Annotated in this window: 49 protein-coding genes, 1 pseudogene and 1 riboswitch (1 of these 51 running past the window's edge); of the genes and pseudogenes, 32 read left to right on the top strand and 18 right to left on the bottom strand. The window is 63.6% G+C overall.

The genetic code is table 11. The features are described 5' to 3' along the window. Positions 1–197, bottom strand: partial view of a 4a-hydroxytetrahydrobiopterin dehydratase gene (locus INT40_RS14790; protein WP_096158083.1) — the beginning only. Its footprint begins 487 nt before the window's first position; only the first 197 of its 684 coding nucleotides appear in the window; it begins with the start codon at positions 195–197; its stop codon lies beyond the left edge, outside the window. 128 nt (positions 198–325) lie between these two features. On the opposite strand from INT40_RS14790, the gene INT40_RS14785 reads away from it, so the two are divergent. Continuing rightward, positions 326–742, top strand: coding sequence for a VOC family protein (locus INT40_RS14785; protein WP_193071342.1), 417 nt, complete (start codon positions 326–328; stop codon positions 740–742). On the opposite strand, the gene INT40_RS14780 is transcribed toward INT40_RS14785, so the two are convergent. Then, on the bottom strand, positions 725–1,348 hold the full coding sequence (locus INT40_RS14780; RefSeq protein ID WP_193071341.1) for a DUF6597 domain-containing transcriptional factor: 624 nt from the start codon (positions 1,346–1,348) through the stop codon (positions 725–727). The two genes, INT40_RS14785 and INT40_RS14780, sit on opposite strands and share 18 nt — an antisense overlap. 134 nt (positions 1,349–1,482) lie before the next feature. Here INT40_RS14780 and INT40_RS14775 point away from each other — a divergent pair, with 134 nt between their 5' ends. From INT40_RS14775 to INT40_RS14745, 7 genes and pseudogenes are all read left to right on the top strand, one after another. Continuing rightward, positions 1,483–2,055, top strand: a complete 573-nt coding sequence (locus tag INT40_RS14775) for an HAD domain-containing protein (protein ID WP_101573358.1) — start codon at positions 1,483–1,485, stop codon at positions 2,053–2,055. Continuing rightward, positions 2,052–2,852 (top strand): glutamate racemase, encoded by an 801-nt coding sequence (locus INT40_RS14770; RefSeq protein WP_193071340.1) that lies wholly within the window; start codon positions 2,052–2,054, stop codon positions 2,850–2,852. The genes INT40_RS14775 and INT40_RS14770 overlap by 4 nt, the downstream gene beginning before the upstream one ends. A gap of 152 nt (positions 2,853–3,004) precedes the next feature. Next, a complete protein-coding gene (locus INT40_RS14765) occupies positions 3,005–4,033 on the top strand; it encodes a slipin family protein (RefSeq protein WP_193078631.1) in 1,029 nt (342 codons plus the stop codon). A 47-nt stretch (positions 4,034–4,080) separates the two neighbouring features. Then, on the top strand, positions 4,081–4,677 hold the full coding sequence (locus INT40_RS14760) for an HdeD family acid-resistance protein (RefSeq protein ID WP_096158077.1): 597 nt from the start codon (positions 4,081–4,083) through the stop codon (positions 4,675–4,677). Between the two features lie 510 nt (positions 4,678–5,187). Next, a pseudogene (erm, locus tag INT40_RS14755) lies at positions 5,188–5,946 on the top strand (23S ribosomal RNA methyltransferase Erm); the annotation flags it as partial. 674 nt (positions 5,947–6,620) lie between these two features. Further along, positions 6,621–8,129, top strand: a complete 1,509-nt coding sequence (locus INT40_RS14750) for an inorganic phosphate transporter (protein WP_193078629.1) — start codon at positions 6,621–6,623, stop codon at positions 8,127–8,129. Positions 8,130–8,269: 140 nt separating this feature from the next. Further along, positions 8,270–8,381: riboswitch (SAM riboswitch) on the top strand. Positions 8,382–8,414: 33 nt separating this feature from the next. Continuing rightward, a complete protein-coding gene (locus INT40_RS14745) occupies positions 8,415–8,837 on the top strand; it encodes a hypothetical protein (RefSeq protein WP_096158074.1) in 423 nt (140 codons plus the stop codon). Here the strand turns inward: INT40_RS14745 and INT40_RS14740 are convergent. Continuing rightward, positions 8,829–9,581, bottom strand: coding sequence for a metal-dependent transcriptional regulator (locus INT40_RS14740; protein WP_226831398.1), 753 nt, complete (start codon positions 9,579–9,581; stop codon positions 8,829–8,831). The genes INT40_RS14745 and INT40_RS14740 overlap by 9 nt on opposite strands. A 219-nt stretch (positions 9,582–9,800) precedes the next feature. On the opposite strand from INT40_RS14740, the gene INT40_RS14735 reads away from it, so the two are divergent. From INT40_RS14735 to INT40_RS14710, 6 genes are all read left to right on the top strand, one after another. After that, entirely contained in the window at positions 9,801–10,898 is a 1,098-nt protein-coding gene (locus tag INT40_RS14735) for a hypothetical protein (protein ID WP_096158073.1), read from the top strand. Positions 10,899–11,113: 215 nt separating this feature from the next. Then, entirely contained in the window at positions 11,114–13,360 is a 2,247-nt protein-coding gene (gene betT, locus INT40_RS14730; protein WP_096158928.1) for a choline BCCT transporter BetT, read from the top strand. A 198-nt stretch (positions 13,361–13,558) separates the two neighbouring features. Next, the gene (locus tag INT40_RS14725; protein WP_226831417.1) at positions 13,559–15,094 is read left to right on the top strand and encodes a lipase maturation factor family protein; all 1,536 of its coding nucleotides are present in this window, start codon (positions 13,559–13,561) and stop codon (positions 15,092–15,094) included. 223 nt (positions 15,095–15,317) lie between these two features. Beyond that, the gene (locus INT40_RS14720) at positions 15,318–16,220 is read left to right on the top strand and encodes a metal ABC transporter substrate-binding protein (RefSeq protein WP_096158927.1); all 903 of its coding nucleotides are present in this window, start codon (positions 15,318–15,320) and stop codon (positions 16,218–16,220) included. Next, entirely contained in the window at positions 16,217–16,960 is a 744-nt protein-coding gene (locus tag INT40_RS14715) for a metal ABC transporter ATP-binding protein (protein WP_096158071.1), read from the top strand. Before INT40_RS14720 ends, INT40_RS14715 begins: the two co-directional genes overlap by 4 nt. After that, positions 16,957–17,841 carry a metal ABC transporter permease gene (locus tag INT40_RS14710; protein ID WP_096158070.1) on the top strand — a complete coding sequence of 295 codons (885 nt, stop codon included), beginning with the start codon at positions 16,957–16,959 and terminating at the stop codon, positions 17,839–17,841. The genes INT40_RS14715 and INT40_RS14710 overlap by 4 nt, the downstream gene beginning before the upstream one ends. A 43-nt stretch (positions 17,842–17,884) precedes the next feature. Here INT40_RS14710 and INT40_RS14705 read toward each other — a convergent pair whose 3' ends face one another. Further along, a complete protein-coding gene (locus INT40_RS14705) occupies positions 17,885–19,144 on the bottom strand; it encodes an Nramp family divalent metal transporter (protein WP_096158069.1) in 1,260 nt (419 codons plus the stop codon). Positions 19,145–19,249: 105 nt separating this feature from the next. On the opposite strand from INT40_RS14705, the gene INT40_RS14700 reads away from it, so the two are divergent. The 5 genes from INT40_RS14700 (at position 19,250) to INT40_RS14680 (ending at position 23,338) form a co-directional block, all read left to right on the top strand. Then, the gene (locus INT40_RS14700) at positions 19,250–19,918 is read left to right on the top strand and encodes a TetR/AcrR family transcriptional regulator (RefSeq protein ID WP_096159441.1); all 669 of its coding nucleotides are present in this window, start codon (positions 19,250–19,252) and stop codon (positions 19,916–19,918) included. A gap of 28 nt (positions 19,919–19,946) precedes the next feature. After that, a complete protein-coding gene (locus INT40_RS14695; protein ID WP_096158067.1) occupies positions 19,947–20,306 on the top strand; it encodes a DoxX family protein in 360 nt (119 codons plus the stop codon). A 127-nt stretch (positions 20,307–20,433) separates the two neighbouring features. Then, complete coding sequence (locus tag INT40_RS14690) at positions 20,434–21,216, top strand: methyltransferase type 11 (protein WP_096159442.1); 783 nt, start codon at positions 20,434–20,436, stop codon at positions 21,214–21,216. A gap of 121 nt (positions 21,217–21,337) precedes the next feature. Then, a complete protein-coding gene (locus INT40_RS14685; protein ID WP_193078628.1) occupies positions 21,338–21,811 on the top strand; it encodes a hypothetical protein in 474 nt (157 codons plus the stop codon). A 138-nt stretch (positions 21,812–21,949) separates the two neighbouring features. Next, a complete protein-coding gene (locus tag INT40_RS14680) occupies positions 21,950–23,338 on the top strand; it encodes a uracil-xanthine permease family protein (RefSeq protein WP_101573384.1) in 1,389 nt (462 codons plus the stop codon). A 63-nt stretch (positions 23,339–23,401) separates the two neighbouring features. Here the strand turns inward: INT40_RS14680 and INT40_RS14675 are convergent, their stop codons facing one another. The 3 genes from INT40_RS14675 to INT40_RS14665 are packed head-to-tail and all read right to left on the bottom strand — an operon-like array spanning position 23,402 to position 26,574. After that, positions 23,402–24,421, bottom strand: coding sequence for a LacI family DNA-binding transcriptional regulator (locus INT40_RS14675; protein WP_096159445.1), 1,020 nt, complete (start codon positions 24,419–24,421; stop codon positions 23,402–23,404). Positions 24,422–24,445: 24 nt separating this feature from the next. Then, the gene (locus INT40_RS14670; RefSeq protein ID WP_198397418.1) at positions 24,446–25,171 is read right to left on the bottom strand and encodes a sulfite exporter TauE/SafE family protein; all 726 of its coding nucleotides are present in this window, start codon (positions 25,169–25,171) and stop codon (positions 24,446–24,448) included. Next, a complete protein-coding gene (locus tag INT40_RS14665) occupies positions 25,168–26,574 on the bottom strand; it encodes an amidohydrolase family protein (RefSeq protein ID WP_193096385.1) in 1,407 nt (468 codons plus the stop codon). Before INT40_RS14665 ends, INT40_RS14670 begins: the two co-directional genes overlap by 4 nt. A 211-nt stretch (positions 26,575–26,785) precedes the next feature. Between INT40_RS14665 and INT40_RS14660 the strand changes: the two genes are divergently transcribed. From INT40_RS14660 to INT40_RS14650, 3 genes are all read left to right on the top strand, one after another. Then, positions 26,786–27,991 (top strand): methyltransferase domain-containing protein, encoded by a 1,206-nt coding sequence (locus INT40_RS14660; protein WP_193078626.1) that lies wholly within the window; start codon positions 26,786–26,788, stop codon positions 27,989–27,991. 99 nt (positions 27,992–28,090) lie between these two features. After that, positions 28,091–28,294, top strand: coding sequence for a CopG family transcriptional regulator (locus tag INT40_RS14655; protein WP_101573392.1), 204 nt, complete (start codon positions 28,091–28,093; stop codon positions 28,292–28,294). Then, the gene (locus INT40_RS14650; RefSeq protein ID WP_101573394.1) at positions 28,291–28,656 is read left to right on the top strand and encodes a type II toxin-antitoxin system death-on-curing family toxin; all 366 of its coding nucleotides are present in this window, start codon (positions 28,291–28,293) and stop codon (positions 28,654–28,656) included. The genes INT40_RS14655 and INT40_RS14650 overlap by 4 nt, the downstream gene beginning before the upstream one ends. Positions 28,657–28,742: 86 nt before the next feature. On the opposite strand, the gene trpS is transcribed toward INT40_RS14650, so the two are convergent. Then, on the bottom strand, positions 28,743–29,783 hold the full coding sequence (gene trpS, locus INT40_RS14645) for a tryptophan--tRNA ligase (RefSeq protein WP_101573396.1): 1,041 nt from the start codon (positions 29,781–29,783) through the stop codon (positions 28,743–28,745). Between the two features lie 332 nt (positions 29,784–30,115). Between trpS and INT40_RS14640 the strand changes: the two genes are divergently transcribed. Then, a complete protein-coding gene (locus INT40_RS14640; RefSeq protein WP_101573398.1) occupies positions 30,116–30,496 on the top strand; it encodes a VOC family protein in 381 nt (126 codons plus the stop codon). 324 nt (positions 30,497–30,820) lie between these two features. Further along, the gene (locus tag INT40_RS14635) at positions 30,821–32,503 is read left to right on the top strand and encodes a BCCT family transporter (protein WP_193071328.1); all 1,683 of its coding nucleotides are present in this window, start codon (positions 30,821–30,823) and stop codon (positions 32,501–32,503) included. Positions 32,504–32,609: 106 nt separating this feature from the next. On the opposite strand, the gene INT40_RS14630 is transcribed toward INT40_RS14635, so the two are convergent. The 6 genes from INT40_RS14630 to INT40_RS14605 all read right to left on the bottom strand — a co-directional run bounded on the left by INT40_RS14630 (position 32,610) and on the right by INT40_RS14605 (position 40,754). Continuing rightward, positions 32,610–33,359 (bottom strand): IclR family transcriptional regulator, encoded by a 750-nt coding sequence (locus INT40_RS14630; RefSeq protein ID WP_193078625.1) that lies wholly within the window; start codon positions 33,357–33,359, stop codon positions 32,610–32,612. A gap of 3 nt (positions 33,360–33,362) precedes the next feature. Beyond that, positions 33,363–34,730, bottom strand: a complete 1,368-nt coding sequence (locus INT40_RS14625) for a formimidoylglutamate deiminase (RefSeq protein ID WP_193096384.1) — start codon at positions 34,728–34,730, stop codon at positions 33,363–33,365. Further along, positions 34,727–35,944 carry an allantoate amidohydrolase gene (locus INT40_RS14620; RefSeq protein ID WP_193096383.1) on the bottom strand — a complete coding sequence of 406 codons (1,218 nt, stop codon included), beginning with the start codon at positions 35,942–35,944 and terminating at the stop codon, positions 34,727–34,729. Before INT40_RS14620 ends, INT40_RS14625 begins: the two co-directional genes overlap by 4 nt. A gap of 1 nt (position 35,945) precedes the next feature. Next, on the bottom strand, positions 35,946–37,655 hold the full coding sequence (hutH, locus tag INT40_RS14615; RefSeq protein ID WP_193096382.1) for a histidine ammonia-lyase: 1,710 nt from the start codon (positions 37,653–37,655) through the stop codon (positions 35,946–35,948). A 101-nt stretch (positions 37,656–37,756) separates the two neighbouring features. Continuing rightward, entirely contained in the window at positions 37,757–39,043 is a 1,287-nt protein-coding gene (gene hutI, locus INT40_RS14610; protein ID WP_180959934.1) for an imidazolonepropionase, read from the bottom strand. Positions 39,044–39,206: 163 nt separating this feature from the next. Then, on the bottom strand, positions 39,207–40,754 hold the full coding sequence (locus INT40_RS14605; RefSeq protein ID WP_219618362.1) for a class I adenylate-forming enzyme family protein: 1,548 nt from the start codon (positions 40,752–40,754) through the stop codon (positions 39,207–39,209). Positions 40,755–40,901: 147 nt separating this feature from the next. Between INT40_RS14605 and INT40_RS14600 the strand changes: the two genes are divergently transcribed. From INT40_RS14600 to INT40_RS14585, 4 genes are all read left to right on the top strand, one after another. Next, positions 40,902–42,197: a PucR family transcriptional regulator gene (locus tag INT40_RS14600; RefSeq protein WP_096146933.1), complete on the top strand. Its 1,296-nt coding sequence runs from the start codon at positions 40,902–40,904 to the stop codon at positions 42,195–42,197. 262 nt (positions 42,198–42,459) lie between these two features. Continuing rightward, complete coding sequence (locus tag INT40_RS14595) at positions 42,460–44,373, top strand: DUF3556 domain-containing protein (RefSeq protein WP_096159457.1); 1,914 nt, start codon at positions 42,460–42,462, stop codon at positions 44,371–44,373. Positions 44,374–44,388: 15 nt separating this feature from the next. Then, positions 44,389–45,876, top strand: coding sequence for a phytoene desaturase family protein (locus INT40_RS14590; protein ID WP_096146931.1), 1,488 nt, complete (start codon positions 44,389–44,391; stop codon positions 45,874–45,876). A gap of 12 nt (positions 45,877–45,888) precedes the next feature. Beyond that, entirely contained in the window at positions 45,889–46,770 is an 882-nt protein-coding gene (locus tag INT40_RS14585; protein WP_096162494.1) for an SDR family oxidoreductase, read from the top strand. A gap of 108 nt (positions 46,771–46,878) precedes the next feature. Here INT40_RS14585 and hutU read toward each other — a convergent pair whose 3' ends face one another. Further along, entirely contained in the window at positions 46,879–48,645 is a 1,767-nt protein-coding gene (gene hutU, locus INT40_RS14580) for a urocanate hydratase (RefSeq protein WP_096158053.1), read from the bottom strand. Positions 48,646–48,977: 332 nt separating this feature from the next. Here hutU and INT40_RS14575 point away from each other — a divergent pair, with 332 nt between their 5' ends. The 4 genes from INT40_RS14575 to INT40_RS14560 all read left to right on the top strand — a co-directional run bounded on the left by INT40_RS14575 (position 48,978) and on the right by INT40_RS14560 (position 54,721). After that, positions 48,978–50,147, top strand: coding sequence for a CaiB/BaiF CoA transferase family protein (locus tag INT40_RS14575; protein ID WP_096158052.1), 1,170 nt, complete (start codon positions 48,978–48,980; stop codon positions 50,145–50,147). Positions 50,148–50,151: 4 nt separating this feature from the next. After that, the gene (locus INT40_RS14570) at positions 50,152–51,291 is read left to right on the top strand and encodes an acyl-CoA dehydrogenase family protein (protein WP_096158051.1); all 1,140 of its coding nucleotides are present in this window, start codon (positions 50,152–50,154) and stop codon (positions 51,289–51,291) included. A gap of 200 nt (positions 51,292–51,491) precedes the next feature. Next, positions 51,492–52,934 carry a purine-cytosine permease family protein gene (locus tag INT40_RS14565; protein ID WP_096159461.1) on the top strand — a complete coding sequence of 481 codons (1,443 nt, stop codon included), beginning with the start codon at positions 51,492–51,494 and terminating at the stop codon, positions 52,932–52,934. Positions 52,935–53,254: 320 nt separating this feature from the next. Then, complete coding sequence (locus INT40_RS14560) at positions 53,255–54,721, top strand: lipase family protein (protein WP_164513922.1); 1,467 nt, start codon at positions 53,255–53,257, stop codon at positions 54,719–54,721. Positions 54,722–54,866: 145 nt separating this feature from the next. Here INT40_RS14560 and INT40_RS14555 read toward each other — a convergent pair whose 3' ends face one another. The 3 genes from INT40_RS14555 to INT40_RS14545 all read right to left on the bottom strand — a co-directional run bounded on the left by INT40_RS14555 (position 54,867) and on the right by INT40_RS14545 (position 57,647). After that, complete coding sequence (locus INT40_RS14555) at positions 54,867–55,607, bottom strand: DUF1345 domain-containing protein (protein WP_226823967.1); 741 nt, start codon at positions 55,605–55,607, stop codon at positions 54,867–54,869. A 62-nt stretch (positions 55,608–55,669) separates the two neighbouring features. Then, positions 55,670–57,013: an amidase gene (locus tag INT40_RS14550; RefSeq protein WP_164743294.1), complete on the bottom strand. Its 1,344-nt coding sequence runs from the start codon at positions 57,011–57,013 to the stop codon at positions 55,670–55,672. A gap of 61 nt (positions 57,014–57,074) precedes the next feature. After that, positions 57,075–57,647 carry an MFS transporter gene (locus INT40_RS14545; RefSeq protein ID WP_226831408.1) on the bottom strand — a complete coding sequence of 191 codons (573 nt, stop codon included), beginning with the start codon at positions 57,645–57,647 and terminating at the stop codon, positions 57,075–57,077. Between the last annotated feature and the right edge of the window lie 24 nt (positions 57,648–57,671).

The following is a 57,671-nucleotide window of genomic DNA, read 5'->3' as shown; positions in this document are numbered from 1 at the left end:
ACACCGGTCTTCGTGAGAGTGATGTCGGGGGCATGGTTCGACAGTTCTGCCGCCTCCCCGACCGCGTTGACGAAGGCAAGACCTCGGCCGAATTCGTCGGTTCTGAATCTGGCCCTGATCGGCCCTGCCAACTGCCGCCAGTCCTCGAGGTCAGCGTCGAAGATCTGCGAACTGGTGAGAACGCCATCGTGTCCCACAACTCGCTCCTCCCGTGATGCGTGTGCGTTTGGTCGCAGGAGTCACGCTATCGGAGGAATGGTGCCTCTGCGAGAAGATGGCCGTTCTGTTCATGCTCGGCCAGGCCTCGTGCCCATAGCCTGGGAACATGAAACTCGACGCGATCTCAATCATCACCGCAGACATGTCCGCAGCAGTGCGGTTCTACTCCGCACTCGGCCTCGACTTAGTCGACGGCGGCGCGGATGCTCCGCACACGGAGTTCTCCTCGGGCACCCTCCGCCTGCTCCTCGACACTGAGGCGGTCATGCTCAGCATCGATCCCGAATGGACCTGGCCGACCGGTGGCCACAAGATGTCCCTGGCCTTCGACTGCTCCACCGCCGAGGCGGTTGATACGACATTTACCCAGCTCACTGCCGGTGGTGCGGGTTCAGATCCCGTGGCCGGAGTCGTTCACGAACCTTGGGATGCGTTCTGGGGTCAGCGGTACGCCGTGGTCTCCGATCCCGACGACAACTATGTCGACCTCTTCGCGGCACTGGGTTCACCGGCCCAGCAGTGACTTCTCGTCTCTCCACAGATAGGCCGCATCGGCGTAGCCCGTTGCGGTTGCGGCCGCTGTGCGGGTGGAGCCTGCGTCGATGAGTGCCCGTGCGGCCTGCCAGCGCAGGACCTTCGACAGGTGTTTGGGTCCGTAGACGAACCATGCGGAAGACAGCCTCCGCAGCTGTCTGGGTGAGTATGCGAACTGTGCGGCCACCTCGGCGATGTCCAACAGCCGCCTCTGCCCGACACCGGGTCCGGGCTCGGGGACGGTTGCGAGACTGCCTGCAGTCACCACAGCATCGAGAGGGGTCACCCTGTCGGCGAGCTCGGCCGCCGAGGTGGCCAGCAGCTGCGGGAGCACGCCGGGGTCGAAGCGCAGACCCACGACCGGCTGGGCTGCACCACTCGTCGACGCAGAATGGAAGGTTCGTGCGGTGGAGTCTGCTCCGGCGACGACGAGGGAATCGATGACGATGAGATCCATGCAGCCGTCGGGCACGATGAGGGAAGGCTTCGACGGGACGCTCACAGCCACCTCGGCGAGGGCCGATGTCGGGCGGGCGTCGGGGGCCGACGTCCACAGCGAAGCGCGGAGCCTGGGGATGCGCATCTCCGTGTACATAGGGGCGCTCGTCCTTCTTCAGTTTCGAGCGGTATTCTTGAAACTCGTCGGCAGTCTCCCGAGTCGACGCCGCCTCCAATTCCAACGCTGTCTGTTCTCAGACTAGCCGGTACTCGACTCCCCAGGAAGGAACAATGGCAACTGCATCCCCCTCGACGTCTTCAGCACGTCGGCAGGCACGGCATGTCACTGTCTTCCTCGACGTCGATGGAGTCCTCAACTCGTACCCAGTACCCAAACTGCGCATCATGATCGAAGGGCGCAAGAAGCTGCAGGCCTGGCATTACGAACTGCACTACAAGCCCGCGGTGATCGCGTTCTTCGATCGTCTCGTCGAAACCCATGAAGTCGATGTCGTATGGCTCTCCACCTGGTCAGAGCGGTGTAAGACGGAGTTGGAGCCGAAGTTCGGTCTGCGCAACTCCTTCGACGTCATCGAGATGCCAGATGAGACCCACAACCGGTACGCCAACGATCCGCACCTGTGGTGGAAGGCCCGTGCCATGGAGGAGTGGCTCGCAGCGCACGAGCAAGGTCGGGCCGTGTGGATCGATGACGATCTCGCCGCACCAGCCACCCACGACTACTTCGTCGAGCACTATTCGACGAGCAGACTCAAACTCATTGCTCCGAAATTCGCGCAGGGCCTGACGAAGGCGCACCTGAAGGAGATCAAGGAATTCGCCTACCCGAAAGAGGCTTCATGACACGTATCGGTCTGCTCGATTCCGGTCTGGGGCTGCTCGGCACCGCAGATGCACTCTTCCATCTGGCACCTCATGCCGACCTGGTTCTCGCGATGGACCCGGATTTCACCCCGTATGGCAGCCTCAGCCCCGAAGCGCTTGAGGCCAGGGCACTGAATTCTGCGGCCGTGCTCGCCGAGTGGGACCCAGATGCGATCGTCATCGCCTGCAACACCGCCTCGGTCCAAGCCCTGGAGGCCGTACGCGCCCGCTACGAACCTGACATCCCCGTCATCGGCACCGTCCCCGCGGTGAAGATGGCGGCCGGCACCGGGCAGGACTTCGCCATCTGGGCGACCCCGGCAACAACGGGCAGCGCCTATCAGCAGAACCTCATCGGCGCCTTCGCCGCCGAGGTGACCGTGTCCAAAGTGGCATGTCCGGGCCTCGCCGAGGCGATCAATGAAGCTGATCTGCCCACCATCGACTCCGCGATCGACGCAGCCCTGAACCAGATGGACCCCGGCATGGAGACCATCGTGCTCGGGTGCACCCACTACGGCTTGGTCGCCGAGCGGATCATGGCCGCTCGGGCGGGGGCGATCACGCTCTTCGACTCCCCGATTCCAGTGGCGAAGCAGACCCTGCGCAGAATCGGCGTCGAAGCACACGGGCTGAGCCCGAACCAGCCCGATACCGGTGAGGTCATCGCCACCTATGCCTCGGGCCGCCGAATCCAACTGCCACGGTCCCTTGATGCCTATCCTGCGGGCAAACGCCTGCTGGCTCGGGAACGGGCAACCGCAACAACGCTCTGAGTCACTAGCGATTCTGCTCACAGACCCTGGACGAGTGCGCGACTCCTTGAACCGTCGCCGAGAGTCGGATCGGCATTATCATCCGGCCGGGTCTTTTTTGCCGCAACGGGGTTAATCTGAAAGGACAGGCAATCGTCTGAGGAGGCGGTTCGATGTTCTTCCTGTACATCATCTTCGGTCTGATCGTGCTCGGTGCCATCGGCTTTGGAAACAGTCTGAAGATCGTCAAACAGTACGAGCGCGGTGTCGTGTTCCGCTTGGGCCGAGTCAGCAGTGAACCCAAGCGCCCCGGGATGACAGCCATCGTCCCATTCGTGGACAAGCTGGAGAAGGTCAATCTGCAGATCATCACCATGCCGATCCCAGCCCAGGAAGGCATCACCCGTGACAATGTCACCGTCCGGGTTGATGCCGTCATCTACTTCAAGGTCGTCGACCCCAAGCGGGCCATCGTCGATGTCGAGAGCTATCAGCTCGCCGTCGGGCAGGTGGCGCAGACGTCTCTGCGTTCGATCATCGGTCAGAGCGAACTCGACGATCTGCTCACCAACCGGGAGCGGCTCAATCAGGGGCTGGCCATCATGATCGACAGCCCGGCCGTCGACTGGGGTGTCCACATCGACCGGGTCGAGATCAAGGACGTCGCCCTGCCCGAGTCGATGAAGCGTTCGATGTCGCGTCAGGCCGAGGCCGAGCGGGAGCGTCGCTCACGGGTGATCATCGCCGATGGTGAGTTCCAGGCCTCGGCCAAGCTCGCTCAGGCCGCAGAGTCGATGGCGGATACGCCGGCAGCTTTGCAGCTGCGTCTGCTCCAGACGATCGTCGAAGTCGCTTCCGAGAAGAATTCGACACTGGTTCTGCCCTTCCCGGTCGAGCTGCTCCGTTTCCTCGAGGGGAACACACCCAAGGCGGCGACACCCTCAGCCGAGGACGTCCCCGCGGGGACGTCGAGCAGCGACAGCACCACCTCGGCAGCAAATGCCTCGTTGAGTGCCACCTTCGGAGCAAAGGACACCGAACACTCGCTGGATGATCTGGGCGGAATGGTCCGGGCCCTCTCCGGTTCCATGCGGCTGAATGAGTCGATGAACCTGCCCGCGTCGCTCAAGCTGCCCGGCAGCGAGAACGGCACGGCCACCCCGGCGAGCAGAGCCGCGAACGACGAAAAGACGCCGACATGATCGGCGGTGTTCAGCGAGCTTCCATCCCGAGTGACTACGCTTGAGACATGGACCTGAAACGCACCAGCAGATCAGTCATCGTCAACGGCGTCATCGCGATTCTCGTCGGATTGCTGATGTTGGTTTGGCCTGGCACCAGCGCCGAGGTGGTCGTGCGCATCTTCGCCATCTGGCTGGCCGTCATCGCCGTTTCATCCTTCGTCCTGGCGCCGAAGGGCACGCGTTCGGGAAGTCTGGTGGCTCGTTCCGTCCTGTTGATTCTGCTGGGCGCGCTCATCTTCTTCTCGCCCATGCTGTTCGCATCCTTCGTCACCATATTGACCGGGTTCGCGGTCATCTTCTTCAGCTTCCTCGCGGTCACTGCCTCCCTGTTCATTCGCCGCGTCGGGGTGCGCATGTGGTGGCTGTTGACCATCATCGGAGTCGCCGGAATCATCCTCGGCGGATTCTTCCTCTTGGATCCGGGCGCCGGCATCACCACATTGATCTTCACTCTGGCGGGCTTCATCGTCGTCGTCGGCATCGCCTTGGTCGCACTCGGGTGGCGTCTGCGTAAGACCGCTCAGAGGATTCGTCAGGACCCGCACCGCAGGCCACCAGAGGACGGTGGCGGCGACGTCATCAGCGGCGAGATCATCGAATAGGCCTCGACCGCCTCGGCGAGGTCAGCCACCAGTCGCCGGCCGGACCACTTATCGCCGGCAGTCCAGTTGCCAGGCGGACCAGTTATCGCCGAGGGCACAGGTTACAGCTGGTCCGCTCGGCGATAGCTGGTTCACTCGATGTTCTGGTCCGCCGGCTTCCGATGAATTCGGGCAAAACCCTGGATCATTGGCAAGGTCCCGTGCTAGCTTATTGACCATGGGAACATTAAATCGCAGCGCAACGACAGCGCTGAGCTTCTACATTCGCAATCGCCGCGCCTGACAGCGCGCTCGATTCACTTCCTGTGATCCGCTGACCTCATCGAAGTCTCGGCACCACCGGTCCGTTGATGGACTGGTCGCCGCCGAACCGATCGAGCAGGATCTGTAGCAGCGCGTTGTCGACCCGGACAGTCATCAGCATCCGGGGCGAAGCCGCAATTCTCTGACACATGTCTTTGCGCATTGCGCTGCCTTGGGTGCTCCCTTCTTCACTTCCGGAGCGCGCCCATGCGACCTCATTCATCATTCGGCGGCCGACACGAACTCGGCCAGAACTTCCTGCGTTCACCCTCAGCCCTCAACACGATCGCGAACCTCACCCGCGCCACCGCCGGCCCGATCCTGGAGATCGGACCCGGCACCGGCGCAGTGACTGCCCAGCTCTACAAGCTCGGGCGACCACTCACGCTCGTGGAACTCGACGAAACGAGGATCAGTCACCTTGAACACACATTCCCGCGCGCCCAGGTCGAGCACGCAGACATCCTGACAACCCGGCTCGACCAGCCGGTGATCGTCGGCAGCCTGCCATTCCACCTGACCACACCCATTCTGCGCAGACTCCTGCGCGCCAGGAAATGGCAGAACGCCATCCTGCTCACTCAATGGGAGGTCGCGCGCAAACGCGCCGGAGTCGGCGGTTCAACCATGCTGACGGCCCAGTGGACTCCCTGGTTCAACTTCCGCCTCATCGAACGCGTACCCGCCCACGCCTTCACACCGAAGCCCAGCGTCGATGGTGGAATCCTCACCATCGATCGCTTAGAAGCCAGCCTCGTGCCGGACCGGCACAGGTCTCATTACCAACAATTCGTCCGCACAGCCTTCACCGGACGCGGACGTGGGATGAAAGGAATCCTCACGACGATGGACCTCACTGACCGCACCACGCTGCAATCGACCATGGACCGCAACGACGTCAGAGGAGACACCTTGCCACGAGACCTCGAACCCCAACAGTGGGCCGGACTGTACTCGGCCCTCGGCACGACCGAGACAAGCACCACGAAGAACCCACCAGCTGCACAGAAGCAGAGCAGGAAATCACAGAAGAAGGGAAACACCATGCGAAACGACAAACGACACAAGAACCCCAGCGTCGCGGCCGGAACGGGAGAGATCCCCGTGATTGCAGAGAAACCGGTGATCACGGGCGAGATTCCCATCGTCGGCGCCGACCAGGCGGCAAAGAAGCTCGAGGCCCAGATTCCGGGAGTCGACCCTGAGGCCAAGACGAAGAGCCACGACAAGGGACACCTGCAGGCCGAGCGCGGTTTCATGCCGCAGCACGGCAAGCCGTCCCAGCCTCAGCCGCGATGGAATCTGCCACGGCGCCAAGGCTGACGGCTGACGGCTGACGGCTGACGGCCACACCACACGCGGGCACGAGCCAATCGTGCCCGCGTGTCCATCATCACAACCAGAATTCCCCTCGGCAGACATACTCACTGAGCTCGGATCAGATGGCGGCTGCATACCATCTGACCAGGAACTTCACGTAAACACGAGATAGACTACGGCTATTGTGCATCTCCTGTTCGCCGGAGGAGCTGAATGTGTTCATCTTCCATTCATCAACCCCTTAACCTTGCGGACACCCAGAGTGCGAATCATGGGAGACAGCTGGAAATACATCTCATGATCCTCGCTAGGAGACGCGCATGACCCAGGCTCTGGCACCAGAGACCTTCACGCCGGCGCAGACCGTCGGCCGCAGCAATGATCGTCGCTGGCACCTGGCTTTCGGTCTGCTGCTCGCGGTCACTCTCATCGCCTTCACTTTGTGGTCGTTCGGCTATGTCAGCCAGGGCGCACCACGCATGGTGCTGATCACGACAGTCATCTTCGGTGCGTTCATGGCCTTCAACATCGGCGGCAACGATGTGGCGAACGCCTTCGGCACCTCGGTTGGTGCAGGCACCCTGACGATGAAGCAGGCGCTCCTTGTTGCGGCTGTCTTCGAGGTCAGTGGTGCGCTGCTGGCCGGCGGCGATGTCACTGACACAATCAAAAGCGGAATCGTCGACCTGGGTGCGGTCTCCCTCGACCCGATGGAGTTCGTCTACATCATGATGGCCGCCCTCCTCGGTGCGGCAGTGTGGCTGTTGATCGCCACCCGCATGGGCTGGCCGGTCTCGACTACGCACTCGATCATCGGCGGCATCATCGGCGCCTCCCTGACCATCGGCTTCGTCACCGGCACCGGAGGCTTCGCCATGGTGCAGTGGTCAGAGGTCGGCATGATCGCTATCTCATGGGTCCTCTCCCCCGCGCTCGGCGCACTCGTCGCCTTCCTCATCTACGGGGCGATCAAGAAGTACGTCCTCGGCGATGCCCTGTCAAAGACCCTGAAACCCCACATGCTGGCCCCCACCGGCGAAAGCAGCCACGCTGCAGACGCCGGAATGGACCTTAAGCGCGATCCAGATACCACGGCTTCGGCCGATCAATCGGTCGGTTCACACTCCACACTTCAACGTTGGGTTCCGCTCATCGCCGCAGGCGGTGCCGTCATCCTCACCGCAATGCTCCTGTTCAAGGGCCTGAAGAATCTCGACGTTACAGTCGGCGCCGTCGGAGGCACCCTCATCATGGCGATGATCGGCCTCGCCGTGTGGATGGCAGTATTCGTCTTCGCCAAGACCCTGCGCAAGCAGACAGTTCCCCGTGCGACCTACGTCCTCTTCTCCTGGATGCAGGTGTTCACCGCCTCGGCGTTCGCCTTCAGCCATGGCTCCAACGACATTGCGAACGCGATCGGGCCCTTCGCCGCAGTCCTCGACGTACTCAAGACCGGCAACATCAGCTCCGAGGCATCCGTCCCCTTCGCCGCCATGCTCACCTGCGGGATCGCCCTCGTTGCCGGCCTCTGGTTCATCGGCCGCAAGGTCATCGCCACGGTCGGGACCAAACTCACAGAGATCCACCCTGCATCCGGCTTCGCCGCCGAGCTCGCCGCCGCGACCGTCGTGATGGCGGCTTCAGTCAGCGGTCTGCCCGTCTCTTCCACCCATATCCTCATCGGTGCGATCATCGGCGTAGGTCTGGTCAACCGATCGGCGAACTGGAAGCTGATGAAGCCGATCGCCATGGCTTGGGTCATCACCCTGCCGGCCGCCGCGAGCATCGGTGCCATCAGCGTCCTCACCTTACGCACGTTCTTCGGCTGACCCTCCGATAGTCGCCTCGGCGGCCTGCACAGCGGGCCGCCGAGGCGACTTCCTCATTCACCGACACCGGTGGGGATATCGACACCGACGGTTCCGCTCCTGACATCCGTGTCAGCCTCTGCCGCTAGAATCATTCACACGTTCACGAGTCGTGGCCATCGGTACCTGGCCGGCCACGCGGCAACCCGTCATCGACCGGGTGCCCCAGGGATAGAACGGGTCAGCGCCACATGGCGTTGGCAAGATTCGATCCGGGCGCATGGTGCCCGAGAAACGAGTGTCACTGTGTCTCACGAGGCAACCGAACGCTGGCCGGGATTCTCCGAAACAGAAGCCCTCGAATGGAGCCGTGTGATCCTCCACCATTCTCCTGGCCCCCTACCAGCCAGCATCAAGGCTCAGATGTCGGCGGCGATCAGGAGAGGCACTCCTGTCGCGGCACCTGGTTGGGCTCGGACGGCCGGTCAGGCACGCGACTGTGGATTCACACCGATCCTCTACCACTCACTATTCGCAGTGCTCCATGCGATCGATCCGAATTCCTTCAGGTCACATCCGCACCATCGCCAGGTCACCCACCGCAACCAAGTTCCGGGCGTCCCGTTCGAAGCCGAGCTCTGGCAAGAGTGGCCACGGCTGGTGCTCAAAGAGGGTTTCTCACCGGGGACAGCGGCCGAACTGGTGCTCCTGTTCGCGACATCAACCTGATGCCTTCAGATACACCGCCGAGGCGACCGGACGATCCACGTCTATGCGTTTCACGTCGCCCTGTCCTGCTCCGGGCTGCTCCGATTCGAAAGGTTCGCTGAACACCGAAATCGAGACAGCTCCGCCGCTTTCTCTCTCGGTGACGTCGAGGCGTGCACCCGGGCGCACCCCCACCTCGGCGAGGTGGGCAAGGACTGAGGGATCCGCGTCCGAGACCCGGATGACCGTGTAGGACCCGGGTTCCGCCTCAGCGAGGAGCAGCGAGGAACCATGGGACTCGATCTTCCCGTCGGGGCCGGGGATCGGGTCCCCGTGAGGATCGGCCTGGGGACGGCCGAGGAACGCGTCGATGCGATCGACAAGCCGATCCGAGGCCGCATGTTCGAGGATCTCCGCCTCGTCGTGGACTTCGTCCCAGCCATACCCCAGGGATTCGACGAGGAACGTTTCGAGCAGGCGATGCCTGCGCACCATCGATAGGGCTATCGTCTCCCCCTTCGAGGTCAGCACCGGAGGACGATAGGGCACGCGGACGATGAGCCCGAGCTCGTCGAGACGTTTGAGCACCTCGGTGACGTTGGCCTTGGTGGTGCCGAAGCGGTTCGCCAACTCGGTGGCAGTCATCGGTGTCCCGCCCCATTCCTGAGCCGACCAGATCGCCTTGAGATAGTCCTGGCTGACCTCGGAGACTTCGCCTGCACGCATGCGCTCAGCGTAGCCCATGGGATCAGAATCGGTCCTCATCGACAGTCGAGGGTGAGACCTGAGCAGATCCAGTGCGATGAATGCCGGACGGCCGTTGAGATCTGACGATGCTGCCGACCCGGGCCCGAGTCTGGCCTTCGGCTCAGGTCAAGTCTGGCTCTTGCGCCGACAGGAGGGGTCACGGATCTGGAACATCTTTCGTCTGCGGGAAAAGATACAGCCTGGAAGAATCACAGTATGAGGATGAGGACGCATAGATTGAGCACGACCCTGGTCTATGGAGTGACGCTCGCACTATTCATGTTGGTCATCTTCTTCCTTACGAACGCCGGCATCGACCCGCGTGCCAACCGCATCGGTGATTTCGACCCCAAAGGCGCCGCGACGGTGTGCTTCGGCCTGCTCGGCCTCTATCACTCGATTGCGATCATCTTCTTCGACGAGGATGACTCATCGAAGCCAGCCGCTGCGGCCGCCGATTCCCACCTCCCCAGGGCACCCGATTCGTACACCGGTTTCATCCGACAGTCCTGGTACAAGGTGCTGTCGGTGGGGCTCATCTTCGCGGTCTTCTGCGCAGCCTCGGTGTTCATCTGGCATTCGTTTGCCGAATTCCCGGGAAGTCCGGGAACGGTGTGGGGTGACTACGCCACATCGCCAGTTCCTGCCCTCACCCTTTTCCTCCTGTGCTGGGCCAGCACCAATATCGGGTTCATGTTCGCCTCCATCGCCGAGGCGTTCAACCGTGATCGGTTCGGTCTCTTCATCACGGCGATGGTCATCATGTTCATCGTCTCCCTCGGAGTCACTGTCGGTTTCATATTCCTCCCGGAGCAGTCGACAGGCCCGGCGCTGACGATGGCCGCATTCGCTCTGCCTTTGACCCTGATCGCCGTCATCGGTGCCCGCGCCTGGGCAATCGCCCGAGTGAATCGCTACGATGCGAACCACCCCCGACTGAGTGCTCGGGAGAGACGGCGTTCGGAGCAGTTCGGCCCCGATCTTCAACGCCGGCCGGCTCCAGGTCCGCCGCCGTTCGACATGCTCCGAGATGGAGAGGAACTGCTCATGCACTTCAAGAGCGAGCGAACCCCAGAACCGCAGATGCTCATCGCCACGAATCAAAGGTTCGTCCGTGCCTCGATCCTCGGATCCGATCGGACCTTCATTCTCGAACAGGCCAGTCCCGGGCAGCTCCTCGGCGCCAGCTCTGAGCGCGTAGGCCACGATCTGATGACCACTGCGCACTTCCGCGACCGCCAGGACATGCGCGTCGTCGGTGGAGATCCCGAGCAGTCCCGTGCCTTCGCCGAGGCGGTCACCCGTCTCGCACGAACCGGACAGCTCCGCAGCTGAGAGCAGACTGGTCCGCGGCTGAGAACCGGACCGTCACGGCACCTCCTCACTGCCTCTGCCGGGCTACGCGGGCTGCCTGAAGCTAGCGAACTCGCCCTGAAAATAGGGGGCGGAGTCCCTGGCAATACCCCGAGAGTCTAGTATGTATCGGTGCCCTTTTGGGCGAGTCCAGAGTTCCCGACCGGAGGTTATGCGTGCAGGATCCCAACGATGAGATGAAACGGCCGATCGTCGAGCGTGAGCGCTTCGGCGGAACCGACAGACCTGCCCGAGACGTCGATCGCGAGAAGCTCCCTCCGATCTCCAGCACGGAGATGAGCCGCGGTCCAGCGGAGCTCACGGATGAGCGGGGATCTCGCGTCAACTGGAAGGTCTTCCTCATCTCCTCGGCGGTGATCCTCGCCTTCTCCGTGTGGGCGATGCTCATGCCTGACTTTGCGCAGTCGACGATGAAGTCGATCGTCGACTGGATCGCGACCAACCTCGGTTGGTATTACGTCCTCACCGTCACCGTCGTCATCGCCTTCGTCCTCTGGGTCGCTTTGTCTAAGGAAGGCTCGGTCCGGCTGGGACCAGACCATTCCCGGCCGCAGTACAACCTGTTCACCTGGGTCGCGATGCTCTTCGCCGCAGGTGTGGGCATCGACATGCTCTTCTATTCGGTGACCGGACCGATCACCCAGTTCCTTCAGCCTGTCAATGCCGATCCCGAATCAGCGGCCGCCGCCCAGGACGCTGTTGTGTGGACCATGTTCCACTACGGCATCGCCGGCTGGTCGATGTACTCGCTGCTGGGTATGGCCATGGGCTACTTCGCCTACCGCTGGGGGATGCCCCTGTCGATCCGTGCGGTCCTCTACCCGCTGCTGGGCAAGCGTGTGCGCGGGGCCACCGGTGATGTCATCGACATCTTCGCCCTCGTCGGCACCGTCTTCGGTGTGGCCACCTCGATGGGGATCGGCGTCGTCCTGCTCAACGTCGGATTCTCCGAACTCTTCGGCCTCCCGCAGGGCCTCGGCCTCCAGATCGCCCTTGTCCTCGTCGCAGTCGTCATGACGATCGCGGCCTGCACCTCGGGTGTGGACAAGGGCATCCGCCTGGTCTCCGAGCTCAACCTGTGGTCCTGTGCCGCGATGATGCTCTACATCCTGATCACCGGCAAGACCGCGTTCCTGCTCAACGCCATGGTCGAGAACATCGGGCGCTTCATCTTCACCCTGCCCGAGCGGACCCTGGCCACCTTCGCCTACGTCGATGACGGTTCCGCCTGGATGGGTGCCTGGACCCTGTTCTTCTGGGCCTTCTGGCTCGCCTGGGGTCCCTTCGTCGGACTGTTCCTTGCCCGCATCTCTCGTGGACGTACTCTGCGCGAATTCGTCATCGCCGCCATCACCGCACCGGTGCTCTGCGACTTCATCATCGTCACGATCTTCGGAAACTCCGCACTGGCGGAGGTCTTCGACGGCAACTCCGAATTCGCAAAACTCGCCATCGACTCACCGGAGCAGGGTTGGTACGCCCTCCTCGACATGTTCCCTGGGGCGGCCTTCCTCATCGGACTCGCCACGCTCTCGGGTCTGCTCTTCTACCTCACGAGTGCGAATTCGGGCGCCATGGTGATGTCGAATTTCTCGTCCACGATCCCCAACCCGGAAGAGGATGGGGCGAAATGGCTGCGCATCTTCTGGGCCCTCGTCACCGCCGTGCTCACCATCGCCATGCTCGTTGCCGGAGGAGTGACGACGATGGAGTATGCGACCCTGATCTTCGCTCTGCCGGTCACCGTCATCGCCTACCTCGTCATGGCCTCCTTCTCGAAGGTTCTGCGCATGGAACGAGCCGAGCGCGAGGGCAGGACCCGCAAGCGTCGGACAACTGCCGTCCACGGTGGCAGGACCCCGGAGAAGACCTGGCGGCAGAGGCTCGCCACCCTCCGCTCCTACCCTTCGAAGAAGTCCGTGGACCGATTCGTCACCGAGGTGGTCGAACCTGCCCTCGAAGCCGTGGCCGCAGAATTCCGGGAACTCGACTACACGGTCGACCTCACCAAGGAACCCGGCCCGGAGTCGGGAATCACGGAGAGCACCCTCTTCGTCGACATGGGCCAGCAGCGCGACTTCCACTATCAGATCGCCGCTGTCGAACACAATGTCCCCACCTTCGGCGCACGCAATGCACCTCGCGGCGACGACGTGTACTACAGGGTCGAGGTCTTCACACAGACCGGGTCCGAGGGCTATGACCTCATGGGGCTGAGCAGCCAGCAGATCATCGACGACGTCCTCGACCGCTACGAGAACCACCTGTCGTTCCTCGCCTACTCACACGAACACTCGTATCAGTCGGTCGTGACCCCGCCGAGCCCTCCGGCCACGGATGCGATTCCGGCGGTGCCCACCTGGGCGGATGAGGTCGAGGAGATCGGCGAAGCTGATCCGGAGCCTGCTGGCGAACGACGCTGATGAGACGCAGGGTGCTGATGCGCTGAATCCGAGCGCCGGCACACCGTCGACGAACATGAACCGAGGCTGTCCCCGAAACCGGGGGCAGCCTCGGCGCATTCAGCAGGGTATTGCACGAAGTCGTCTTTGGCACCATAGTCGAGACTGGGAACTCGAGAACCATGCGAACGCACGAACCGGGAGGTGGCCTGCGTGGAGATGACCGCGGTGCTGTCGTTCTTGTCAGCCGGCGACTACACGATCGCGCGCGAAGTCATCCAGCGCGGCTTCGCCCTCCTGTTCTTCATCGCCTTCCTCAGTGCCTGGAACCAGTTCCCCGCCCTGCTGGGTGAGCACGGGCTGACCCCGGCACCGCGCTTCATCGCGGCCACCACCTCCGCGCAGGCACCGAGCCTGTTCCGGTGGAAGCGCTTCACCTACACCGACCGGCGGCTGCACATCGTGTGCGGCATCGGCATGCTCGCAGCAATGACCGTCATCGTCGGACTCCCCCAGGCAGGGCCCGCGTGGACCACGATTCCGGTGTTCTTGCTGATGTGGTGGCTGTACTTCTCCATCTCGAGCATCGGGCAGCGCTTCTACGGCTTCGGCTGGGAGTCACTCCTCCTCGAGGCAGGATTCCTCATCGGATTCCTCGGCTCCCACGAGGTCGCTCCCTCGCTGCTGATGGTCTTCTTCCTCCGCTGGTTCGTCGTCCGCGTCGAGTTCGGGGCGGGAATGATCAAGATGCGCGGGGACAGCTCCTGGCGGGATCTCACCGCCATGGACTATCACCATCAGACCCAGCCGATGCCGGGCCCCTTCAGCCGCCGAGCCCACCTCATGCCCGGATGGTGGCATCGCGGTGAGACTCTGGGCAGTCACGTCATCCAGCTCAGCGCACCGTGGCTGCTGTTCCTGCCCCAACCCATCGCTTCCTTCGCCGCCGCGACCATCATCATCACACAGCTCGCGCTCGTCATCACCGGCAACTATGCCTGGCTGAATTGGGCGACAATCCTCCTCGCCTTCGCCGGAATCAGCGACTCGTTCCTAGGCTGGATCATCGGCGGCCCATGGCCCGGGTGGGGACTGTCCGGTCTGTCCGGCGCCGAGGCGGACGGTGTGTCGGCATCGACCGGTGCCCTCGCCTCCTCGGCGGCTCTGCCTCTGTGGTGGGCGGTCCTCGTCACCGCCTTCGTCGTCTGGCAGTGCGTGCTCAACGTCCCCGCCCTGCGCAATCTGTTCTCGCGCCGACAGAAGATGAATGCCAGCTTCAACCGGTGGGGACTGGGCAATGCCTACGGTGCCTTCGGCTCGATGACCGAAACTCGTGACGAGATCATCATCGAGGGCACTCTCGATCCCGATGCAACGATGACTGACGGTGACTGGCGCCCCTACGTGTTCAAAGGCAAGCCAGGCGATGTGCACCGCCGCTCACCGCTCGTCGCGCCCTATCATCTGCGACTGGACTGGCTGATGTGGTTCGCGGCCCTCGGCGACTACCGGCAGTCCTGGTTCTATGCACTCCTTGAACGCATCGGTTCCGGGGATGCGCAGATCCGAACGCAACTGGGCCCTGACCCCTTCGGTGGTCAGGCACCGGCCCTCATCCGGGTCCGGATCTTCACCTACCGCTACGCCACCAGGCAGGAACGGCGTGCGGCTGCGGACGAAGGCCAACCTCGGCCGTGGTGGGTGCGTTCGAATCCTCGCACCATGGTCGAGCCCACGGACCTGCGCGAGGGCTGAAGACGCTGCAGCACCATCGGACTGGGTTGCACATTTGCGCAGATGAGAAAGTTGCCACGGAGACCGGACGGATCTAAAGTTAACCTACATTAACTTTCCGATCCTGACTTAGGCTCGGGCACCAGTTTCCGAAGCAGGAGCCACCTTGCCCCACCCCAGCCATCCACATCTCAGCTGCCCCCACCGCAGACGCCGTCATCTCTCCCGCACACTCACAGCCGCCATCGCGTCCGCCCTCGCGCTTGGCCTCACCGCCTGCACAGCCGGCGCTCCCTCGGCTAGATCGGCGGACGGCGAGGGAGACAAGCCGGTCGTGCTGACCACCTTCACCGTGCTCGCCGATATCGCAGAGAACGTCGCCGGCGACCATCTCGACGTCGCGTCCATCACCAAGGCCGGCGCCGAGATCCATGGCTATGAACCGACTCCCGGAGACATTCGCAGAGCATCGCAGGCCGACCTCGTCCTCGACAACGGGCTCAACCTCGAACAGTGGTTCGAACAGTTCGTCGGCGACCTCGACGTTCCCCATGCCGTCGTCAGCGAAGGCATCGAGGAGCTATCGATCACCGAGGATGCTTACGCCGGCAAACCCAATCCCCACGCCTGGATGAGTCCGCTCAACGTCCAGATCTACGCGGACAACATGGCCGAGGCCTTCAGCGACCTCGACCCCGCGCACGCCGACGACTTCACAGCCCAGGCGGAGGCCTACAAAGCCGAGTTGCAGATGGTCCAGGACGAACTCGTGGAGGACCTGTCGGCTCTGCCGAAGCGACAGCGAGCACTCGTCACCTGCGAAGGCGCATTCTCCTACCTCGCCAGAGACGCCGGCCTGAGTGAGAAGTACATCTGGCCGGTCAACGCCGAGGCACAGGCGACACCCGGCCAGATCACCTCGGCGATCGAGTTCGTCGAGGACAACGGGGTGCCCGCGGTGTTCTGCGAATCCACTGTCTCCGCGGCACCCATGAAGCAGGTCGTCGAGGCCACCGAGGCTGATTTCGGCGGCACCCTCTACGTCGATTCGCTCTCCGAAGCCGACGGCCCGGTTCCCAGCTACCTCGATCTCATCCGGCACGATTCCGCGGTCATCTCCGACGCCCTGACCGGGAAGAGCTCATGAGCGCCCCCGCCATCGCCGTCGACGAGGTGACCGTCCACTATGGACAGGTCCTGGCCCTCGATCGGGCCGCCCTCACCCTCGAGACCGGGCGGATCTGCGGGCTCATCGGCATGAACGGGTCCGGAAAGTCGACCCTGTTCAAGACGATCATGGGACTGCTGGAACCCGACCAGGGACGCGTGCTGATCAATGGCGCATCCACGACGAGCGCACGCCGGTCGGGCATTCTCGGCTACGTGCCGCAGAGCGAGGATGTCGACTGGGACTTCCCGCTGTCGGTGCGGGAAGTCGTCACCATGGGTCGGTACGGGCATATGGGACCGCTGCGGATACGACGGAAGACCGACCGTGAGGCCGTCGACCGCGCCCTCGAACGCGTCGAACTCACCGAGTACGCCGACCGCCAGATCGGCCAGCTCTCCGGCGGTCAAAAGAAGCGGGCATTCGTCGCACGTGGCATTGCGCAGGGGGCCACGATCCTGCTCCTCGACGAGCCGTTCGCCGGTGTCGACAAGCGCACCGAGGCCACGATCACGCGACTGCTGCGAGAGCTCGCCGAGGACGGCGCCACGGTGCTCGTGTCCACCCACGATCTGCATGCGCTGCCGGACCTTGCCGACGAGGCGATCCTGCTCATGCGCAGGGTGCTGCTCCACGGCGACCCCCAGGAGGTGCTCCGACCCGAGAACCTCGCCCTGGCCTTCGGACTCGATGTGATGAACAGTGGTGATGGGGCATGAGCGCCATTCAGCTCGTGCTCGAGCCTCTCGGTTACGACTTCATGCTCCGCGCCCTGGCGACGACGCTGATCGCATCGATCGTCTGCGCTGTCCTCTCCTGCTGGCTGGTGCTCATCGGCTGGTCGCTCATGGGTGACGCTGTCTCCCATGCGGTGCTGCCCGGCGTCGTCCTCGCCTACGCCCTCGGTGCGCCGTTCGCCCTCGGTGCCGTGGTCTTCGGGTTCCTCGCCGTCGGACTCATCGGTGCCGTGCGCGACACCAGTCGGATCAAGGAAGACGCAGCGATCGGCATCGTCTTCACGTCCCTGTTCGCGCTGGGTCTGGTCCTCATCTCCGTCACGCCTTCGCACACAGACCTCAATCACATCATCTTCGGCAATCTCCTCGGCGTCTCATGGTCCGAGCTGCTCCAGGTGGCGATCCTCGGCGCCATCACTCTGACGGTGCTCGTGGCCAAGAACAGGGATTTCACGCTCTTCGCCTTCGATCCCACTCACGCTCATGCTCTGGGGCTCAATCCGAAGCTCCTCGGTGCGACTCTGCTCGGCCTGCTCGCGCTCACCTCCGTCGTCGCGCTGCAGGCCGTCGGGGTGGTGCTCGTCGTCGCCATGCTCATCATCCCCGGCGCCACCGCATACCTTCTCACGGACCGCTTCCAGCGGATGCTGTTCATCGCGCCGGCGATCTCGATCGCCTGTGCGGTGGCCGGGCTCTATTCGAGCTACTACCTCGACACCGCTTCGGGTGGGATGGTCGTGCTCTCCCAAGGTGCGATCTTCGCGCTGGTCTACCTCTTCAGCCCCCGCCACGGACTCATCGGACGCCGATTGTCTGCACGGAGGAGACGTCGAGACCTCATCGGTGCAGACGCGGGCGCATGATGCGAGGGCGTCTTCGACGCCACGAGGGCCCCCGATGCTCCGATCAGTCGACACCGAGGGCCAGGAGCACGATGAGCACGATGTTGAGGGCGATGATGAGCACCGAGGCGAGGATGGCGATGATCGTGATGATGCGCGAGTTCGCGTACTGACCCATCACCGTCCGGTTCGTCGTCAGCCTGACCAGGGGAACCATGGCAAAGGGGATGCCGAGGCTGAGCACGACCTGGCTGAGCACGAGTGACCAGGTCGGATCCACCCCGAGGCTCAGGATGATGAGTGCGGGAATCATCGTCACCGCGCGCTGCCACACGATCGGCACGTTGATCCGCAGCAGTCCCTGCATGATAGAGGCCCCCGCATAGGACCCGACCGCGCTCGAGGCCAAGCCGGAGGCGAGCAGTCCGATACCGAAGAACAGACCCACAACCTCGCCGAGGTTGGCCTGCACGACCGCGTGCGCGCCCTCGATCGTGTCGGTCCCGGTCTGACCCCGCAGTGATGCCGCGGCCAACAGCAGCATCGCGATATTGACCGAACCGGCGATGACCAGTGAAAGCACGACGTCCCACCGGCTGGCCTTGAGCAGCTGGGGAATCGAGGCACGCGGGGCACTGCCGTGTCGGTCGACGGACAGTGCCGAGTGGAGGTAGATGGCGTGGGGCATCACGGTCGCGCCAAGCATGCTGGCGGCCAGGACAACGGAGTTCGTGCCCTCGAGCCTGGGCACGATTCCACCTGCCGCTTGTCCCCAGTTCACATCGCCGACGAACAGGCCTGCTAGAAATCCAATGGCGATGATTGCGAGCAGGGTGATGATCACCGTTTCGAAGGGACGCTGACCACGGGTGGACTGGATCGAGAGCAGGAACAGAGACACGACGCCGACGATGAGACCGCCCAGCAGCAGCGGCAGGTCGAAGAGGATCTTCAACGCGATGGCGCCGCCGATCACCTCGGCGATGTCAGTGGCGATGGCCACGATCTCCGCCTGCCCCCAATATGCCAGCCGCGATCGTCGACTGAGCCTGCCGCCGAGGAGGCCGGGCAGGGACTGCCCGGAGACCAGGCCGAGCTTCGAGGACAGGTACTGCACGAGAACGGCGATGAGATTGGCCGCGACCAAGACCCACACCAACATGTATCCGTACTCGGCACCCGCGCTGAGATTGGCGGCGACGTTGCCCGGATCGACGTACGCGATCGCGGCGACGAAGGCCGGACCCAGAAGGAAGAAGGTGGAGACCTTCTTCGGACGTGCAGCGGCGATGGAGGTGCCGGAATCCGGTGGATCGACGTTCATAAAGTTAAGGTACATTAACTCTACCTTGCGGGCAACATCTTCTCAATTGGCCTCAATTTGCGACCGCATCTGGTAACTGAACACGGAAAGGCCTACGCTTCGACCATGCCTACTGAACACGTTCACTCATTTACAGACCGCCGGCTGCGCACCGAGGAGAAGATCATCTCCGCCGCCGCCGATCTGTTTCTCGAATCCGGCTACAAAGCCACGACAGTCAGAGGCATCGCCACCCGCGCCGAGGTGTCCGTGGGCAGGGTGATGGCCGCCGGCGACAAGGATGTCCTCCTCATTCGCTGCTACGACCGCTGGATCGCACAGCTCCAGTCCGGGACCTATACCCTTCCAGTTCGAGCGCGCACGGGGTCAGTGGCATCGGCACGAAGTCAGCCGGCATCGTCTGCACGTGGCAGGGTGAAGCCAGCGGCCACCTCGGCGGTGCAGAACCACTTGGTGGGCATCTTCCTGCCGTTCCTCGAATTCTTCGCGGCTCACGAGGACCTGTCTCGGGACTATGCGGCCGCGCTGATGCGGGTGCCCGGCAAGCCCCAGGTATTTGAGTCTCTTGCCGTTGACCTCCAGGAGAAGCTGTCCTCGAGCCTGATCTCAATCGGGATCAGCGAAGCATATGCACTGGCCAGCGCCGTGGCGCTCTACGACTCCTACCTCGGAATCCTGTTCCGATGGGCGGCCAGCGATATGAGCCTGCCCGAGGCGACCGAGGCGCTCTCTCAGAGCATCGCGTTCCACACCCAGCTGAGGAGACCCGCATGAGGCCGCCTCCCGAAATACGGAAGTCCACATGACCCTGCTCCCCGATCCCTGGTGGCCTGTGGCGGTGATGGCTCTCATCGTCCTCGTCGACGGCCTCATGACATTCCGGCCGCCGAAGGCCATCGTCGACTGCCTCGACGGAGTCGGACTCCCCAGCGACTGGTGGTGGGTCCTCGCCGTGGTGAAGTTCCTCGCGGTGGCGGGCCTGGTCGCCGGTTTCTGGATCCCGGGCGTCGGCCTGGCAGCGACCGTCGGCCTCATCGCCTACTTCCTCACCGCCGCCGGTGCCCATCTGCGCGCCCACTACATCGGCCGCGACTTCTGGGTCAACTGCCTGGGGCTGCTCGTGCTCAACATCCTCATCCTCGTCTTCTGCTTCCTCACCTGAGCCACTGCCACTGGGAAAGTTCGAACACCTTCGGACCCGCTTACCTGGATGTTTGTTTTCACCCGCCGGAGATTTCATAGTGGAGTCAGGGCCGAGAGTTCGGCTCCGCGACGGAGGGATTGGCGGCGTGGCCGAATCAGCAGAGGACCGATACGCCCGCTGGGCATGGATCCACGAAACCGCAGTGATGACCGGCTGGAACTTCGACCCCCTCGGCTCCAGGGTCGTCGCCGATGACCCGCCCTGGGATTTCGACCTGACCTGCGCCAAAGCGATGGCGCAGTCGATGCCGTGCCTCGACATGGGAACCGGCGGAGGCGAGCGCCTCGGCGAACTCGTCAAACATGTCAGCACCATTGGAGGCTTCCTCAATCGCGGATCCTCGGTCTTTGCCAGTGAGGGGTGGAAGCCCAACCTGGAGCTGGCCACCTCGGCGCTGGCGGAATACGGCATCGAGGTTCGTGAGTACGACAGCGAGACCGGCGAACCCATGCCCTGGCCCGACGATTTCTTCGAACTCGTAATGAACCGGCATGAGAGCTACGATCCGTCCGAGCTCGCCCGCGTTGTGATGCCAGACGGACGCTTCCTCACCCAGCAGGTCGACGGAACCGAGGCCGGCGAGTTCAGGCTCTGGTTCGGCGGCACACCTGAGGCTCCCGACAATCGCCTCGAGCCCTGCATTGACGAACTCGAGGCGCACGGTTTCACGATCAGCGATGCCGATGAGTGGACAGGCACGATGGAATTCGCCGACGTCGAGGCGATCATCGAATATCTCGCCTACGTCCCCTGGGACGTTCCCGGCTTCAACGTGGCGGACAATCTTGTGGCCCTTGACCGACTAGCGGCCCGCAGATCGCCGATTGAGGTGGCGCAGAAGCGCTTCCTCATCGTCGCCGAGCGATAGTCCTCCCGCTCCTCGGCGGACTGTAGTATTCCAACCTCCGGGGGACGGTCAGGTTTTCCCGACCTGGGTCACAGGGAAGCCGCATGGGCGGGTGGTGGTCGGCGCGCATAGTGTCGAAGACATGACCTCGCCGGACTTCATGTACCCCCAGCCCACCGATGACGAATTGGCCGCACAGCAGCCCTATACCGCGGTGCTGGGAAGTCAGGTGAACACCTTGAGTCGCTCACCCGTCTCGTCGCCCGCAGATGCGAACCGGCCGCTGCTCGGCAAGGTCGCCCTGGGCATCACAATCATTGCCGCAGGACTGTCTCTGCTCGCCTCGATCACCCTCGGCGTCACCATCGGCCCGATGGAGAACGAACACGGCCACTTCTTCACCGACATTCCAAGTTGGTACCAGAACCTTGCGATCGCACTTGCCGGCCTGCAAGTCCTGTGCGCGGCTCTTGGGGTCACCGGCCTCATCATGGGCATCGTCTCAGCTGCCAACGACCGCGCCAGAACTCAGGGAATCATCGCCATCGCCATCGCCGCCCTGGCCCCATTCATCTCCTTCGGACTTTTCATAATCCTGAGCCTCGCCATCGCCTGAGGCCGTCGTTCGACTCGGTTTCGTCCGACATTCAGACTGACTCTTGACACGATCCGCGTCGCCAGGGACGATTAGACAAATCGATTTGGCCGCCAATGTCGCCAGGCCCGATCATGATGCGTTTCCGAGGAGAGTCCTATGACCGCCGCACCAGAAGCAGCCGAGACCGTCCACCCCGTCGATCAGCTCCGGCCGATGCACCGACTCATCCCGTTCGCGATCCAGCATGTTCTGGTCATGGTGGCCACACCGATCTCCTCGGTCTTCCTCATCGCCGGCGCATTGGACCTCAATGAAGCGGCCACCTCGGCGGTCTTGGCTGCGGTCTTCATCTTCTCCGGCCTTGGGTCGATCCTCCAATCCGTCGGCGTGTGGAAGATCGGGGTCAAGCTGCCCTTCGTCATGCTTCCAGGCGGTGCGGCCACCGTTCTGTTCATCACGATCGGCCAGGGCACCGACATCGAGACGGCCGTGGGCGCGGTCATCCTCACCGGCGTCTTCTACATCCTGGCAGTCACCCTCTTCGTGAAGCTGCTCAAGTTCTTCCCGCCGCTGGTCATCGGAATCATGGTCATCGTCATCGGCGTCAACCTCGTCCAAGTCACCGGCAAACTCATCGTCGGTGAGGCCGATACGAAGGAGTTCGGTGATCCGCAGAACCTGCTGCTCGGCCTCATCACGGTTGTCATCACGGTGCTGTGCTTCCGCTTCCTGCGCGGAATGCTCGGCAAGCTCTCCGTGGCTCTCGGACTCATCGGCGGCACCATCGTCGCCGCGTTCATGGGCGTGACCGACTTCGCAGCACAGACCAGCGGCCCGCTGCTGGCAGCCCCGACGCTCTTCCCCTTCGGTACCCCGAAGTTCGATGTCATCGCCGCGATCCCGATGCTGCTGTGGGCATTGGCCTCCATGGCCGAGGCGACGGGACAGACGATCATCAACGGTGAGATCGTCGAGAAGAAGGTCGACCCCAGTCGCGATGTTCCACGGTTGATCCGCGCCGATGGCATCGTGACGATCTTCGGTGGGCTCTTCGGCACACCGGCGATGGTCACCAGTGGTGAGAATGTCGGCATCGTGCGTGCTTCGGGCGTGCGCAGCAGGTTCGTCACAGCCTTCGCCGGTGTCCTCCTCATCATCATCGGCATCAGCCCCATCGCCAGGATCCTCAACGGCATCCCGGCGGCAGTCGTCGGCGGAACGGCAGTCGTGGTCTTCGCGATCATCGCGGTCCTGGGCATACAGATGCTCGCCAAGGTCGACTTCAACCAGACAGGCAACCTCATCACGGCCACCGTCGGACTGGCAGCCGGACTGCTCCCAGTCCTCATTCCGGGCATGTACTCGCAGCTGACTCCCAACGTCGCATCGCTGCTGGGCAGCGGAGTCGCGATGGCCGCCTTCGTCTCGGTCGTGCTCAATCTGCTCTTCCATCACACAGGCAAACGGAACCGGCACCCGAAGAGTCGTACGGCGATCGACGACCCCAGCCACCTGGATCAGCGTCCCGGCGACTATCGGATCTGAGCTGGTCAGGCGGGCACCGCCCCGCAGCGGTTGATCAGGCGGGCACCGCTCTTCTACGACTGATCAGGCGGGACCGGATGTCGATTCTCTGGCGACGAGGGTCGGTGCGGATGCTCCGCTCGACGCTTCCGGCCCGGAATCGCCGTCGAGAATGGCCACGAGGCGTTCGACGGCCTCGCTCGAGATCGCATCGAGTCCCAGATCGACAGCGGTCAGCGGCGGAGTGCTCGTGCGGGCGCGCAGACCGTCATACCGTGTGGCGATGAGCAGATCGCCTCCGATGGTCCGTCCCGCTTCCTGACCTGCTCGCACGGCGCCGGTCGCGAATGCATCGATGGGGACGACCAGTCCGTCGACCTCCGGATGCTCGGCCAGCAGCCGAGTCGATGCGCGGTACCCGCCGTCTTCACCATCACTTTCGTCCGCCTCGGCGATCACAGGGGTGAAGCCGATACGCGCGGCAGCAGCCTCATAGACCTCCCGGGCGGCAGCCTGTGATCTGCGCCGATCCGAACCCATGACGAGCCCCGGGTGCTGTGCTCCGCGCTCCACGAGATGTGAGACGAGGAGCTCTGCGGTCTCTTCATGGCGCAGGTCCACTGTCCGTTGACTCGACGGACTATCGATCGCCACGAACGGAATGCCTCGTTCGTTCAGTGCTGCGGCGATGGGATCATCGGTCGCGGGTTCAAGGAGGATCGCGCCGTCGATGTCGAGCCGGTCGACGGGGTTGGCGTCGCCGTCGGGCGGGGCAAGGACGAAGACATAGCCCTCGAGCAGTGCCGTGCGGGCGCAGCCCATCGCGAGCTCGGTGAAGAAGCCCAATTGCGAGGGCCCGGCGGAGACCGCCGAGGGCATCGACGACAGCAGCGCGAGCGTCTGGGAACGGCCGGAGCGCAAGCTCTGAGCCCGGACGCTGGGTCGATAGTTGAGGCGGGCGGCGACCTCTTTGACCTTGTCCCGAGTCGCGGAATTGACCTTGCCCAGACCGTTGAGGGCATGGGAGACGGTCGTGCGTGAGACACCGGCCTCACGTGCCACATCAGCGATCGTGGCTCGGACCGGTCGCGAAGTTTCACCCATGGTTTCAGCCTACTGGATGGGAAGTCACGACTGGATGATGACGATGGCGCCGGAGACGATCGCGAAGCCCAGGACGATGTAGCGCAGCACCGGGCCGTCGAGGCGGTGGTGGACGTATCGGCTGAGGAACGAACCGATGGCCAAGAAGGGCAGCATGGCGAGTGTGAACAGCATCGTCGGCCCATTCACCTGACCGCTGATGGCCAGGACGATCAGTGAGATGACCTCCCCGACGAGGAAGCACACGGCTACCGTGGAGCGCAGCTCCGGGCCGGGACTGTGCTGGTAGGCCAGGGCGTAGGGCGGTCCGCCGATACCCGTCGAGGTCTCTGTGACACCGGTGATGAGGCCGACGATGGCCAGAACGGGTTTGTTCGGAGCGAACTTCGGGGCGAGGAGCGCGATGACGGCGGCCACCAGCGTCGACCAGCCGATGAGCAGGGCGAGTTGGTGGAGGTTGACGATGACGAGGATCCAGAGCCCGAAGAACGTGCCGGCAAAACGGCCCACGCTGATCCACTTCACCCCGTGCCAATGGATGTCGGATCGCTCCCGGGCCGCGACGTAGAAGTTCAGCGGAATCATCAGCACGAGCAGCATCACGGGGATCAGGCTCGGGTCGATGAAGCTGACGACGGGGGCGGTGATCATCGCGAAGCCCATGCCTGTCGAGCCCTGCACGAAGGCCGAGAGCAGCACGGTGATCGCGACGATGCTGAAGGCGAGGATCGACAGGCCCAGGACCGTCACAGTCGGTGCTCACTCATCCACGCGGCGCGGTGTTCGCTCGCCGATGGGTCGATGCGGGTGATCGGAGAATCGGCGACGACTCGGCCTGAGACCTCGCGGGCACGCTCTAAGAAGGCACGTCCGTCCCAGTCGACAGGCCACCCCTTCTCAAGCCGGAGTCTGCCATCGACGATCACTGCCTCGATCTGATCGCGGTTGGCGATGCGCACGAGTTCCCAGGGCACATCCCAGGAGGGAACGAATTCGGGGACGTCGAGATCAACCACGAGCAGGTCTGCGAGTGCTCCTGGGCCGATCTCTCCGACCTGTCCGGCCAGTCCGACGGCGCCTGCTCCCCCGCGCAGCCCTTGTTCGAGCCAGGTCCAGCCACCGCCGCTCGATGAGTCGCCGACGACGGTTCCACCGGTCAGTCGCTGTGCTGTTTCGGCTGCGTCCAGGAGGCGGAAGGCATCGGAGCGGGTCCCGTCGGTGCCCAAACCGATGCGCATGCCGAGTTCGTGCATGAGCAGTGCCGGGGCGACCGCGTTGCCTTTCCAGGAACTCGCGACAGGGTTGTAGGCGATGGCTCCTCCGCTGTCGGCCAGCAGTCTTATTTCGCGGGGAGTCAGCAGTGTTGCGTGCGCGGCCAGAAGTTCGGGTCCCAGGGCGCCGAGGCGGGCCAGTCGTTCCAGGGGACGCTCTTTGTTGGCGATGAGGGATCGTTCGACCGCGGCGAGGTGTTCGTTGAGGTGGGTCTGGAAGGGGACTCCGGCTTCGCGTGCCAGCTGTGTGATCGCGACAAGGGCCTCGTCCGAGGCGACCTCGGGGATGGACACGGCCAGCGAGGGGTGGACCAGAGGTTCCGCGTCCCACCTGCTCAGGTGATGCTGGGCGGCGGCGAGAACCTCGGCGAGGTTCGCGGTTTTCGCCCCTCCACCCAAATCGTTGCAGATCACGCCGAGGACGCACCGCAGTCCGACAGCGGAAGTGACATCGGCGATGGCGGAGACGTCGACGCTGGCGCGAGTGCCCGCGTCGGCGACCGTCGTGAACCCGCCGCGCAAGGATTCCCAGGCGGCCAGTCGGGTGGCGACGTCGATGGCCTCGGCGTCCATGTTCGCCTCCATCGGAACCCAGACGCGCTGGAAGATCTCGGAAGGTTCGCCGAAGACGAGCGATTTGCCGAAGGACTGCGTGAGGTGATGGTGCGAGTCGATGAAGCCCGGCATGAGGAGCCGGCCGGGCAGGTCGATGCGCACCATATTCTCCGGAGCCGCTGCTGTGACAGCCTCGAGGGGTCCGACGTCGACGATGCGCCCCTCAGCGATGAGCACCGCATGATCGCGCTGCGGGCCTTCGGGAAGGAAGACCTGTTCGGGAACGAGCAGCGTCGGGGCCTGGTGCAGTGTGCGCAGCTGGGTCATGTCATCCTTCGTCGTCGCAGGGGCCTCTTCGACCCTGCATTTCCTCGTGGTCCACGATACCGAAAGGTCGCCGGTCAAAGGCGAGCCAAATCGATTTGGTCATCTTCAGTCTACGCGGCAGCGGCGGTGCGCGTCAACGGCCGGGGAGACTGTAGCCGGCTTGGCGAACGACGGTGAAGCACGCACCGAACCGACGCAGTAAAATGGGGTTATGACACCATTGCCCCTCACCCCCACCTCGGCGGCTCACGGGGTTTTGGACTGTCACTACTTCGACAAGGGACTGTGCCGCTCCTGCACCTTCATCGAAACCACCCACATCGATCAGGTCGCGAACAAAGAGGCATGGTGCCGCGAGGTACTTGCCGACCACTCCCCCGATGTCTGGCTGCCTGCCGTGGTCGGGGCCGACAGCGATTTCCGCAACCGGGCGAAGCTGGCGGTGGGCGGCTCGGCCGGCGCCGTCACCTTAGGCATCCTGGACCAGGACTTCCACGGGGTCGACCTGCGCGAGTGCGGGATCCAGTCCGCACAGATCCGCACTGTGATCCCGACCCTTGCGGGCTTTCTCGACCACACGAACCTCGACCCCTATGACATCAAAGCTCGCCGAGGTGAGCTGAAGTTCGTCCATGTCACCGCGGCACCGTCCGGAGACCTGATGATCAGGTTCGTCGTCCGCAGCCAGCACGGACTCGACGCGCTGCGGTCCAGGCGTGACCAGCTCATCGAGCTGATACCCATGGCCACTGTCATCTCCGTCAACCTGCTGCCCGAGCATAAGGCAGTGCTCGAAGGCAGTCACGAAGAGTTGCTGCTGGGGGACTCGCTGCGCATGAATCTCGACCGGGTCGACCTGCATCTGCGCCCGCAGTCCTTCTTCCAGACGAACACCGAAGTGGCGATCGCTCTCTACAATCAGGTCGCTGAGTGGGTGGACGAGATCTCACCTAGCTCGCTGTGGGATCTGTACTGCGGAGTGGGCGGGTTCGCGCTGTATTGCGCGAAGGAGTCTGATCAGCAGACTTCGCGCACCGTCACCGGCGTAGAGCTGAGCGAGCAGGCCATCGATTCCGCGAAGATCAGCGCCGCCGAGCTCGGCCTCGGCTCCTCGTCGACGGCCCTTGTCGAGTTCACCTCCGGTGATGCCACGGATTTCGCCGAGGCGAACCTGGCCGGCGGTGAACGACCGGATTGTGTGATCGTCAACCCACCTCGGCGAGGAATCGGGGCACGGCTGGCAGCGGCTCTTGAGGAATCCGGGATCGATCACATCGTCTATTCGAGCTGCAATCCGCTCACTCTGGCCAAGGACCTTGACCGGATGCCCAGCTGCACCGTCGAGCGGGCGCGAGTCTTCGACATGTTCCCGCATACGAAGCATCTCGAAGTCGCCGTAGTGCTGCGGCGGCGGTGACATCAGCCATCTCATCAGCATGACGGCGAAGCAGCTGACATGACATTTTCCCTTCCAGCGCCGTAGCCAAATCTGATACCACATTGGTATCATTGACACATGGCAATGACACTGCGTTTGAACAAGAATGACGAAGAGCTCCTGACTCGCCTCGCGGAGCAAGACGGGGTGAGCCGCCAGGCGCTCATCATCAATGCAATCCACGAGGTGGCCGAGAGGCGGGGCCACGAGGCACAAGTCAGCGACGCCTCGAAGCGCGCCCGCGAACGGTATGGCGATCTGCTCGACCGGCTCGGAAAGTGACGATCTACCTCCACACTGAAGATCTCCTCGAATTGGTCGCCGATCTCAATGTTGGACCGGTTCGGGACCTCGGTCTGCTTGATTCCGCTGCCCACCGACCTACGACGACCTTGTGGGCCACCGAGGTCTATCCGAGCACAGACGAGAAGGGCGCGGTCCTGCTGGAGTCGATCGTCCGAAATCATCCTCTCGTCGATGGCAATAAGCGGCTGGGCTGGCTCAGCCTCGCCGTCTTCTATGATCTCAATGGGGTCAGTTTCGATGCGCCGGACGACGATGCCTACGCTCTTGTCATTTCGATCGCGAGCGGCAGCATGGAGACGGCCGAAATCGCGGCGAAGTTGAGAACGTGGCACGGCTGAAAACAGGATCCCGGAAGGGCTTGAACCCTCACAATTAGTCACACTCAACAGACTGCGATTGCAGTTCTGCTGCGATATCACGCCGCTCAGTAGTCCATGCCCATCGCGGCCCGAACCTCGGCGAGGGTGGAATCGGCGATCGCGTTCGCGCGATCGTTGCCTTCCGCCAGGATTCCGTCGACGTACGTCTTGTCCGCCTCCAACTGCCGACGACGGCTGCGATGTTCCGATAAGAACTCATTGACCGCCTCGGCAGTGGTGGCCTTGAGCGCACCCGATCCCGCATCACCCAGTTCATCCGCGATGGCTTGCGGAGTGGATCCGGAGCAGAAGGCAGCGGTCGTCAGAAGCGCGGACACACCTGGTCGTTGCTCGGGGTCGAAGCTGATATGCGGATCAGAATCGGTGCGGGCCTTACGGATGAGCCGAGTCGTCTCGTCTTCGTTCATCCCCAAAGCGATCGCATTGCCGTAGCTCTTCGACATCTTCCGCCCGTCGATGCCCGGCACCTCGGGCGTCTCGGTGACCATGGCCTCGGGTTCTCGGAAAACGTGCCCGTAACGCTCGTTGAAGCGCCGGGCGATCGTCCGCGTGATCTCGACATGCGGCAGATTGTCCTTGCCCACCGGCACTAGGTTGCCCTTGCAGAAGAGGATGTCGGCGGCCTGGTGGACGGGGTAAGTCAGCAGCAGACCGCTGAGTGGCCGGTCGGAGGCCTCGAGGTCGGACTTGACCGTGGGATTTCGTCGCAGCTCGCTGTCGGTGACGAGGCTGAGGAACGGCAACAGCAGCTGGTTGAGGGCCGGGACCGAGGAATGCGTGAAGATGGTCGTCTTTGCCGGGTCGATCCCTGCCGCCAGATAGTCGAGGATCGCCTCAGCAACGTTGTTCTTCACATTCGCCGAGGTGTCCCTGTCGGTGATCACCTGATAGTCCGCGAGGATGATGAAGGTTTCAATCCCCTTGTTCTGCAGCCTCACGCGCTCGAGCACCGAACCGAAGAGATGCCCGAGGTGAAGTCGGCCCGTCGGCCGTTCGCCCGAGAGCATGCGATAGTTTCCGGGATTCGCGTCAACATCGTTGTGAAGGCGCGGCATGCGGGACAGTGTGGCGTCGTAGGAATCCATGTGTTCTCCAATGCGTAAAGGGCTGCACGGAGGGGTCCCACAGGTGAAGCGGGCTGCCATGCAGCCCGCGAAAATGCGTCAGTCGGCTGCCAGTTGCAGCCACCACCAGTTGAGTCGGGAAAAACGCATGCGACCAGTGTATGCCTGTCGCGATTGCGCTTCGACTGCGGGTCGGTTGGACTAAGCTGTGATCTATGACCGGACAGGCCTTCAGCCGCTCACGGATCGGTAACCCGGTCCTCAGTTGAGCCGCAGTGGACGCGAGCCCAGAGTTCGCGGTCCGCCCCCTTTCGAGAAGCTCTCTCATTGAACCCACTTTTCGAAAGGACACCATGTCAGCAACCTTCAACCACACCATCATCGCCGCCGCCGATCCGGCGGCATCCGCTCAGTTCTACGTCGACATCCTCGAGGCCGAGCACACTCAGTCATGGGGAGTCTTCTCCAACATCATGCTCGACGGGGGTGTGATGCTGCAGTTCGCGTCTCCCCCGCAGACCTTCGACATACAGCCCGTGCATATGGCCTTCGTCTGCACGGATGATCATTTCGATCGCGCGGTGGCGCTGTTGGACGAACGTGGCCTCGACTTCTGGGCAGACCCGCAGCGGACTCGACTGCATGAGACGAACACCGAGCATGGGGGCCGTGGCGTGTACTTCTTGGACCCGTCGGGCATGTATCTGGAGCTCATCACCCAGCCCTATCTGTGAACCGGCGCCGGGTCGCGCGTCGAAAGCACACCTTAGCGTCGAGCGCATATTTTAGGGAGTATGCGCTCGACGCTAAGGTGTGCTTTCGGCGAAAAGGAGGGGTCGCTGGCACTAGGCCTACTGGGGCGAGAAACGTCACACTCTCCACTGATGTGCCGAAACGAGTCGGTCTTTCCAATCGAAAGCGAATACACTCGTCACCTACAAGGCTCCACGAACACCCCAGTTCGCGGAGCCTGTTTCTTGCCATTGCGCACTACCCCCACCGCCCCCTGACGAAGACTCCTGCCCGCCGCCGAGGCTGGCTCGAGCTTGGAGACCACGATGACGATGCTGGACAACCACGTACCTGAACCGGAGCCTGACCCCGGGCCTGAAGCCGACTCGGAGCCTGCCCCCGCGGCAAGGACCACTGCATCCGAAAGGATCGCCGCGGACGCGGCAGCCGCGCAAGCAGAATCACAGGATGCCGACTCCGCTCAGCGAAGCCCCATCGGCAGCGTCTTCTACTGGTCGGTGGCCTTCGTCATCGCCTTCGTGCTCTGGGCTGCGATCTCACCGGAGAGCCTGGGCAACATCATGACCACTGCGATGACCGCAGTCTCATCGGGCTTCGGCTGGATCTATCTCGTCGTGCCATTCGCCGCGATCGTCATGCTCGTGTGGTTTGCGGCCAGCAGATTCGGCCGTCTTCGTCTCGGGTCCGCGGATTCGAGGCCGGAATACAGCACCTTTGCCTGGCTGGCGATGATCTTGGCAGCGGTCATGGGCATCGGCCTCGTCAGCTACGGTGTGGCCGAGCCGATGTCGCACTTCATGGTCCCGCCACATGGCTTGGCAGAGCCGGAGACCATGGACGCCGCGGTCCGCGCCATGCAGTTCTCCTATCTCGACTGGGGCTTCCAGGCTTGGGCCATCTTCGGAGTCTTCGGCCTGGCCATCGGCTATTCCACACATCGGAAAGGTCGCCCGGCTCTCGTATCGACGATGCTGCGCCCAGTGCTCGGGCGGTTCGTCGACGGGTGGGTCGGCAAGTTCATCGACATCCTCACCATCATCGCCACCCTGTTCGGCACGACAACCTCACTGGGCCTCGGCGCCTCTCAGATCGGTGAGGGCCTCAAAGTCGTGTTCGGCGTCGACGCCACCCTGACTCTGCAGGTCGTCGTCATCGGCGTGCTGACGCTGCTCTTCACCGGCTCGGCTCTCTCCGGCGTCGGCCGCGGCATCAAATACGTCTCCCAGATCACTCTGACTATGGCGACCGTCCTCGGGCTGTTCGTCTTCATCACCGGGCCCAGCGGCTTCGTCGCCGATCTGTTCGTGCGCTCGGTCGGTTCCTTCGCCGGCGACTTCCTGCAGTTGAGCTTCATGACGCCTTCAAGCGCGGCAGACAGCGAATGGATGCTGGGCTGGACCTACTTCATGATGGCCTGGTGGCTGTCGTGGAGCGCCTTCGTCGGAATCTTCCTGGCCAAGATCTCCAAGGGCCGCACGATCCGCCAGTTCGTCGCCGGCGTGCTGCTCGTTCCGAGTGCCGTGTTCTTCCTCTGGTTCACCATCATGGGCGGGTCTGCGATCAAGCTCGACATGGGCGGAGCGAAGATCGGGGAGGCCACTACGGCCAATCTCGATACCGCATTCTTCAGCCTGCTCGAAGAACTGCCGCTCTCGCTTCTGGCCTCGATCTTCACCGTCATCATGGTGATCCTGTTCTTCGTCTCCTCTGCTGACTCGAACACCTTCGTGCTCAGTTCGCTGTCCTCGCGAGGCTCGTTCGAGCCGCACCGTCCGGTCATCGCCACCTGGGGATTCCTCACCGGCGCGTGCGCGATCGTGCTGCTCCTCCTTGGTGGACTCCAGGCTCTGCAGCAGGCGGCGATGCTCTCTGCGGTGCCATTCACCGTCATCGTCGTCGTTCTCGGAATCGCTCTGATCAAGGAGCTGCGCAGCGACCATCAGATCGTTGAGGAAGTCGCCCGCGAAAAGCGCGTTCTCGGACTCTGACTCCAGCTTCACCGAGCGGACCACTTAGCCTCGATGGGAGACTCTATAACCTGCCCTATCGACGCTAAGTGGTCCGCTCGACGCCGCTGCTTGATTCTTTGGAGTGTCACCGCAGCTTGGCGGTCACCTCGGCGGCGGCTGCGAGGACCCGGTCCACGAGCGGCTCCGTGTCGGTGTCCTCGGTCAGCGCATCACCGGCCAGCGAGAGTCCGATGGCAGCGATCGGGCGAGAGAGGACATCGTAGACGGGGGCCGCGATCGTTGAGATTCCCGGGGTGACCTCGCCGTGTTCGATCGCCCACCCGGCTCGCCGATCCTGGGCCAGGATCGCGTTGAGCGCCTTGACCGTGGTCGGGCCCTGACCGGTGCGGGTGACGAACCCGGATTCGGATTGGAACATCGCCAGCACTTCTGACTTGGGCAGATGCGCCAGTATCGCCCGCCCCGTCGCCGTCAGGTAGCTGGGCATGCGCACACCCGTGGCGGTGATGACGGCGACCGATTTCAGTGATTGCTCCTTGAGCACGTACACGGTTTCCCAACCGCGGATGACGGCCAGCTGAGCTGTGGCAGCGGTGTCGTCGGCCAGCTGCCGCACGATGGGTTGGGCCAAACGCTGCAGAGGGTTCGTGCGCAGATAGGAACTGCCCAACTCGTGCACGCCGGCGCCCAGCGCGTAGCCGGATTCGGTGCGGACGACGAGTCCCAGCTCCTCGAGCACGGTGAGCAGCTCGTAGGCGCTTGAGCGGGGAATCTCCAACGCCCGGACCAGTGCACCGGCGGTGATCGGGCGATTCGACGACGCTAAGTGCCGCAGAATCGCGATCGAGCGCCGCAGTGCTGGAACCTCAGCCACAACTCAGTCCTCCATCTCCAGTGCCGCGAACGCAGCCCGGTACAGTTCAGAGATCTCACCGAGTTCGGTGTGCACACCGTCGCGGACCCGAACTTGGGCGCCGGTGACGCTCATGTGCACATCCGCCGAGGTGGCCGAGAGGATGATCTGTTCTCCCACCGAACCGAAGGTGCGCATGCTGTCGGTGGCCACTGCAATGAAGTCACACGCCTTGCCCACGGCCAGTTCTCCGACGGGCAGGTCGAGGCTGCGTGCCCCACCCGTCGTCAGCGAGGTGATGAGCTCGGCCGGTGAGAAACGGCCTCGCTGGCCTGAGCGCAGTCGTTCCCCGGCTTCCAGGCCCTGGGTCTCGCGTAGTGCGTCGAGGACGACGTGCTGATCGGAGCCGATCGAGATCGTCGCTCCCGCATCGGCGAGTTCGCGGGCCGGTCCGATGCCGTCGGCCAGGTCGGCCTCCGTGCAGGGGCACATCACGATGTTGGCTTCGGCCCCGCCCAGGCTCGCGATGTCGTCATTGCTGAGGTGCGTGGCGTGGACGGCCGAAAGGTTCGACGCGACCACACCCGAGCGGTCGAGGACCTGCGTGGGTGTCGTGCCGTAGGCGGCTTGGCAGGCTTCGTTCTCCGCTGGCTGCTCGGACAGGTGCACGTGGACTGGTTCGTCAAGTTCGGCGAATCTGGGCAGGTTGGCTGCCGGGACCGCGCGGATCGAGTGGATGGCCGACCCCACGTGGACGAAGCTCTCGCCAGGGGAAATGACCGGGAACTCGGTGGCGAAGGACTCCGATAGCGCGGCATGGCGGTCCATGTAACCGTCGATGGTTCCATCACCGAACCGAGCCTGTTCTGCCGAGAGCTCGGAGTCGATGCCGCCGGTGAGGTAGCAGGTGTCGAGGAGTCGGATCCGCATCCCCGCCGAGGTGGCCGCTCGTGCCAGCGCCCGTTCCATCGCGTGTGCGCGGGTGGAATCGCCGGCACCATACGGTGTCCCGTCGGGTGCGTGGTGGACGTAGTGGAATTCGCCCACCGAGGTGTAGCCGCCGGCGAGCATCTCCGCGAAGACCGCGCGGGCCACGGTTTCGTAGTTCTCCGGGCTCAGCTTCGCGGCCACGGAGTACATGACTTCGCGCCAGGTCCAGAAGGTCCCGCCGTCGCCGTGGGTGCGTCCGCGCAGGATGCGGTGGAAGGCGTGGGAGTGGGCGTTGACTCCACCGGGCAGGGTGAAGCCGGGAACCACCTCGGCGATGGTGGGTGGGGTGTCGATCCCGGTCTCGACCGAGGTCAGGGTGCCGGTCTCATCGGCGGTGAGCAGGACGCCGGTGGCGACCTGCCCGTCGACCCAGGCGGTCTCGCACCAGAAGCGCGTGCTCATGATGCGGCCCCCAGTTCCCCTTCGAGGACCTTGGCCAGGGCGGAGACTCCGGCGCGCTGGTCATCGACTTCGCAGGCCTCTTCGGGTGCGTGGGAGACTCCGGTCGGGTTGCGTACGTAGAGCATCGCCGAGGGCACGTGTGGGGCCAGGATGCCCGCATCGTGTCCGGCACCCGAGGGCAGCAGCGGTGCGTCTGGCAGCACGGAGGTCAGCCGGGAGTTGAGTTCGGCGGTGAAGTAGGTCGTCGGTGAGTAGGACTCCTGGGAGATCGACACCTCAACGCCGGCACCCTCGGCATGCTCGCGGGCGCGCTTCGAGATCGCCTCGAGGACCTGCTTGACGACAGCGTCGTCGGCGTGACGGATGTCGAGCCAGAAGTTCATGCCCGAGGCGATGACGTTCGTCCCGCCCGGGTGGATGAGGGTGCGTCCCACGGTGGCGACCGCCTGGTCGTGGCTGGCGGCGAGCACCGGGATGTCACCGATGACGCGGCTGCCGGCGACGACCGGATCGGCGCGGTGGCTCATCGGCGTGGTCCCGGCGTGGTTTCCCTGACCGGAGAACGCGAAGTGCCAGCGGCCGTGGCCGATGATCGAGGAGCCGATCGCCACAGGCTGGTCGGTGTTGATGAGACCGATGCCCTGCTCGACGTGGAGTTCGATGAAGGAGCCGACCTTCTCCAGCCGTGCGGTGTCGGTGCCGATGCGGTTCGGGTCGAGACCGTAGCCGCGGGCGACATCGGCAAAGGTGTCGCCGTTGGCATCGGTGAGACGCAGCGCCCGGTCTGAGTCGATGGCGCCGGCGATCAGGCGTGATCCCAGGCAGGCCACACCGAAGCGCGAGCCCTCTTCCTCAGGGAAGACGGCGAGCGCCAGTGGACGCTGGGCGCGTTCGAGTGCACCGGAGGACTTGAGTTCGTCGAAGGCGGCCAGCGCCGAGGCGACACCGAGGGGGCCATCGAAGGCTCCGCCGCCAGGGACGGAGTCCAGGTGGGAGCCGGTGACGACGGCATTGTCACCGGGCGCAGTCGCCCACGCCCAGGTGATGCCGTTGTCATCAATCTCGGTGTCGAGGCCACGACGGGCCGCCTCGGCGAGGAACCAGTCACGCAGTTCGCGTTCGGTGTTCGAGAACCCGGACCGCTGGTAGCCGGGACCGCGAGTGTCACGGCCGGTGTCCTCGATCTGGGACAGGAGGGAGACGACATCGCTCATCTCAGTTCGCCTCGCCCGAACCGTTGGAGTCGGCTGCATCCTGGTGAGTCGTTGCCGCATCCGTACCGGAGGCTGCGGCGGCAGCGTCGAGGTTGCCCAGTGCGGTGAACTCGGGGTCGTTGACCGCGGGTGATCCGCCTTCGGGCAGCCAGGTTCCGGCAGCTTCGGTGACGGTGTGCTGCAGCGGTGAGACAGATTCGGCCGCGGCGACCAGGGAGCCGTCCTTGACCTTGGAGATCGTCTCGGCCAGCTCCGGGGACAGGAAGCGGTCCGGGCCGGGGCCGGGCACGGTTTCGCGGATCGCGGAGATCACGGCGCCGGTGACCGGTGCCGGTGACGCTTCGCGCATATCGCAGGCCCGGGAGGCGGCGTAGAACTCGATGCCGACGACGCTGGCGAGATTGTCGACGACCTTGCGCAGCTTGCGGGCGGCGGACCAGCCCATGGACACGTGGTCCTCCTGCATGGCCGAGGACGGGATCGAGTCCACCGAGGCGGGGCTGGCGTTGCGCTTGGCCTCGGAGACCATCGCGGCCTGGGTGTAGTGGGCGATCATCAGGCCCGAGTCGACGCCGGCATCGTCGGCGAGGAACGGGGTGAGGTTCTGGTTGCGGGTGACGTCCATCATCCGGTCGGTACGGCGTTCGGACATCGAGGCCACATCGGCGGCGACGATGGCGAGGAAGTCCAGGGCGTGTGCAAGGGGTGCGCCGTGGAAGTTGCCGTTGGAGGAGACCATGCCGTTGGTGAGCACGACGGGGTTGTCGATGGCCGCACGCAGTTCGCGCTCGGCGACCTGGGTGGCGAAGGCCACGGCGTCGCGGGCGGCACCGTTGACCTGCGGGGCGCAGCGCATCGAGTAGGCGTCCTGGACGAGGTGGGCCGAGTCGCGGTGGCTGGCGGTGATGCCGGAGTCCTTCAGCGAGGTCAGCATGTTCGCGGCTGCCGCGGACTGGCCGTCGTGGGGGCGCAGTGCGTAGTGGAGTTCGGGGGCGAAGACCGCGTCGGTGCCGAAGAGGCCTTCGATGCTCATGGCAGCGGAGACGTCGACGGCGGTGAGCAGGTTCTCCAGGTCGGTCAGGGCCATGATGAGCATGCCGAGCATGCCGTCGGTGCCGTTGACCAGCGCCAGGCCTTCCTTCTCGGCCAGGGTCACCGGGGTGATGCCGGCCGCGGCCAGGATCTCATCGGCGGGTCCGGCGACTCCGTCGGGTCCGGCGGCCACGCCTTCGCCCATGACGACGAGTGCGCAGGCAGACAGTGGAGCGAGGTCACCCGAGCAGCCCAGCGAACCGTATTCGTGGACGACCGGTGTGATGCCGGCGTTGAGGAGATCGACGTAGGTCTGGAGGACCTCGGCGCGGACACCTGCCCGGCCGGTGGCCAGGGTGCGGGCGCGCAGCAGCATGAGGGCGCGCACGACCTCGCGTTCGACGGGTTCGCCGACGCCGGCGGCGTGGGAGCGGATGAGCGATTTCTGCAGCTGGGTGCGCAGTTCGGCGGGGATGTGGCGCTGAGCCAGTGCCCCGAAGCCGGTGGAGACGCCGTAGACGGGCTTCTCGGCCTGGGCGAGGGCGTCGATGGCTTCGCGGTATTTGTTCACGCGTGCCAGGGTGGTCTCACTCAGGGCCACCTTCGCATCGTGGCGGGCGACGTCGACCACCTGGGCGAATGTGAGGGTATCGGGATCGAGATCGATGAAGACTGACATCTGGGACCTTTCGGTTGAGTGAGTTATGCGTTCGTGTGTGTCATCAGACGGTGAAGACGTGGGCGGGCCGAGCTCGGCTCTGGACGGGTCAGACCTGCGGGTCAGACCTGTGGGCGGTTGTCGGCGACGAGTTCGCCGCCGGAGTAGACGCGTTCGACCAGCTGGACCCCGGGCCGGTAGGCCAGGTGCCGGTAGCTGGGGGCATCGAGGATGACGAGGTCGGCCCGAGCTCCGGCGCCGAGGTGGCCGACGTCGGTGCGCTGCAGGGCGTTGGCTCCACCGGCGGTGACGGCCCACACGGCCTGTTCGACGGTGAAGTGCATATCGCGCACGCCGATGGCGATCGTGAAGGGGATGCTGTTGGAGAATCCTGAGCCCGGGTTGCAGTCCGTGGCGATCGCCAGTCTCACGCCGGCCTCGACGTAGCGGCGAGCGTCGGGGTAGGGCTGGCGGGTGGAGAATTCGATGCTCGGCAGCAGCGTGACGACGGTGCCGGCTGCGGCGAGGACTGCGAGGTCCTCATCGGAGGCGAAGGTCGCATGGTCGACGGACACGCAGCCGAGTTCGGCGCCGAGCTTGAGTGCTCCCCCATCGGTGAGCTGGTTGGCGTGCAGGCGCGGTTTCATGCCCGCGGCCTTGCCGGCTTCGATGATGCGACGCGTCTGGTCTTCGGTGAATGCGCCCTTTTCGCAGAACACGTCGATCCACTTGGCCTGGCCGGTCGCGGCCGGGATGATCTCGTTGATGACGAGGTCGACGTAGGCCTCAGGGTTGTCCTTGTACTCCGGCGGGACAACGTGGGCGGCGATGAGGGTGGATTCCTCGGTGTGCCGGTTGATGATGCGCAGCGCCTGCAGCTCGTCGGCGAGGGTCAGCCCGTATCCGGACTTGATCTCGAAGGTCGTCGTGCCCTGCCGTGTGGCCTGGCCGAGGAGGTGGACGAGGTTCGCCTCGAGCTCCTCCTCGCTCGCCGCGCGGGTGGCTGCGACCGTGGTGGCGATGCCCCCGGCCGAGTATTTCTGCCCGGCCATGCGCGCGGCGAACTCCGCCGACCGGTCCCCGGCGAAGACGAGGTGGTTGTGGCTGTCGACGAAGCCCGGGATGACGGCCTTGCCCCCGAGGTCGATGGTTTCGAATTCGACGCCGGCACTCGCCGAGGTGACTTCGCCGTTGGTGATGTCATCGTCCTTGAGGACGGTGCCGGTCGAGGTCTCAGATCGTGCCTCGCCGAGGTGGTCCCGGAGCACGGTGTCCGCCTGAGCGGACGGTCCTGACCAGACGACGCGACCATCGTCGATGAGGAGAGCCGCGTCTTCGATGACGTTGAGCTCGCCCACATTGTCGAGGTCGTTGACGACCAATTCGCTGATCCCGGTGAAGAGCTGCACGACAAGGTCCTTAACGGTTGAGAATGGTTCATCCTCAGTATGGACCGCCGGGGCGTATGGCAGAACCGGGTCGGGCAGAATTTGTCTGATATTTCGGACAGACCGTGATCGGGCACTCAGGGCGTTCGGGCGTCAGGCGGGGACGATCTTCGTTCTCGACTGCTCAGCTCCCGCGCAGCTGGCCCTTGACGATCTTGCCCACGGAATTCTTCGGCAGGACTGCGTGGATGTTGATCTCCGTCGGGAGTTTGTATCGCGCAAGTCGCGGTTCGAGGAAGGCTAGCAGGTCCTCTTCACAAGCGGCGGCTCCTTCGCGCAGAGCCACATGGGCCACGGGGATTTCCCCGTAGATGTCATCGGGGCTTCCGACCACCGCTGCCTCGAGAACCTGAGGATGTTCGAAGAGCGCATCCTCGATCTCCTTGGGATAGATGTTCTCCCCGCCGCGAATGATGAGATCCTTGATCCGATCGACGAGGACGAGGAAGCCGTCCTCATCGAGGTATCCGACGTCCCCGGTGTGCAGCCACCCGTTCTTGAGCACTTCGGCGGTGGCCTCCGATCGGCCGAGGTACCCGCGCATCACCGTCCTCCCGGCGATCACGACCTCTCCGACATCCCCAGGTTCGAGCAGTCGATCGTGCGGGTCGGTGATTCCCACGCTCACTCCTGGCAGTGCTGGCCCGACGGTTCCCGGCTTGCTCGTACCATCGTTTCGGTTGATCGTGGCGCACACCGAGCACTCCGAGAGACCGTAGCCCTCTACCATGTCGACATCGAAACGAGTCTGGAACCGGGTGATCGCGTCCGGGGACATCGGGGCGGCACCGCAGATGACGAAGCGCAGGGAACTAGCGTCGACATCCCGAGTCGTCGTCGCCTCGAGGATCGAGAAGATCGTCGGCACAGCAGAGAAATAGGTTGGGCGCTCCTCCTCCACGACGTCCCAGAATGACTCGGGGTCGAACTTCGGGATCATATGCACGCTGCCGCCGAGCATGAGAGGTGAGACCGTTCCAGCGAGCAGGCCGTTGCAGTGGAAGAGCGGGAGAACCAGCAGGCTGCGAGCGTTCTCACCGAAGTTGAGACCATTCAGGATCGACCAGACCATGGCGGCTATGTTCGACTGCTCCAGAACGCAGCCCTTCGGCTTTCCCGTCGTCCCCGAGGTGTAGACGATGAGCGCCACGTCGTCATCCCGGACGTCATCGAGGCAGTGGGAAGAGACGCCAGTGCAGTGCTCCATGTCACCGTGGGTACCGATGTCACCGTGGAAGCAGCCGTCGGTCACCGGAAGGCAGCCGATCCCGCGTCCTCTGGCGAGCGCCTCGGCGCGGGAGTCCCCCACGAGCAGGGCACAGCCGGAGTCATCGAGCTGGAAAACCACCTCGTCGTCGGTGAGCGCCGGGTTGATCGGGGTGAGGCCGGCGCCGAGAGACCAGGTGGCGAACATCGTGGTGATGATTTCGGGGACATTGCGCAGCAACACACCAACCACCGAACCGCGACCGATTCCGAACCGCGAGCGCAGTATGTGGGTTGTGGCCGCGACAGCGGAGGCGAACTCAGCATTGTCGAAACTGCCTCCGAGCCAGCTGAGGCAGGGTTCGTGGGGGTTGGTTCGGGCGCGGGCATGGGGCAGCCCCACCACCTCGGCGACGGGATAGACGGAGGATTCCGCGTCGATGAGGGCAGGATTCGAAGTCATCATGGCCTCACACTAGCCACGCAATGACGCACGTTCACTGGGCACGGTGACCAAATCACCATCGCCATTTCGGTCAAAGATACAAACACAGCTCGCGCTTTCGTCGACTCGGCCGTCCCCACGGGCCTCAATCGGCGGTACTGTGCAGACATGGTCGATCATCTGCTCTGGCCACCCAATGACGGGCTGAAGGCCGACAGCTCCACCGCGGAGGCGCGGACCCACGCGTCGCGGATCGCTGCGGGCATGACCCCGCACATTCCCGAGCTCACACGGCGGGTCTACGACTATCTGGCGACGAGGATCACCGAGCTCGGTGCCGAACCGGCTCTCCTCGATCTCCTCAGCGCAAGCATCGAGGGCAATGTCGAAACGATCCTCCACGCGCTTCAGCACGGCATCTCCTCGGACAACTTGGAACCGCCGACCGCCGCATTCGAATACGCCAGACGGCTGGCCCAACGCGGAATCTCCGTCAATGCACTGGTCAGGGCCTATCGTCTGGGGCAGCAGAGAATGCTCCAGAGCGCCTACGATTTTGTCATCGAGGACGAGGAGCTGCCGGCGGAGCTCGTCTCTGCGGTCTTCCAGCACCTCGTCGACGAGGTCTCGGAGTACATCGACTGGATTTCGCAGAAGGTCGCTGAACTCTACGAGCAGGAACGGGAATCCTGGCTGGCCAATCGCACAACGGCCAGGGAGACCCAGGTCAGACGCATCATCGCGGGGGAGCCCATCGACGTCGCGGCGGCCGAGCGGATCCTCGCCTACAGCCTCGGCGGTCGTCATGTCGCGGTCATCGCATGGACCCACCACTCGGCCCCTGACGCGAACGGTCAGCTGAGTCGGTTCACCGCAGCCATCAGAGACCTCGCCGGCGCGCTCGGCTCCCACCGTGCTTGCCTCATCATCGGCCGGGACCAGGACACCGCCTGGGGGTGGATCCCTGTGCCGACCGACTGGGAGTACGACGACTCTCTTCGCCGGCGTGTGCCGCCGTCGGGCTCGATCCATCTGGCGATCGGCTCCGCGCACGCCTTGTCCGCCGGTTTTCGCCTCTCCCATCAGGAAGCAGAACGCGTGCAGCGCGTCTGCATCGCCGGGCGCGCTCCCGCCGAGCTAAGATCACACGATGACCGGGGTATGGCCGTTACCTCGTTGCTGGCCCAGGACGTCGAAGCCGCTCGAGTGTGGGTGAGATCGGTGCTCGGTCCGCTGGCCGATGACACCGAGGCGAATGCCCGCCACCGGAACACCCTCTCGGCCTTTCTGCGCCATGAGCTCAGCTACACGGCGACAGCGGCCTCGATGACCATGCACAAGAACTCGATCCGGTACCGGGTCGAGATGGCCGAGGCGGCCCTCGGAGTGAGACTGACAGAGAACCGCTTGAACATCGAGTCCGCTTTGCACGCTCACCATTATCTCTATGGAACCGAGGGCTGACAGGCGGCAGCCTCACCTCGGCTGTGGCCGAGCGCCCCAGAGGGAAACACATGAAAGGGGCTCTCTGCCACGCTGATTCCCGCCCGAGGGACATTCGCCGCACGGAGCGTCCGGGTGAAGGGCCGTGTTGTATCGGGAGTACAAATTCTTCGCGGAGCTTCGGCTGAGCATCCATGGGATCCATGGCACATCCTCCCTAGGGTGATTCCAGGTCCACTTGCTCGACATCGGAGTCGGGCACCTGCCTGTGAAAGGAAGCGACATGGGACTCACAACTCCGGATGCTCCTCCGGTTGACGCTGAGACATTCGAATCCCTCCCCCTCTCGGAGAGAATCAGGGCCGTCGTCCTGCACTGGGTCGACTGCGGGTTCGGCTCACCGAAACTGTTCCACATCATCTACATCCTCAAGCTCGCCGTTCTCTACATCGGCGTCGGCGTCATCCTGGCCACGCTCACCTCGGGTATCGGCGCCCCGTGGCAGGTGGCTCAGTGGTGGAACGAGCCGATCGTGTTCCAGAAACTCGTGCTCTGGACGTTCCTGCTTGAGACCATCGGCGTGGCCGGATCGTGGGGGCCTTTGGCCGGTAAGTTCAAGCCGATGACGGGTGGTTGCCTGTTCTGGCTGCGGCCCGGCACCATCCGGATGCCGCCGTGGCCCGGGAAGGTTCCCGGAACCAACGGATTCAACCGCACGGTATTCGATGTGGTCCTCTATGCGCTGCTGCTCATTGCGCTCTTCGTCCCGATCATTCTGCCGGGGGTCACCGGATCGACCGTGGCCGCTGGCTCTCCCGAGGACCTCGGGAACCTGGTCAGCCCGCCGCTGTTGTTCGTGCCACTCGTGCTTCTCGTCATCATGGGACTGCGCGACAAGGTGATCTTCATCGCCGCCCGTGCCGAACAGTACGGACCCGCCGTTCTCATCTTCGGGCTGGTTCCCTTCCTCGGCAACGGCCTCGTCGACATGATCATTATGCTCAAGCTGCTCATCTTCTCCGTCTGGGTGGGGGCCGGAGTCTCGAAGATCGGCAAGCACTTCTCCTTCGTCATCCCGCCGATGATCTCGAATGCGCCGATCATCCCGGGCAAGGCGATCAGGCGCCTGCACTATCGCAACTACCCCGACGATGTCAGGCCGTCCCATCTGGCCTCCGGCATCGGGCACGTCCTCGGCACTCTCGTCGAGATCGTCACTCCGCTTGTCCTTCTCCTCTCGACGGATTGGACCCTGGCCCTCGCCGGGACACTGCTGATGATCCTCTTCCACGGGTTCATCACGAGCACCTTCCCTTTGGCTGTGCCCCTGGAATGGAATCTTCTGTTCATGTACATCGCGGGGTTCCTCTTCCTCGGCCACCCCAATGGGGACGGCTATGGGCTGGGCGATGCGAGCTCTCCGTGGCTCATCGTCGCGACCCTGGCCTGCCTGTTCTTCTTCCCCGTGCTCGGCAATCTTCGCCCGGACCTCGTCGCCTTCACGCCGTCGATGAGACAGTATGCGGGCAACTGGGCCTCGGCGCTCTGGGCCTTCCAACCCGGTGCCGAGGACAAGCTGAATGCCGTGAATCGTCCGACGAAGAACCAGGTCGACCAGCTGCAGGAGATGGAGTTCCCGCGGGTGGCGGCGGAGATCACGATGCTGCAGACCGCGGGCTGGCGATCGATGCACAGTCAGGGTCGTGGGCTGTTCTCGCTGCTGTACCATCACGTCAACGACGTCGATCGGGCCACGATCCGTGAGGCGGAGTTCTCCTGCAACTCGCTGCTGGGCTTCAACTTCGGTGACGGTCACCTCCATAACCACCATCTCATCGCCGAACTCCAGCGTCGCTGCCAGTTCGAGCCCGGCGAGTTCGTCGTCGCCTGGGTTGAGTCACAGCCGATCCACAAGTCGACTCAGGACTACATGGTCATTGACGCGGCCGTGGGTATCGTGGAACGTGGTACCTGGAACGTCGCCGACTGCGTCAAGGAGCAGCCGTGGCTTCCCAACGGACCGATTCCGCTCAACGTGACGTGGAGGGATCCGCACTACACTCCAGCCTCCCGGGCCACGGTGACATCAATGGAATCCGCTCCGCAATCCGCGGGTGCCCAGAAACCCGAGTCTGCGGTGAGGCATCACGACCTCGCCACGGAGCCGGCCCTGCAGGACGCCGCCGAGCGTGACTAGACGAGGAGCCCGAGAATGACGACCGCTGCTGTGATCGGCAGTGGACCGAACGGACTGGCGGCGGCCATCACCCTGGCCGCTGCCGGCGTCTCGGTCACTGTGTACGAGGCAGGTGATCGGGTGGGGGGCGGCGCCCGCAGCTCCGAGCTCACCCTTCCTGGTCTTGTGCACGACGACTGCTCAAGCCACCATCCTTTCGGACTGGCCTCGGAGTTCGCTCGGACGTTCCCGCTAGAACAGCACGGACTTGAATGGGCCTATACGGATGTCGAGTTCTCGCACCCTCTCGATGGCGGTCGCGGAGCCCACGCCGTGCGATCCGTGGTGGAGACCTCACGCACCCTCGGTGCGGATGCTGAACGATATCGGAGGTTCTTCTCCCCCGTGGCCTCACGGATGCCGACAGTTGCCGATGAGTTCCTCCAGACCCTCATCCACGTCCCCAGGCATCCCTTCCACCTCGCAACCCTGGGAATGCGGGCGGCACTGCCCGCGGCAGCCGTCGCGAGGTACTTCCGCACCGAGGAGGCCCGCGCCCTGTGGTCTGGAGTCGCGGCGCACACCTTCGGCCCATTCAACGCACCGCTCTCTTCAGCAATCGGCACGTCTCTTGCCTCGGCCGCACACTACTACGGCTGGCCGGTGGCAGTCGGCGGGTCGGGTCGGATCACCTCGGCGATGGAGTCGCTCCTTCTGTCCCTGGGCGGGCGGGTCGAGACCGGACGGAGGGTCGAGGACGTTCGGGAGTTGGGCAACCCGGATGTGCTCATGCTCAACACCGGTCCCGCCGAGGCGGCCCGCATCGCGGGCAGCTCACTCCCGGTGCATGCGGTGCGAGGTCTGGAACGATGGCACGACGGACCGGCGGCATTCAAGGTGGCGCTGGCGGTCGACGGCGGGATCCCGTGGACCTATGAGCCGTCACGACGTGCCGGCACCGTCCACCTCTCAGGAACCTACGAGGAGACGGCGTTCGCTGAAATGGAGACCACACGAGGCCGGATGCCGGAGAGGCCATATGTGCTACTCGCCCAGCAGCACCTTGCGGATCCCGGGCGGGCGAAGGGCTCGATTGTGCCGATCGACGCCTATGCGCATGTACCGAACGGCTACGACGGTGATGCCACCGAAGCGATCATTGACCAGATCGAACGCTTCGCACCCGGAACCCGTGATCGGATTGCGGCGGTGACGCCACGCGAGACTGCAGCTATCGAATCGCTCAATGCGAACTTCGTCGGCGGAGACATCCTCACCGGCAGGAAAGACCCACTCCAGCTGGTCCTCGGTCCGACACCGGGTGTCAACCCGTATCGGCTGAGTTCGCCCGGTCGCGATCGGCCGGGAGTCTATCTGTGTTCCGCGGCGGTCCCTCCTGGTCCCGGCGCCCACGGAATGTGCGGCTTTCTGGCCGCCAAACAATCACTGAAGGATATCGTCGGACGTAGCGAGCGAGCTCTCGCTGCTGGAACCACCCAGACGATCAATGCTGACGACTCATGAAGGAGAGACACCATGACCACTGACACCAACCTCGGCGGCGAACGAAGTCTTGCAGGCAGAACGATTCTCATGAGCGGCGGCAGTCGCGGGATCGGCTTGGCCATTGCCCTGCGTGCGGCCGCCGACGGCGCCAATGTTGCCATCCTGGCCAAGACCGGCGAACCGCACCCGAAGCTCGAGGGCACCATCTACACCGCCGCGGATCAGATCGACGAGGCCGGCGGTCACGCACTGCCGATCCTCGGTGACGTTCGCGACGAACAGTCTGTCGCCGAGGCGGTGTCGAGGACAGCCGAGACATTCGGCGGGATCGACATCGTCGTCAACAACGCGAGTGCGATCGACCTGTCGAAGACGGACGATCTGGCGATGAAGAAGTTCGATCTCATGCAGTCGATCAATGCACGAGGTTCGTTCCTCCTGGCCAAGACCGCACTGCCGCACCTGCGGAAGTCCACGGCCGCTCACATCCTCACGCTCTCGCCACCGCTCAATCTCAATCCGCGGTGGGCGGGCGAATACCTCGGCTACACCATGGCCAAGTACGGAATGTCGCTCGTGACCCTGGGGCTGGCTGAGGAACTTCGCGGCGACGGGGTTGCGGCGAACAGTCTGTGGCCGAGAACGACGATCGCCACGGCCGCAGTGGCGAACCTCCTCGGCGGAGAAGAGATGGTCGCCCGCAGCCGGACGCCGGAGATCATGGCGGATGCGGCCTGGGCCGTCCTCACCAGCGACCCACGCGAGGTCACCGGCAACTTCTTCATCGACGACGAGGTGTTGGCTGGCGAGGGCATCACCGACCTCTTCGTGTATGCCCACGATGAGTCGAAGTCAGGCACGGTCGGCCATGGCCCGGACGACCTCGAGCTCGACCTCTTCCTCGATGCCTGAGGCCGCGCCGGGGCAGCTCGCTGGCGTCCGCGTTGGACAGGTCGCTGGGCACAAGTACTCACGCACGCCTTTGCAGAGTCACCTCAGCGCGGAACCACCCCGTGCTTCTCACTGCGCGGCGGACTCCTCGTCGCGCTTGTCGAGCTCCGGGATCATCGGAACGCGCATGCCGCGCTCTTCGGCGACCTCGGCGGCACGGTCATAGCCGGCGTCGACGTGGCGGATGACGCCCATGCCCGGGTCGTTCGTGAGCAGGCGGGCGAGCTTCTTCGCAGCGAGCTCGGTGCCGTCGGCCACGGAGACCTGACCGGCGTGGATGGAGCGGCCGATGCCGACTCCGCCGCCGTGGTGGATGGACACCCAGGTGGCACCCGATGAGGTGTTGACCATGGCGTTGAGCAGCGGCCAGTCGGCCACGGCGTCGGTGCCGTCGAGCATGGATTCGGTCTCACGGTAGGGGCTGGCGACCGAGCCGGAGTCGAGGTGGTCGCGGCCGATGACGATCGGGGCCGAGATCTTGCCTTCGGCGACGAGCTGGTTGAACAGCAGACCGGCCTGCTGACGCTCCTTGTACCCGAGCCAGCAGATGCGTGCCGGCAGGCCTTCGAACTCGACGTACTCGTTGGCGGCATCGAGCCAGGTGTGGAGGTGCTCGTTTTCTGGGAAGAGTTCCTTCAGAGCTTTGTCGGTGACCTCGATGTCCTTGGGATCACCGGACAGGGCGACCCAGCGGAAGGGTCCGAGTCCTTCGCAGAAGAGCGGGCGGATGTAGGCCGGGACGAAGCCGGGGAATTCGAAGGCGCGCTCGTAGCCGGCCTTGCGGGCTTCGTCGCGGATCGAGTTGCCGTAGTCGAAGACCTCGGCCCCGCGGTCCTGGAACTCGACCATGGCACGCACGTGCTTGGCCATGGATTCTTCGGCGCGGATGGTGAACTTCTCCGCGTCCTGTTCGGCCTCGTCGTGCCAGTCATCGACGCTGACGCCGATGGGCAGGTAGGACAGCGGGTCATGCGCCGAGGTCTGATCGGTGACGATGTCGACCTCTGCGGCCTCAGGACGGTCGAGGATCATCGGCAGGATCTCAGCGGCGTTGCCGACGAGTCCCACGGACAGGGCCCGCTTGCTCTTCTTGGCCTCGATGACCTTGGCGAGTGCGGTGTCGAGATCGGTCTCGACCTCGTCGAGGTAGCGCTTGGACTTACGACGGTCCAGGCGGGTCTTGTCGACGTCGATGATGAGGCAGGCGCCGCCGTTGAGCGTCACGGACAGCGGCTGGGCCCCACCCATGCCGCCGCAGCCGCCGGTGATCGTCAGGGTTCCGGCCAAGGTGCCGTTGTAGCGCTTGTCGGCGATGGCGCCGAAGGTCTCATAGGTGCCCTGGAGGATGCCCTGGGTGGCGATGTAGATCCAGGAGCCGGCAGTCATCTGGCCGTACATCATCAGGCCCTCGGCCTCGAGCTCGCGGAAGTGCTCCCAGTTGGCCCAGTCGCCGACGAGGTTGGAGTTGGCGATGAGCACACGAGGTGCCCATTCGTGGGTGCGCATGACACCGACCGGCTTGCCCGACTGAACGAGCAGAGTCTCATCATCCTCGAGGTCATCGAGGGTGCGCACGATCGCGTCGTAGGCCTCCCAGGAGCGAGCCGCACGACCGGTGCCGCCGTAGACGACGAGGTCTTCGGGACGTTCGGCAACCTCGGGGTCGAGGTTGTTCATGAGCATGCGCTTGGGTGCTTCGGTCTGCCAGCTCTTGGCGGTGATCTCGGTGCCGCGATCGGCGCGGATCACGCGTGAGGGATCGTGCTGGGTGAACGACGGCTTCGTCGCTGCGGTGCTCGAGTTGGAGGTGCCCGAGGTTTCGGAGACGCTGGTCATGTGACTCTCCTTCTTCATTCTGTCTGACGGAGCGGAACGATTCTCATGTTCGGATCATGGCGAGCGGGAGCCAATCCCCCTCATTGTCATCGCTGACTACACATCCCATTCTGTCCTCTGCGCGGAAAAGCGATAGTGGCCTGGATCAAGTTCTGTCCGACATTTCGGACTGCGGTGTCGGTGTGCCTCAACACTGAGTCTCGCCAGCCATGGTCCATGCCTCCACAGCACTGGATAGCCGACTGGCGACTCCACAGACAATCCGACACCTCGGACGAAACTCGAGGTGAGAGCGTTGTATTCCTCTGTCTTCCCCGCAGAGGATGAAGAGCATGAACGCAACGAAGCAACTTCTCAGCGGGGTCAGGGTCGCCGACTTCTCCCGCGTGCTGGCCGGCCCTTATGCCACAGCCATGCTCGCCGATCAGGGCGCCGAGGTCTTCAAGATCGAAATGCCCGGCCACGGTGACGACTCACGCCACCTGGGCCCCTTCACCGACACCGGATCGACGTATTTCACGTCGCTCAACCGGGGCAAACGCTCCATCGAGGCCGATCTCAAGGATACCGAGCAGCATGCGCAGCTGCTTGACTTCATCCGCACCTGCGATGTCGTGGTCGAGAACTTCCGGCCGGGGGTCGCTGCGAAGCTCGGCCTGTCCTTCGAGGACATCAAAGCGGTCAAACCCGACATCGTCTACGCCTCGATCTCCGGCTTCGGACAGACCGGCGCACAGGCGAAACGGCCCGCCTATGATACCGTCATCCAGGCCCTGAGCGGACTCATGTCGTCCACTGGATTCCCGGACGGCTCCCCCACCCGCGTGGGCGAATCCATCGCCGATGTCTCCGCCGGAGTCTTCGCCGCCTTCGGCGTCTCGAGCGCGCTCTTCCACCGCCAGACCACCGGCGAGGGCTCCCACATCGACATCCCGATGCTCGACGTCATGCTTGCCATGCAGCCGACGAACACGGCCATCCACGCCGCCGGATCGACACCGAACCGTGTGGGCAACCGGCACCCGATCTCCGCACCCTTCGACACCTATGCCGCTGCAGACGGTCTCGTCGTCATCGCCGTGGCCAACGACAAACTCTTCGGCGTCCTCTCGGCCACGCTCGGCAAGCCCGGACTCGTCCTCGACTCGCGTTTCGCCACCGATTCCGACCGTTCGGACAACGATGACGCCCTGCGCGCCGAGATCGAGGAGTTCACCACCGGTCACACGGTGGCCGAGCTGTGCGCGATCTTCGACGCGGCAGGAGTTCCCAACTCTCCCGTCCTCAACTTCGCCGAGGCGGTCAACGGACCGATCACCGACGGCCGCGGACTCACCACCACCGATGCCCGCACCTGTCATACGCACCTGCGCCACCCCCTCCTCGTCGACGGTGTCAGGCCGACATCCGCGCTTCCGGTGCCCCACCTCGGCGAGCACAATGACGAGCTGAGCGCAGAACGAACTGACGCACCCCGTTCAGCAGAACCGACGAAGGAGTAGGACCATGGGATTCGACATCAGCGCGGACGAGCAGGAACTCGTCGCCGCCGTCACACAGATCAGCAGGGACGTGCTCGCCCCGCAGGCCGCGGCCGCGGATGCGAACGAACGCGTCTCGGACACAACATTGCAGACCCTCGCCGAGGTGGGGGTCCTCGGTCTCAACCTGCCCGAGGAATTCGGTGGGCCCGGCGTCGGGTCCGTGGCGATGAGTCAGATGGTCGCCGCAGTCACCGAGGCGTGCGCCTCGACGGCGTCGATCATCACCGCACAGTTCCTCGCCACCGACTCGATCCTGCTCGGCGGCACCGATACCCAGCGCGAGAACTGGCTGCCCAGGGCCGCCGCCGGTGAGATCATCGGTTCCTTCGGACTGACCGAACCGGGTGCGGGATCCAATCCTGCTGAGATGTCGACGAAGGCGACGAAGGTCGATGGCGGGTGGCATCTCAAGGGCACCAAGTGCTTCATCACGAACGCCGGATTCGCCGACTTCATCGTCGTCTACGCAAAGACTGATGTCGAGGCCGGGCACAAGGGAATCAGTGCATTCATCGTCGACACCAAGGCCGCCTCGGCGGGGCTGGATTTCAATCCTCCGGAGAAGACCATGGGTCTGCGCGGCAGCCCGGTCTACGAATTCGTCATCGACACGATCGTGCCCGATGACGCACTGCTGGGCGTCGAGGGCGAAGGCTTCACCACGGCCATGCGCGTCCTCGACCGGGGCCGCATCGAGGTCGCGGCAATGAGCCTGGGCATCGGCAAGGCCGCCCTCGACGCAGCCGTGGCCTGGGCCGGCGAGCGCAGGATCAGCGGCAAGCCCCTCAACCGGCTGCAGGGCATCGCCTTCAAACTTGCGGACATGTACACGAAGTACCGTTCGGCCTGGCTGCTGACGATGGACGCAGCAGAGCAGAGGGACGCTGAGGTGGACTTCACCAGGTCCTCGGCCACAGCCAAGCTCGCTGCGTCAGAGGCTGCCGCGTTCATCGCCGACGAGGCGCTGCAGATCCACGGCGGCTACGGCTTCACCAGGGACTTCCCGCTCGAACGCTACGTCCGCGATGCCAGGATCTACCGCATCTATGAGGGTTCCTCGGAGATCCAGCGCACGATCATCGCCAGGTCGCTGTCGAACTGAACCCGTCGAAACAGACCCGAAACCTGCATCGGAATACGATCAGTTCGGGGTTCAAGGGTGATCGATTCGCCCATGAACCCCACTATTCATTCCACGACCGCGATGATCCGATATGTCGGACAGTTTGTGTGACTCAGGTCTCGTATCGCTCTGATTTCGGGTGTTGACTGGGTCTGATTCATCATTCTAAGGAGAAACCCATGGCGAGCTCATCCAATTCGGGGATCGAGAAACGATCCATCGAAATGGTGCCTGACAATGAACGTCACGGCACCGCACGTTCCCAGTTCACGCTGTGGTTCGGCGCCAATACCCAGATCACCGCCATCGTCGACGGAGCACTCGCCGTCGTCTTCGGTGCCGATGCGCTGTGGGCCATCATCGGCCTGCTCATCGGCAACATCATCGGCGGAATCGTCATGGCCCTCCACTCCGCGCAGGGCCCACAACTGGGTCTGCCGCAGATGATCTCCTCCAGAGCTCAGTTCGGCATCATCGGGGCGATCATTCCGCTGGTGCTCGTCGTGCTCATGTACATCGGCTTCGCCTCGACCGGTGCAGTACTCTCCGGCCAGGCCGTCAACCTCATCATCGGCGTCGATACGCCGGCAGTGGGCATCGTCATCTTCGGCGCGCTGACCGCTGCGGTCGCCCTGCTGGGCTACAAGTACATCCACGTGCTCGGCCGGATCTCCTCAGTCACGGGCCTGCTCGGGTTCCTTTTCATCACCTACTGCGTGTTCACCAAGGTCGACGTTCCCGGACTGATCTCCAACTCGTCCTTCGCGTTTCCAGCATTTCTCTCAGCGATCGCGCTGTCTGTGGGCTGGCAGCTGACCTACGGCCCTTACGTCGCCGACTACTCGCGCTACCTGCCGCGCTCGACCCCGGCGTCGAAGACCTTCTGGTTCACCTTCGGCGGCTCGGTCATCGGGTCACAGTGGTCCATGACTTTGGGCGCCCTCATCGGCGCTGCCGCAATGACCGAGACCGGAAACTCATTCGTCGAGAACCAGGTCAGCTTCGTCGGTGACATCGTCGGCGGAGGCGTCTACGCGCTCCTCATCTTCATCGTCATCCTGCTGGGCAAGCTCACCGTCAACACGCTCAACGCCTACGGTGCGTTCATGTGCACGCTGACGATCCTCACCTCTTTCGGGGAGAAGACGAACATCCGTCGCTGGACGCGTGCGGTCTTCGTCATCGGCATCGTCACCCTGACCGTGCTTGTGGCGCTGTTGGCGTCGGAGGACTTCCTCGCGAACTTCAAGAACTTCGTCCTCGCCCTGCTCATGGTCTTCACTCCATGGAGCATCATCAACCTCACCGACTTCTACCTGATCTCAAAGGACCGCTTCGACATCCCCGCCTTCTACGACCACAAGGGCCGCTACGGCAAGTGGAACTGGCGAGCCTTGGTGGCCTATGGAGTCGGTGTCGTTGTGCAGATTCCGTTCCTCGCCCAGTCCTTCTACACCGGACCCATGGTCGAGAAGCTCGGCGGCGCAGATATCTCGTGGATCGTCGGCATCGTGGTGACATTCCTCCTCTACTTCTTCATGCTCCGCAACCGCAGCGTTGCCCCCTCGGAGACCATCTACCCGGATGTGGAGGCACTGGACGCCCAGCGCAGCCGAGGCTAAAGCTGGAGTCACCGCAGCAGCGGGAACATCGCGAGTGCATGCGGAAAATGCACATTTCAAGTCAGGCTGAGTAGGTTGCAACCTACTCAGCCTGACTTGAAATGTCTGCCGACAGGTATCACCCGGCGACTGGCCCACCTGCACATTCGCGCTTCTCGATTGACCGATAAGAAATGTTACTGATAAGTTCTACCCTCGAGTAGGATTGTGATGCCTGTCACCATACAGGCCTTGCATCAGAGACGATCGGAAGGACGGGCACACTTGTCCCGTCGGTCGGCGACACCACAACTGTTCGCGCATTCTCAATGCCGAGACACATGACAGAACAGGACCAGACACATATGGGCACGTCCCGTCATAGAACGCTTCCACACGCACGACGCTTCGCAATGCTGAGCGCTGCCACCATCACCGGGCTGACACTCGCACTTGGCACAGTGTCGGCACCCGCCCAGGCACAATCTTTGGTCCCGCAGAGCGAAGACGAAGCCAAGAGCATGATCGAGGACAGGCAGGCCGAAGACTCGGACTCCCTGAACAGAAGCAATGTCCCAGAGAGCGTCAGCGTCGAGGATGCGAAGGCAGCCGTCGACAAGTCGGATGAGATCTCCACTGCTGATGTCGAGTACGCAGCAGCGCTCGAAGACCTTCCCGACTCCGGCGTCCCCGAGGACTTCTACCAGACGCCGGACCAGTTGCCGGAGGAGAACGGCGGCGTGGTCAAGCAGACGCCGTCGAAGTTCTACGTCGATCCCATCAAGCTCATTGAGCACAATGCGAAGTCCACGACGTATATGTACAAGACCACCGACGAAAAGGGCACAGCACGAGCGGCCACTGCCACGCTGCTGACCCCGGAAGGTGCGGAGGGCGACGCGAAAGACGCTGTCGTCATCTCACCTGGCACGCAGGGCATCGCCGATAAATGCGCTCCCAGCCGGCAGATGGCAATGGGCACCGAATATGAGGGCATCTCCGTGACCTCTGCGTTGGCGGCGAAGCGTCCGGTTCTCGTCGTCGACTATGTCGGGCTCGGCACCGAAGGCGCACACAGCTACCTCAACCGCGTGGAGGAAGGTCGATCCGTCCTCGATGCGGCCAAGGCAGTTCAGAACGTCGAAGGCAGCACCATCAATGAAGACACGAAGCTTCAGCTGCGCGGCTACTCGCAGGGCGGACATGCCACGACCGCGGCATTGGAACTCGCGGATGACTGGGCGCCAGACCTCAGCCTCGCCTCCGCCTCGGCGGGTGCCGTTCCGACGGACCTCTACAAGACGGTCTCCGGCCTCTCCAGCATGCAGACAGGACTCCTGCTCTACGGAGTCTCCTCGTTCGCCGATCAGGCAGATGTCGACCTGACTGAATTCCTCAATCAGGAAGGCCTGGACAGAGTCGAAAGCGCCTCCAACCAGTGCACGATCGAAGCAGTCCTGTCGAACGCCTTCCTCGACACGAGCACTCTGACGAAGGACGGAAGTTCATTCCAGGACCTCGTCCAAGAGAAGTTCATGGATGTTGCCGATAAGCAGCGGTTGGGAGATGCCGAGATCCCAGACATCCCGGTCCTCGTCAACCACAGCCGCCTCGATGACGTCGTGCCCTTCGAACTGGGCAAAGAACTGGCCTCGAAATGGTGCGACGCCGGCCACAAGGTTGCGTTCGAGGGCAATCTCGGCCCGACGCACATCGGCGGCTACATCGCCTCGCTGCCTCGCGTCGAGTTGTTTACGAATCGCACCTTCGACGGCAAGGCACCCGTTGACAGCTGCTGGAGATTGTGAGGACAGCACAATGAGCTGACCCTCAAGACCAACACCATGAAGTGCGGTGCCGCCTGTTCACTAAGCAGGCGGCACCGCACTTTTCGTTGTGCGCTGCACTTGTCGGTAGGCACCGCTTCGCCTGACCGCGCCGGTCAGACACTCCTCAGATCTTGAGGTAGGACAGGAACATCGACACCAGCGTCGCCACGACGACCGAGTTGAAGACGAAGGCGACAATGACATTGCTGCGCACCATCTTCCATCCCTCGCGGGTGATTGCTCGCCCTGGCAGAGCTGCCGTCATCGTCGAGGACAGCACCGCGAACGTCAGATAGTCACCGAATGCCCGCTCTTCCGGCATGTCGAACTCGAGTTGCCTGGCGCCGAGGCTTCCCCCTCCGCCGAGGTCGAGTCGCATGAACTCCAGAGCAAACGAGTACACCATGACCGACCACGAAGCGACCACGTTCGCCAGCCCGAGAATCACGGATAGGACGATGCTCCCGTCCGAGCCCATGGTGACGAGGTAGATGTTGAGCACGATCGCGACGTACGCAGCCAAAGTCGCCCATGACACGGCCCCGCCGTTGCTGAAGTATCGCGACCACCAGCGCCGCTTGCGAGCCAGCGCCCAGCGCGAGTGCACTATGAGCTCGGTTTCGTCGAGCTCGTGCAGCCCGGCGTGAGTCCACAGCAGATAGATCAGCGCGAAGATCGGCCATGCGAAGAGGAAAATCGCGATGAGCTTTTCAACGACATCCCCCAGCTGCCCTGCCTCCGCACCGAGCGGGTTGAAGTCGAGGCCCAGGACGAGCACGAGGCCGACGACCAGGGCTGGCACCATCGCCACGTTCGCCCGCATATCGTCGGTGATCGTGATCATCTGGCTGTGCGTGGGCCTCATGACGGGGCGGCTCCGCTTCGTTCGTGGCTGCTGAATTTGTCTTCAGCGTAGCCGAGACCCGATCAGAGCCCGTTGACGAATTCGAGCAGTCTCTCGTCGCTGCGCGGTGGGCCGACGATCTGCACCGACTCGGGTTTCGCCGGCTTGGCCGACCCAGGTGAGTTGGCCCCAGCTGCCATGCGGCTCTGGGCCTCCCCCACGGTTGCTCCGATCGGCAACGTCACTGCCGGCCACCCGAGAACGTTGAAAGGCAAGGAGTAGCGCATGAATTTCGCGGCAGACTCCGGTCCGAGCTCATCCCACGCAGCCACTTCACCGTCCATGGCAGGCGTGATGATGAAGTCAACGTCGTCGAAGAACGATTCGGCGGTAGCCCGAAGTTCTTCCAAGGAAGCCACATTGGACTGATACTCGGCCTCGGTGATGTTCTGGCCCGATAGGATCTTCGCCCAGACGCCTGGCTGGTATTGCTCGCCCTGGTCATCCAGGAACTGCTTGTGCAGAACATAGGCTTCATAGCGGCGCACAATGTCATAGAAGTCGATCCCCCGCTCAATGAGCTCCGTCAGATAATCGACGTTCGCCGAGGTGGTCGTTGCCTTCCCCGATCCACTGAGATGTTCGCTCGCCCACGCTCGTACCCCCGCGGCCGATTCGTCTGCCGCGTTGAGTAGGCTCAGGTCGATCCTCGGCGTCTCTGCAGGTGAGGAGACTGCAGGACTTGCATCCGCCCCATTCCCAGAGATCACCCTGAAGGCTGCGGTGAGCAGCGGCAGGTCTCGTGCGAACAGGCCCACCGTGTCGAAGGACGGCGACAGTGGGAAGACCCCTTCGGCCGAGACTGTGCCGAAGGTCGGTTTGAACCCGATGACGCCCTGACAGGCGGCGGGCACTCTCACGGAACCTGCGGTGTCAGTTCCCAGCGCCAACGGCACCACTCCGGCAGCAACGAGAGCTGCCGACCCCGAGCTTGACCCACCGGTGCACAGCGCGGGGTCAACCGGGTTGATGACTCGCCCGAAAGCACTCTCATCACCGAGGATGCCGTAGGAGTACTCCTGACAGTTCGTCTTCACCACCGGCAGCGCACCGGCGCGCTCCAAGAGACTCACCACCGGAGCCGATGCACTCGGGTCGGGTCCACTGCTGACGTTCGACCCCATCGTCGTGGGGAATCCAGCCACATCGATGACGTCCTTGACCGCGAAGGGAATGCCCTCGAGAGCTCGTGCTTCTTCACCGGCAGCGGCACGCTCCGCTGACTTCTTCTCAAGGGTGCGTGCGCGATCGCCCATCACCGAGGTGACGGCATTGAGGTCTCGACCGATTCCTTCGACTGCAGCCAGTGTCTGTTCGAGGCTCTGCATTGAACCCTGCTCCCCTTGCGCTCCGTTGGTTTCGCCCACGCTCCTCATCGTGCCAGATGATTCTGCTCCAAAATTCCCGGACATACGTGTCTCCTCAGATTCAGACATGGGTCGGCCGATCTCGCTTCGCCAACAGCACGAAGAGCGCGGCCAACAGATTCGCAGCGATCAGGTAGAGCGCGACCGGGACCCAAGATTGGAACGTCGTATAGAGAAGGACCGAAATCAGTGGTGCGGGTGCGGAAGAGATCAGTCCTCCCACCTGGTAGGAGATCGATGCTCCGGTGTACCGCACATTCGGCTTGAACAGGCCGGAAATGAAGCCCGAGGAGGTCGCGTACACGGTGGAATGCGCAATCGGGAAGGCGATGATCATAGCGATGATCGCTCCAATGAATGTCCCCGTATTGATTGCCAAGAAGATAGGAATCGTTGCCAATGCTGTGATGATGCTTCCCACCAGCATCATCGTCCGCTTACCGTGCCTGTCCGCGAATATCGCGACTAGAGGTATTGCAATGACGTCGAAAGATGCACCTATGGCAATAGCCAGAAGCACCTCTCCCCTTGTTAGTTCCGTCGACTCCGGGGCATAGGACAATAGATAGACGCTGGCGATGTAGAACAGTGTGTTCGACCCGACTAGCGCGTGTCCTGTAAGTGTTCGTGCCAGCGGCGTGGCTGCTATTCATCGGTC

It is taken from the genome of Brevibacterium sp. FME17, assembly GCF_014897515.1.
In the GTDB taxonomy this organism is placed as follows: domain Bacteria; phylum Actinomycetota; class Actinomycetes; order Actinomycetales; family Brevibacteriaceae; genus Brevibacterium.
Note: the sequence above shows the minus strand (reverse complement) of the source record. Positions and strands in the feature narration are given on the sequence as shown.

Excerpts from the sequence above, each read along its gene's own strand:
- INT40_RS14785 (WP_193071342.1), top strand. The coding sequence starts at position 326 with ATGAAACTCGACGCGATCTCAATCATCACCGCAGACATGTCCGCAGCA.
- INT40_RS14780 (WP_193071341.1), bottom strand. The coding sequence starts at position 1,348 with ATGTACACGGAGATGCGCATCCCCAGGCTCCGCGCTTCGCTGTGGACG.
- INT40_RS14775 (WP_101573358.1), top strand. The coding sequence starts at position 1,483 with ATGGCAACTGCATCCCCCTCGACGTCTTCAGCACGTCGGCAGGCACGG.
- INT40_RS14770 (WP_193071340.1), top strand. The coding sequence starts at position 2,052 with ATGACACGTATCGGTCTGCTCGATTCCGGTCTGGGGCTGCTCGGCACC.
- INT40_RS14765 (WP_193078631.1), top strand. The coding sequence starts at position 3,005 with ATGTTCTTCCTGTACATCATCTTCGGTCTGATCGTGCTCGGTGCCATC.
- INT40_RS14760 (WP_096158077.1), top strand. The coding sequence starts at position 4,081 with ATGGACCTGAAACGCACCAGCAGATCAGTCATCGTCAACGGCGTCATC.
- INT40_RS14750 (WP_193078629.1), top strand. The coding sequence starts at position 6,621 with ATGACCCAGGCTCTGGCACCAGAGACCTTCACGCCGGCGCAGACCGTC.
- INT40_RS14740 (WP_226831398.1), bottom strand. The coding sequence starts at position 9,581 with ATGAGGACCGATTCTGATCCCATGGGCTACGCTGAGCGCATGCGTGCA.
- betT (WP_096158928.1), top strand. The coding sequence starts at position 11,114 with ATGAAACGGCCGATCGTCGAGCGTGAGCGCTTCGGCGGAACCGACAGA.
- INT40_RS14725 (WP_226831417.1), top strand. The coding sequence starts at position 13,559 with ATGACCGCGGTGCTGTCGTTCTTGTCAGCCGGCGACTACACGATCGCG.
- INT40_RS14715 (WP_096158071.1), top strand. The coding sequence starts at position 16,217 with ATGAGCGCCCCCGCCATCGCCGTCGACGAGGTGACCGTCCACTATGGA.
- INT40_RS14710 (WP_096158070.1), top strand. The coding sequence starts at position 16,957 with ATGAGCGCCATTCAGCTCGTGCTCGAGCCTCTCGGTTACGACTTCATG.
- INT40_RS14705 (WP_096158069.1), bottom strand. The coding sequence starts at position 19,144 with ATGAACGTCGATCCACCGGATTCCGGCACCTCCATCGCCGCTGCACGT.
- INT40_RS14700 (WP_096159441.1), top strand. The coding sequence starts at position 19,250 with ATGCCTACTGAACACGTTCACTCATTTACAGACCGCCGGCTGCGCACC.
- INT40_RS14695 (WP_096158067.1), top strand. The coding sequence starts at position 19,947 with ATGACCCTGCTCCCCGATCCCTGGTGGCCTGTGGCGGTGATGGCTCTC.
- INT40_RS14685 (WP_193078628.1), top strand. The coding sequence starts at position 21,338 with ATGACCTCGCCGGACTTCATGTACCCCCAGCCCACCGATGACGAATTG.
- INT40_RS14680 (WP_101573384.1), top strand. The coding sequence starts at position 21,950 with ATGACCGCCGCACCAGAAGCAGCCGAGACCGTCCACCCCGTCGATCAG.
- INT40_RS14675 (WP_096159445.1), bottom strand. The coding sequence starts at position 24,421 with ATGGGTGAAACTTCGCGACCGGTCCGAGCCACGATCGCTGATGTGGCA.
- INT40_RS14665 (WP_193096385.1), bottom strand. The coding sequence starts at position 26,574 with ATGACCCAGCTGCGCACACTGCACCAGGCCCCGACGCTGCTCGTTCCC.
- INT40_RS14660 (WP_193078626.1), top strand. The coding sequence starts at position 26,786 with ATGACACCATTGCCCCTCACCCCCACCTCGGCGGCTCACGGGGTTTTG.
- INT40_RS14655 (WP_101573392.1), top strand. The coding sequence starts at position 28,091 with ATGGCAATGACACTGCGTTTGAACAAGAATGACGAAGAGCTCCTGACT.
- trpS (WP_101573396.1), bottom strand. The coding sequence starts at position 29,783 with ATGGATTCCTACGACGCCACACTGTCCCGCATGCCGCGCCTTCACAAC.
- INT40_RS14640 (WP_101573398.1), top strand. The coding sequence starts at position 30,116 with ATGTCAGCAACCTTCAACCACACCATCATCGCCGCCGCCGATCCGGCG.
- INT40_RS14635 (WP_193071328.1), top strand. The coding sequence starts at position 30,821 with ATGACGATGCTGGACAACCACGTACCTGAACCGGAGCCTGACCCCGGG.
- INT40_RS14625 (WP_193096384.1), bottom strand. The coding sequence starts at position 34,730 with ATGAGCACGCGCTTCTGGTGCGAGACCGCCTGGGTCGACGGGCAGGTC.
- INT40_RS14620 (WP_193096383.1), bottom strand. The coding sequence starts at position 35,944 with ATGAGCGATGTCGTCTCCCTCCTGTCCCAGATCGAGGACACCGGCCGT.
- hutH (WP_193096382.1), bottom strand. The coding sequence starts at position 37,655 with ATGTCAGTCTTCATCGATCTCGATCCCGATACCCTCACATTCGCCCAG.
- INT40_RS14605 (WP_219618362.1), bottom strand. The coding sequence starts at position 40,754 with ATGATGACTTCGAATCCTGCCCTCATCGACGCGGAATCCTCCGTCTAT.
- INT40_RS14600 (WP_096146933.1), top strand. The coding sequence starts at position 40,902 with ATGGTCGATCATCTGCTCTGGCCACCCAATGACGGGCTGAAGGCCGAC.
- INT40_RS14595 (WP_096159457.1), top strand. The coding sequence starts at position 42,460 with ATGGGACTCACAACTCCGGATGCTCCTCCGGTTGACGCTGAGACATTC.
- INT40_RS14590 (WP_096146931.1), top strand. The coding sequence starts at position 44,389 with ATGACGACCGCTGCTGTGATCGGCAGTGGACCGAACGGACTGGCGGCG.
- INT40_RS14585 (WP_096162494.1), top strand. The coding sequence starts at position 45,889 with ATGACCACTGACACCAACCTCGGCGGCGAACGAAGTCTTGCAGGCAGA.
- hutU (WP_096158053.1), bottom strand. The coding sequence starts at position 48,645 with ATGACCAGCGTCTCCGAAACCTCGGGCACCTCCAACTCGAGCACCGCA.
- INT40_RS14575 (WP_096158052.1), top strand. The coding sequence starts at position 48,978 with ATGAACGCAACGAAGCAACTTCTCAGCGGGGTCAGGGTCGCCGACTTC.
- INT40_RS14570 (WP_096158051.1), top strand. The coding sequence starts at position 50,152 with ATGGGATTCGACATCAGCGCGGACGAGCAGGAACTCGTCGCCGCCGTC.
- INT40_RS14565 (WP_096159461.1), top strand. The coding sequence starts at position 51,492 with ATGGCGAGCTCATCCAATTCGGGGATCGAGAAACGATCCATCGAAATG.
- INT40_RS14560 (WP_164513922.1), top strand. The coding sequence starts at position 53,255 with ATGACAGAACAGGACCAGACACATATGGGCACGTCCCGTCATAGAACG.
- INT40_RS14555 (WP_226823967.1), bottom strand. The coding sequence starts at position 55,607 with ATGAGGCCCACGCACAGCCAGATGATCACGATCACCGACGATATGCGG.